The sequence below is a fragment of the Bradyrhizobium tunisiense genome, from assembly GCF_042263385.1.
In the GTDB taxonomy this organism is placed as follows: domain Bacteria; phylum Pseudomonadota; class Alphaproteobacteria; order Rhizobiales; family Xanthobacteraceae; genus Bradyrhizobium; species Bradyrhizobium tunisiense.
This window is the reverse complement of sequence record NZ_JBHLEV010000003.1, coordinates 1,022,708-1,078,730: the sequence shown is the minus strand read 5'-3', so window position 1 is coordinate 1,078,730 and position 56,023 is coordinate 1,022,708. Positions and strand designations below refer to the sequence as shown.

The window sequence follows — 56,023 nt, the reverse complement described above, 5'->3', positions numbered from 1 at the left end:
GGCGATCCCCCGCAGTCGGGCGCCGAACACCATCGACAGATTGACGATGTTGGGCCCGGGCAGGAAATGGCAGAGCGCGAAGGTCTCGTTGAACTCGTCGGCGGTCATCCAGCGATGCTGCTCGACGATGGCCCGCCGGGCAAACACCAGCACGCCGCCGAAACCGGCCAGCGACATCCGGGCGAACGCCAGGAAAAGTGCGACCAGACCTGGCGGCGCGGCAGCGAGGTCCGGCTTCTGGTCCGATTCCTGGACAGCCGGTACTGAATCCGGGGACATGTCAGGAGCTTAGAACAGGGGTCGCGCCACGGCCAAGCGTGTCCGGAACCTATCCAAAGGGAACCGGACGCAATCCACGCCAAACCCCTGTCTTTCAAAACGTTTGCCCCCTATATTGGGGGTGCCGGTTCGCCGGCTATGGAAATAAACGGTCGTCGCAATAAACCATTCGGACCCGGGGGCGGTACCCGGCGCCTCCACCAAAGCCCACGCGGGGCATACCCTAGAAGCGGGTTTTGGCGGGGGCGAAATAGGATCGACGAGGGCGTAAAGGGCGAACTTTTTCCCGGTATTGTTCCGCCGTTATCGGGCTACTGCAATAGTTGCCAACGACAACTTTGCTCCGGTTGCTCAGGCTGCGTAACGCAGTTTGAAAGACCGACTTAAAGTCCTAACGGGTTAAGCTCCGTTAGGCGGGGTTCGGAGGCACCTGGCAACAGAAGCCTCCACTTTAATCTCGATTTCTTCCCCGGCGGGGACTCCTGCTGACCCGTCAGGCGCGGTACTATTGCGGCTTGGCGAGTCGGGCCGGCACGGTCCGGCTTCGGGGATGCAACAGGACCACCATGGCGACCGATCATATCCGATACGATGTGCTGGCCCGCGACGCGCTGCGCGGCGTGCTCCGGAAGGTTTTGACCGACGCCGCGGCCCATGGCCTGCCGGGCGAGCACCATTTCTTCATCACCTTCGTGTCGAAGGCCGAGGGCGTGAAGCTGTCGTCGCGGCTGCTCGCGCAATATCCGGAAGAAATGACGATCATCCTGCAGCACCAGTTCTGGGATCTGACCGTGCTCGAGGACCGCTTCGAGGTCGGCCTGTCCTTCGGCGGCATTCCTGAGCGACTGATCGTGCCGTTCAGCGCCATCAAGAGCTTCCTCGATCCGTCCGTGAAGTTCGGCCTGCAGTTCGACACGTCCGATGTCGCCGAGGTCGCGCCCGAGACGCTGCCGGCAGCTCCCGCGCCGTCGGCCGTCGCGGTGCAGACGCCTTCCCCTGAAACGGCGGAAGGCACGGAGGAGCCGGCGGCCCCGAACCAGGGCGGCGCCGAGGTCGTTCGGCTCGATCGTTTCCGCAAGAAATGATCTAGGTTGGCCGTGAAGCCGTCGCACCCGGCCAGACTGTCTATATAGAAGAGCACATGAAGAGGCCGCGCGGCATCTCGCGCGGCGGAATGGATGTGCTCATGGCCAAAGTTTCCCGCTCGAAGACCGCCCGCCCCGCGACCCGCATCGAGACCGACAGCTTCGGTCCCATCGAAGTCACCGCTGACCGCTATTGGGGCGCGCAGACTGAACGTTCGCGCCAGAACTTCCGGATCGGCACGGATCGCATGCCGATCGCGCTCGTACACGCGCTCGGTATCGTCAAGCTCGCCGCAGCGCAGTCCAACCTCGAGCTCGGCCTGCTCGACCGGCGCCGGGCGGACGCCATCATCCGCGCCGCGCGCGAGGTGATCGACGGCAGACTGGACGATCATTTCCCGCTCGTCGTATGGCAGACCGGCTCCGGCACGCAGACCAACATGAACCTCAACGAGGTGATCGCCAACCGCGCCAACGAGCTCTTGGGCGGCGAACTCGGCGCCAAGAAGCCGGTGCATCCCAACGACCACGTCAACATGAGCCAGTCGTCGAACGATTCTTTCCCGACCGCGATGCACATCGCGGCCGCAAGCCGCATCAATGCCGATCTCATCCCTGCGCTCGGTGAGCTGCTGCGCGCGCTGCGCAAGAAGGAGAAGGAGTTCTCGAAGATCGTGAAGATCGGCCGCACCCACACGCAAGACGCGACGCCGCTGACGCTCGGCCAGGAATTCTCCGGTTATGCCGCGCAGGTCGAGAGCGGCATTGCCCGGCTCAAGGTCGCGGTGAAGGATCTTCATCCGCTGGCGCAGGGCGGCACCGCCGTCGGCACCGGCCTCAACTCGAAGCCGCGCTTTGCGAAACTGTTCGCAAAGCATGTCGCCGGCATCACGAAACTGCCCTTCACCAGCGCCGCCAACAAATTCGAGGCACTGGCCTCGAACGATGCCTATGTGCTGGTGCATGGCGCCATCAATTCGGTGGCGACGGGCCTGTTCAAGATCGCCAACGACATCCGCCTGTTGGGATCGGGCCCACGCTCCGGCCTCGGCGAGCTGATCCTGCCGGAGAACGAGCCGGGCTCCTCGATCATGCCGGGCAAGGTCAACCCGACGCAGTGCGAGGCGATGACCATGGTGTGTTGCCAGGTGTTCGGCAATCACACCGCGATCACGGTCGCCGGCAGCCAGGGCCATTTCGAGCTCAACGTCTACAAGCCCGTGCTCGCCTACAACATGCTGCACTCGATCCGCCTGATGGCGGATGCCGCGCGATCCTTCACCGAGCATTGCGTCAGCGGCATCCGCGCCGACGAGAAGCGGATAAGCGAGCTGATGCAGCGCTCGCTGATGCTGGTGACGGCGCTCGCCCCGAAGATCGGTTACGACAACGCCGCCAAGGTGGCCAAGACGGCGCATGCCAACGGCACCACGCTGAAGGAGGAGGCGCTGCGGCTCGGCTTCGTCTCGGCGGATGAATTCGACCGCCTGGTGCGCCCGGAGAAGATGACCAGCCCGGGATAAATTCCGAATTCCGATAGGCATCCGTAATGATACGGACGCTCGGCGCCCAGAAATATGCAGTTTTGGGGGCGGGATTTGATTACCGTCAATGTTCCGGCGGGACGGCGTGCTACGCAGCCTTTCCGCCCCCCTCGACAGGGCGAAATTCATCGTTTGATGGCCCGAGGGGCCGATTGACGAGGACGAGCGAATGGCGATCAAGTCTTGTGGGGCGCAAAGCGGCACCCTGTTTCTGAATGTTTCATCCAGCCTGAAGAGGATCGGATGATGGAGACGCGGCATGGGGAACGTCATCAACCTGAATCGCTTCCGGAAGCGCGCCGAGCGGGAAGCGTCGGCGAAACAGGCGGACGCCAACCGGACGAAGTTCGGTCGCACGAAGGCGGAACGGTCGGCGGAGGAGACGCGCGCGGACAAGGCGAAGGCGCACCTGGATCAGCATCAGATCGATCGCGAGGAGCAGCCATGAAGTCGCCGGTCGTGAAACGGTCGATCGTCGTCGCCGGGCACAAGACCAGCGTCAGCCTCGAAGAGGCGTTCTGGAACGGCATGAAGGAGATCTCGGGCCTGCGCAACATGACGTTGTCCGAGCTGGTCGGCGAGATCGACAACAATCGCCAGCAGGGCAACCTGTCGTCGGCGATCCGCCTGTTCGTCCTGGACTACTTCAAGAGCCGGGCCATGGCCGCCCAGCCGGACAAGATCCCGGCCCAGTAGCCGCCGGGCCGCTTTCCCCGGCGCCCGGCGATCTGCACTTTAAAATCACTCTAAGGTGCAGTTTCGGCCGACCCCGCCGCTTGACCTCAATGCCCTGCGTTGAAATTACAGGGCATGACCGACACCAATGACACGCGCCCGCACATGCCGCTGGGTCTGGCCCAGCGCGGCTACACCGGCGTCATCCAGCATCTTTCGGCTCGCGAGGCCGGCTCCGCGCTCTCGGACATCGAGCTCGAGAGTCGCCTGATCGAGCTCGGCTTCGTCGAGGGCGCACGGGTCGAGGTCCTGCACGAAGGGCTGGTCGGGCGCGACCCCATCGCCGTGCGGGTCGACAGCATCACGATCGCGGTCCGCCGCCGCGAAGCCATGGCCATCATCGTCGCTTAGATAGCGGCCGGACCTCTGATCCCGGACCAGTGATTCCATGGAATTACCCCTGCTGCATCTCGCCCTGGTGGGCACGCCGAACAGCGGCAAGACCTCGCTGTTCAACGCACTGACAGGCAGCCGGCAGAAGGTCGCCAACTATCCCGGCGTCACCGTCGAGCGCAAGGAAGGCTTCTTCGTCACGCCCCTGGGACGCCAGGTCTCGGTGGTCGACCTGCCCGGCACCTATTCGCTGCGCGGCCGCAGCCCGGACGAGGAGATTACCCGTGACTTCGTGCTCGGCAAGGCATCCGGCGAGACGGTGCCCGATCTCGTGCTGTGCGTGGCCGATTCGACCAATCTGCGGCTGACGATCCGCCTGCTGCTCGAGCTCAAGCGCACCGGACGGCCGATGGTGCTCGTGCTCAACATGTTCGACATCGCCGCCCGCCGCGGCATCACCGTCGACGTCGAGCGGCTCGCCAAGGAGCTCGGCCTGCCCGTGGTCACCTCGATCGCGGTGCGCAAGGGCGGCACCACCGATCTCTTGAAACTGACCGACGATATCTCGGCGAAGCTCGCCGCCGAGGCGGAGGCGAACAGCTGGCGCGCGCTCAGCGTCTCCGAATTGCGCGCGACCCAGCGCGAGGCCGACCGCATCATCGCCGACTGCGTCAGCCTGCCTGCCAGACCCGACACCTGGACCGGGCGGATCGACCGGGTCGTCCTGCATCCCGTCGGCGGCCTCATCGTGCTGGCGCTGATCCTGTTCGTGATGTTCCAGGCGGTGTTCGCCTGGGCGCAGCCGCTGATGGACCTGCTCAACTCCGGCTTCGATGCGCTGGGCGAGCTCATCCAAGCCACCCTGCCCGCTGGCCTGCTGCAGAGCTTCCTTCAGAACGGCGTGATCTCGGGCGTCGGCAGCGTGATCGTGTTCTTGCCGCAGATCATCATCATCTTCCTGTTCATCCTGCTGCTGGAAGATTTCGGCTATATGGCGCGCGCCGCATTCCTGATGGATCGCATCATGGGCGGCGCGGGGCTGCACGGCCGCGCCTTCATTCCGCTGCTGTCGAGCTTTGCCTGCGCCATTCCCGGCATCATGGCGACGCGCGTCATCGACAACAAGCCCGACCGTCTGACGACGATCCTGATCGCGCCGCTGATGACCTGCTCGGCGCGCATTCCGGTCTACACGCTGATCATCTCCGCCTTCATCCCCGCGAAGGACGTCTGGGGCTTCATCAACCTGCAGGGCCTCGTGATGTTCGGCCTCTATGCGGCCGGCATCATCAGCGCGCTTGCCGTCTCGTTCCTCATCAAGTTCTTCATGCTGCGCGACTATGCTCCGGCGCCGTTCATGCTGGAGCTGCCGGACTACAAGATGCCGCGGCTGAAATCGATCGTGATCGGCATCTACACCCGCGCCAAGATGTTCCTGGTGCGCGCCGGCACCACGATCTTCTCGATGATGGTGCTGATCTGGTTTCTGGCCTCGTTCCCGCAGCCGCCGGCGGGCGCCACCGAGCCGGCCATCGACTTCAGCCTGGCTGCGATGATCGGCAAGGCGCTCGAGCCGCTGCTCGCCCCCGTCGGCTTCAATTGGCAGATTGCGGTGGCGCTAATCCCCGGCATGGCGGCGCGGGAGGTCGCGGTCGCCGCGCTCGGCACCGTCTACGCGATCGAAGGCGGCAAGGAAGCGGCCGAGCAGATCGGGCAGGTGCTGGCGACGAAATGGTCGCTCGCAACGGCGCTGTCGATGCTGGCCTGGTACATCTTCGCCCCGCAATGCGCCTCGACGCTAGCCGTGATCCGGCGCGAGACCGGAAGCTGGGCCTGGATGGCCGTGACCTTCACCTACATGCTGGTGCTGGCCTATGCCGCGAGCCTGCTGACCTACAACGTCGCGGTCGCGTTGGGGGCGGGCTAGGCCCCCTTCAAACAAAAACTGCGAAAACAACCCCATGCACCGTGGACGGGGGTTGTAAAATCAATGGCTTACGCGAGCACGAAAATCATCCGACCGCAGATGACGGACCGGTTGACCCGTCGGGCAAAACATCAGCACGCTGGCATGATCGACCTCAGCGGCATCCAACTGGCGACCAGTTGGTGACGCGTTTTGGTGACGACCTCGCAATCATGGATCACTTCAGTACCAAGCGGCTCACCGCAGAGCGGCTGAACGAAAGCCACCTCACCGACCTCGTCGCGTTGCATCTCGATGCCGAGGTCTCCCGCTATCTCGGTGGGGTGCGGACGCCCGAGGTCACGAAGACCTATCTCGCCACCAACATGGCCCATTGGGACCAGCACGGCTTCGGCCTCTGGGTGCTGCGAACGCAGGACGGAGCGTTCGTGGGACGCGCGGGCATCCGGCACATTCTCGTCGAGGACATCGACGAGATCGAGATCCTCTACGCGTACAAGCGCGAATTCTGGGGCCGGGGATTCGCAAGCGAGATCGCGGCCGCGATGACGGACATCGGGCTGTCGCATCACAAGCTGCCGTCCCTCATCGGCATCGTGAATGTCAGGAACGGTGCATCCCGCCGCGTGCTGGAAAGATCAGACTATCTCATCGAGCGGAACACGAACCGTCACGGCGAAGACGTCGTGATCTACCGCAAGTCGAGAGCCGTAAGTCCTCCTGCGCAGTGACAGTGGCAGCACGCCACCGCGCAGGAGGTTGAGCCGCCCAGCCCCTTAGTGCGGCCCAATGCACGCCGCGCTCATTCCCGTTCCAGACGGACCAAAGCTGCTTCTGCATGAACCACTTACCGCCCGCCGTGAGATGACAAAGCGCGTCTACATGTGTCAAATTCATCAAGGACAAAATTTGATGAGTCCTATGCATGCTCACCATCCGGCACATCGAGATCGTCAAGGCTCTCGCCCACCACCGTCATTTCGGACGCGCGGCCGAAGCACTCGGCATCACCCAATCGGCGCTGACGCGCGCGCTTCAGGCGCTTGAAGGCGAGCTCGGCGTGCGACTGTTCGACAGGGGAACGGGCGTGCCCGAGCCGACGATGTTCGGCCGCATCGTGCTGGAGCGAGGCGAGCCGGTGACGCGCAGCATGGACCTCCTGTCGCGCGAGATTCGTCTGGCCAGAGGGCTCGAAGTCGGCGAGATCACGGTGGTTGCCGGCACGTTTCCGTCCGAACTCTGGGTGCCGCAGGCACTCGGACGCCTCGCGATGGAATTTCCCAACCTCCGCTGTCGGCTCCGCTCAACTGAAGCCCGGTTCGCGGTCAAGGAGGTGCTGAACGGCAGCGCCGATATCGCGATCGGCGACCGGGTCGAGGTCCGCGACCTCGACGATCTCGCGTTCGAGAAACTGGCCACCGTCAAGGTCGCGCTGTACTGCCGGCGCGGCCATCCGCTGCTGCGGCACAAGGTGATCAAGCCCGAGGATCTGCTGGACTATCCCTTAACCGGTCCCCGTCCCTCGCATTATTCATCCGAGGCGACCAACGGCGCCAGCGATAATCGTGCATTCAGGGTGCCCAAGTCCGGCGGGTTCGTTCCACGGATCTGGGCCGAGAGCTTCGCCGCGATGCGCCAGGTGGCGATGGCGAGCGACGCGGTCGGCTGGGCGCCTATCCCGCTTCTGGAGCCTTACTGGCGCAGGCGCGAACTTGCCCATCTGGTGATGAAGCCCGCGCCGATCGACATCGAATTCGGCCTCATCACCCAGCGGCACCGCACGCCGGCTCCGGCGGTGACGACCTTCATCAGGATCCTTTCGGCAATCGCCGCGAACAAATCCGTCCCCCGCGATCTGGCCTGAGCTACCGCATGCCGCCGCGCAATACGCCGGATTGGCGGATCAACGATCCGCACGCTTCGTCCAATTTTGGACCGACACGGCTCGACCGACGTCGCATCCTCGAGCATTGGGCCCGGGCCGGGCAATCCACAGGAACCAGTGCGGTCACGGTTGTGCCGCTCCCGGCCCGACGGTCTCCTTCGTTCGACCCGCCCGGCCGGCCTCACCGACGGAACCCAATCCGACTGTGTGAGTTCCATAGAGACGGATTTTGTCCGGTCCAAGGGGCTGCTCTGCCCAAGACCGGCTTTCTTTTTGGGAATGCGTTAAGGGGGTGCAATGACCGATACGTCGACGGCTGCTTCCGACAACAGTCCCAAAGATTTGCCAAGAGTTTCGACCGGCAGCGACGGTTTGGATGACATTCTGGGCGGCGGTTTGGACGCCAACCGGATGTATCTCTATGAGGGTCGGCCGGGCACCGGCAAGACAACGATTGCGCTGCAATTTCTTCTCGAGGGCGCGAGGGGCGGCGAACGCGTGCTCTATATCTCCCTGTCCGAGACGAGGCGGGAGCTCGAGCTCGTAGCGCGTAGGCACGGCTGGTCCCTGCAAGGCGTGGACATCTTCGAACTGGTACCGCCGGAGACGACGCTCGATCCCGATCGGGAGCTCACGGTCTTCCATCCCGCCGAGATGGAGCTGAGCGAAACCACCAATCTGATCTTCAAGGAAGTCGAAAGGCTCAATCCGACCCGCGTGGTGCTCGACAGCCTGTCCGAACTGCGCCTCCTGGCGCAGAATCCGCTGCGCTACCGCCGCCAGGTGCTGGCCTTGAAGCACTTCTTCACCAACCGAAGTTGCACCGTCGTCCTCCTCGACGACCTCTCATCGTCTCAGGACGATCTGCAGCTGCATTCGATCGCGCACGGCGTCGTCATGCTGGAACAGCTCGCGATCGACTACGGGGCCGAGCGGCGACGGCTTCGCGTGATCAAGATGCGCGGCATCCGGTTTCGGGGCGGCTATCACGATTTTACGATTTCGCAAGGAGGCTTGCGCATCTTTCCCCGACTCGTCGCGGCGGAACATCACAAGGCGTTCCGCGGCGAGTCCATGTCCAGCGGAAACCCCGAGCTGGATCGGCTCCTGGGAGGCGGGATCGAGCGGGGCACCAACGTGCTGCTCCTCGGCTCGGCCGGTGTGGGGAAATCGTCGCTCGCGCTCGCCTATGCCATCGCGGCGGCGGAACGCGGCGAGCACGCCGTCTTCTTCGCGTTCGATGAAGGCCGGGGAACGATCGAAGCACGGGCTCTTACGCTGGGCCTGCCCCTGCAGAAACACCTCGATTCCGGCAAAGTGCGATTTCAACAGATTGATCCCGCCGAATTGTCGCCCGGTGAGTTCGCAGCAACGCTTCGTCAAAGCGTCGAGGTCGACGGCGCCCGCATTGTCGTTATCGACAGCCTGAACGGCTATTTGAACGCGATGCCGGACGAGCGCTTTCTCATCCTGCAGATGCATGAGCTGCTGAGCTATCTGGCGCAGCAGGGTGTGCTCACCATCCTGATCCTCGCGCAGCATGGGCTGGTGGGCCCAATGGAAACGCCGCTCGACCTCAGCTATTTGAGCGATGCGGTGCTGATGTTGCGCTATTTCGAGTTCGGCGGAACGGTGCGGCGCGCTCTGTCCGTCGTGAAGAAGCGCAGCGGCAACCATGAGCATACCATCCGCGAGTTCCGGCTCGGCAGCACCGGGATCAAGCTCGGCCCGCCCCTCCAGGAGTTCAGCGGCATCTTTTCCGGCAATCCGCATTATACCGGCACGGCACTCCCGGAAGGATCGATCGAATGAACGCGGCTCGCGATAGCCGCGTTCTCATATTCGCCCCGATCGGACGCGATGGACCGGCATCAGCCGAGCTCTTCCGCAACTCCCATCTGGAAGCGGTGAACTGCCGAAGCCTGCCCGAACTCGTCAGCGCGATGAACGAAGGCGTGGGCGCCGTCTTTCTCGCCGAGGAAGGATTGTTCGGGAAGGACACGGCACCGCTGGCCCAATGGATCGCGGCGCAACCGCCATGGTCCGACCTGCCCTTTGTCGTCCTCACCAGCCATCGAGAACAGCCGGCTGTCGTTGCGTGGCGACGCAGCATCGTCGAACTTCTCCGCAACGTCTCGCTGCTCGAACGTCCGGTTCAGCCGATCACACTGACCAGCACGGTTCAATCCGCGATGAGGGCGCGACGGCGCCAGTATGAAATCCGGGCCCTGCTCCAGGCCCGCGAGCAGACGGCGCAAGACCTCGAGAAGCTGGTGGTCGAGCGCACGCGCGAGCTGAAGGAGGCCAACGAGCAGTTGCGTCTCGAAATGAACGAGCGCGCCCGCGTCGAGGAAACGCTGCGCCAGGCCCAGAAGATCGAGGCCATCGGCCAGCTCACCGGCGGCGTAGCTCACGACTTCAACAATCTGCTGATGGTGATTTCCGGTGGCCTCGACATGCTCGACCGCCAGACCGATCCAAACCGCCGCCGCCGCTTGATGGAGGGGATGATCCAGGCGGCGCAGCGCGGCGCCAGCCTGACCAAGCAGCTTCTGGCGTTTTCGCGCAGGCAGACACTTCGTCCCGAGCCCGTCGACGTTGCCGTGCAGATCGGCGGGATGCGCGAACTGCTCGATCGCAGCCTGCGGGGCGACGTCCATGTCGAGTTCGACTTCCCGGAGCAGCTCTGGCCGGTGGAGGTCGATCCCGGTGAACTCGAACTGGTCATTCTGAACCTGGCCGTCAATGCCCGCGATGCCATGCCCAATGGCGGCACGATCGTCGTGCGCGGGGAGAACCTGCCTGGTTTCAACGACGAGCAGATCACGGGCGACTACGTCCGGCTATCCGTCGTCGACACCGGTATCGGCATGTCTCCCGAGATCCTGGCGCGCGTGTTCGAGCCGTTCTTCACGACCAAGGACGTGGGAAAGGGCTCCGGCCTGGGACTCGCGCAGGTCCACGGATTTGCGACCCAGTCCCGCGGCACCGTACGAATTCAATCGGAAGTCGGCCGGGGCACGAGCATTGCGCTGTACCTGCCTCGATCGCACGATCTTCCCACCAGCGGGCGACACCTGATCGACCTCACACGGGTGCGGCCGAAAAAGAGCAACCAGGGCAAGGTCCTGCTGGTGGAAGACGACGACGAAGTTGCCGCGCTGGTCAGCGAAATGCTCGGCCAGCTTGGTTACGACGTCACGCGCGCCGCCAGCGCTGCCGCGGCTCTCGGCGCCCTGGCCGATGGCCGCTCGGTCGATGTTGTTTTTTCGGATATCATGATGCCCGGCGGCATGAACGGCGTCGAGCTCGCACGCGAGATCAGAAAACGGCGAGGCCACATACCGGTGTTGTTGACCAGCGGATATGCCGAAGCTTCGGCCCACGATGCCCACGCAGCGGGCGTCCAGATCCTGGCGAAGCCCTACCACATCGACGAGCTGGCGGCAGCGCTGAGCGCGGCAAGATCAAAACTACGGCCCGACGCAGGATCCAAGCGCTCCAATTCCGGCTGAGAGCGTTCGAGGATTCGCTGCGCTACGAAGTCTTACCTGAAATATCCCAGCACGAGATCGACATCCGAGCCGCCGGCGACCGTGCCGTTCAGCTCGGCGTCGATGACGCGGCGGCAGGCTTCGATCGCAGCGTGGTCGCCGAGATCGTTTGCGGCTTCCAGAACGAGCCAGGCCGCGTCCACCGACGCCTTGTCCGGTGCACCGCCGATATCGGCGGTGAGAGCACTGTTGAGGTTCTTCTTGCGAACGGCGGTGCCGAATTGAGGCAACATTGCAAATACTCCCCTGTCGAATTCCTGATCAGTGGACCTGAAGCTCGGGCTGACGGCCCGTAGCGGAATCGGCACCCGCGCTGTTCTTGCGCGACTGGTAGAACTTCAGAACGCTGCGCGAGGTCTCGATCTTGAGCCGGCCGAAATCGCGCTCGTTGTCGTGAAGCTCGCGCGCCGTGATCAGATGATCCTTGGCGCCGAGGAACAACAACGACATGGTCGTGTCCCAGGAGAAGTCGAGCGCCTTGCACAGCACCAGAATCATCTCGCGGTTGCGGTCCATCATCGCGCGCTCGATCACGTCCACCGGCAGCGCCGACAGCAGCGACAGGCCGATCTGCACCTCGTCGAAGCGATGCTGGCGCGCATAGCTCGAGATCGAATCCTGATTGAGGTTGCCCTGGCGATACTGCGTCGTCACCACCCGCTTGGCGACGAAATAGCTGCGCGAGGACGGGCCGAACTTGGACTGAAGATCGCCGGTGACCTCGGTCACCGAGCTCTGGATCTGCGCCATCATTTCGGGCCGCTCGGTCTCGAGGCGGCGGCGGACGTCTTCCGACGCCTTCGAGATCAGCTGCTGGAAGATGTGACGCGGCACGTCCTTGCGCAGGCCGAGCTGCTCGGCGAGGATCGAATCGCCTTCGGCGCGGCGAACCATGTGCAGCAGGCCCGAACCGGAAAAGCGCGCGCCCTCGTTCCTTGCCACCGACGTCACGACCTCCTGATCGCCGCGCTTGACCAGCACGTCGGTCACGGCCTCGCCGATCGACTTGCGCTGGGCGATCGCGAGCAGATGCGACTGGCCCTTGGTCATGGCGCTCTCGACCAGCATCTTCTCGTCGAGACGATTGGACTCGCGCAGCACGGGACCGGCGACCTCGATCTCGTCGTCGAGGGCGAGCTTTTCGATGACGTTGAGGGGCGCGTGATCGCACGCCGCCATCAGCTCCGCGAGCTGCGCCCGCGCGGCGACCTCGATCTCTTCGGCGAGCCGGCCGATGACCTCGCCGAACATGCTGATCTCGTCGTCGCTGTAGCGTCCGGTGATCAGAATGTCGGTCGCATGCCACAACGCCTTCGCCCGGCTTTCGTCGGTGCCGCGCGCGATCGCATCGTCCAGATCCTGCAGAAGCGATTTCGCCCCGTTCATCTCGATATCCCCAGTTCTTGGCCGTTCTTTGCGAACCGTCGCGCCTCAGTTGACGCGACGCCGAATTCCTCTGGAAACGACGCTAGAGATGAAACGCGAGAATTCAGTAAAATCGGCAAATCAGTTTTGCCGGGCAAAATTCATTCAAATGCAAGGGAACGGGTTAAGCAGTGCGAAGGGCCCTCTCCCGCAAGCGGGAGAGGTGAGCCAATTCGCGGCTCTGCGCAAAACCAAGTCGCACTTCACGGATTCTGCGGCGTCAGCACCAGCGGCGGCTTTGGCCGGGGCTTTGCGGGCGCAGGGCCCGGCGCAGGCCTCACGTCGATTGGCGGCGGCAGCGGCGCGAGCTGTTGGCTCGCCAGCGGCGGGCTTGGCACGGCGGGCGCGGCCTGCGGGGCCCTCGGCGTCGGAGCAGCCCTGGGTTCGATCTTGGGGTCGATCTTGGGTTCAACTTTAGACTTCGACGGCGGACGGCGCGGGTCCTGGCCCGGCAGCGGCACATTGCCAGGCGCTTGCTCGGGCGCTGCGTCCGGAGACACCAGCGTCGGCAGCGCCGCGGTCGCCGGTGGCGGCTCGCCGCGCTCGATCGCATCGAGCCGGCGCGTCTCGCGGTCGATCGTGCGCACCGCAAGCCACGAGGACAGCGGCGCGAGGTCGATGGTGCGACTGAGCTTGTCCGGAGGTCCCGCCGCGAACAACTGGATCTCCGGCGGGGCGCCGGAGAGGCCGGTCATGATCGGCGTCAGGCTGGCGCGGATGTCGGCCTGGTCGGCGGGGATGTCGTAGCCGCCGGAGACGATGGCGCGGGCGTTCTTCGCTTCCAGCGGCGTCGCGCCGACGCGCAGCCGTCCGTCGCGGATCGTGAACGGGATTTGCGCCGAGGCCACCGCGATCGGTGCGGCAGCAAGCGCGGGCTCGACGAGCTGCCGCAAGCGGTTGTCGTCGGCGACCTGGCCGCCGTCGCTGGCGCGGATCGCGATCTCGAAGGCGCGCGGATTGAGGCCGCTGATTTCCGCGGAGGCCAGCGTCACCGTGCCGTTGCCGGCGAGCGCGCCGGTGAGCGCCGAGACGCTGCGGCCCTGGCTGGTCAGCGCCATCTGCACGGAGACGCGTCCCTTCGGCAGCGCGAGATCGCGGTAGCGCAGCGTCGCTGCATCGACATTGCCGAGCTCGACACGCGCATTCAACGCAAGACCGCTCGCGCCTTTGCGCGCGTCAAAGCTCGCCGACATCTCGCCGCCGCCGACGCCGCCTTTCAGCGCATCAAGCGCGAGCGACTGGCCGTCGCTGCGGATCATGCCGCCGAACGGGCGCAGCTCGATGCCGCCAGGCAACGTCCCGCGCAACGCCTGGAACGCGATCCGACCGCGCCAGCCGGTGACGAGCCCTGCGCTCAACGGCTCGCCCGTATCATGCCCGGCTGCGCCGATCGCCATCGCCAGCGCCGGGGCAAGATCGAGCGTATCGAGACCGACTTCGCCGTCGACGCTCTTCTCCGGATCCAGCGTCACGGCCAGATGGCCGCGCAGATGCGAGCCGGCCGCATTGCCGTCGAGATCGTCGAAGATCAGGCGATTGCCCGTCAGCGTGAGGCGGGAGGACAGGCTGACCTTCTGCGCCGATTTGTCGGTTGGGCCGGTCCCGAGCAGCGGCGCCAGATTGACGTTGCGCACGCGCAGATTCACGCTGGCTTTCGGCTCCGACAATTCGACACTGCCCTGCGCATCGGCATCCAGACCGCCGCCGCTGAGCTTTGCGTTCAATTGCAGCGGCCGCCGCCAGGCGCCGGTCAGCTTGCCCTCGAACTGCGAAGCGCCCTCGCCTGCGGCCACCACGCGATCGAGCCCGAGTAGCGCCAGCAGTGCTCCGGCCTGGGGCGCCGAGACTTTCGATTCCAGTGTGAAATCGCTGTTCCGCAGCCGGTCCAGATCAATGCCGCCAATGGCGGCTGCCGGCATCTGCGCGGCCAGCGTGGCGGTCGCCTTGAGCTGCGGCGCGTCGAGCTCGAGCACCGCGCGGGCATTGCTGCGATCGACATGCTCGGCATTCCTGTCGAGGCTGAGATCGAGCTTGAGGCGCGTCGCACCCGGCAGCGCCGGGATGGCGTCGAAGCGCGCGCGCACAGCGGGCGCAAACGGCTCGATCAGCGCGGTGAGCTCGCGCAGCGAATTGGACGAGGATTTCAGTGCGAGCTTTCCGGTGGCTTTGGTGCGGTCGAAGCTGCCGCTCGCCTCGGTGGTCACGCCGCTCGCCTGGCCGAAGCGCAGCTGCTCCAGCGACAGCGATGCGGGGCCATAGCCGAGCTTTGCAGCGAACGGGCGCAACTCCTGGCCGGCGGAGATCGCCCGGCCGATATCGAGCGAGAGCTTTGCCTCTTCCGGCCATTCGCCTTGCGGACCCGCGAGCGCGCGCACGAAGCTTGCGGCGGCGTCGAGGTCGAGCCGGTCGGCCTTGAGCTCGGCGTCGATCCGCGAGCCCTTGCTCGCGCCTGTTTGCACGAAGGCGATGCGGCCTTGCACAGCGCCGCCTTCGATGTCGGCCTTCAGCCCGTCGATGGCGAGATGATTGGCGGCGATCGTCACGTCGCCGGCAAGGCGCAGCGGCCGCGTGCTGCGGCGGTTGATCTCGCTGCGGCCCTGGAGCCAGGCCATCAGCGTATCCGGATCGGACGATTCGACGCTGAGACGGCCGCTGAAACTGTCGGCGCCGGGCGTCGCGCCGTTGAGCGAGAGCTGCGTCATGCCGGGGGCCCGCAGCTCGAGCCGCTGGAAGGTCCAGGATCGTCCGTCGGTCTGAAGCTCGGCTGAGATGTTCTGGAGCGGACGGCCGCCGAGCATGATCTGGTCGGAGTTGAACTCGATCTGCGCCGGGATCGGCGCCTGCGGAATTGCGGCAAGTCCCGCGCGCAGCGCCGGCAGAATGCGAAGCGGCTCGGCATCGCCCTTGGCCGTGAGCCTGTCGGCATCGACCTGGCGCGCCGACAGCACCGCGCGCAGCAGCGGCGAGGCGCCGAACTTGAGGTCGCCGACGCCGCCGAGCTTCAGCGCGCTGTCTTCAGGGCCGAAACCCGCGTCGATCTGCTCGAACTTCGCGCCGGCCGGATCCGCCTTGAGCTTGGTCGTCAGCTTCCACGGCGTCGGCCCCGCCTCCCCCGCCTTCTTGGCCGCCGGTACGGCCAGGGTCAGAACGCCGTCGAATTTCGGCAGGCGGTTGTCGAAGGCGAGCACGCCTTCGAGATCGGCGAGGATGGCGCGCTCGCCGGGATCGATGTTGAGGTGCAGACGGGTGGCGTTGCCGTCGGCGCTCGGGCCGGAGGAGACGCGGAACGGATAGCGCACCCCGGCGGCAGTGAAACCGCCGTCGCCGCGGACCGAGCCGGCGAGCGAGCGGACGTCGCCGGAAAAGGCGATGTCGTTCAGCTCCAGCGTCGAGCGGCTCGCGGCGTCGTGCAGGGCAATGCGGCCGGTAAGATTGAGCCGCTCGATGGCGAGGGATGCCAGATTGAAAGTGCCGCTCGCGGTGGAGGGTAGATCGACCCGTCCACGGGCATCGAGGCCGAGATCGACCGCCATGCCGCCCACGGAAAGCTCGGTGGCGCGCCATTCGCCGCGCATCAGGGAGCCCAGGCTGAACTCGACGTCGAGCTTGTCGGCGCGCAGGCGGCCGAGATCGTTGTTGCCGCCGAAGGTGACCTGGCGCAGCCGCAGCGTCGGCGCCGGCAGCAGCCGTGCGTCGAGCTCGCCCGCGACCCGCACCGGCACGCCGATGATCTTGCCAGCCTCCGCCTCGAACTGGGGCCTAAACTGGTTCCAGTCGACGTAGTAAGGCCCGATCAGCGCGGCCAGCAGCGCAATGATGAAGGCAATCGCCAATCCGAGCAGCGTCGTCTGCACGGGTCTCCCCTCGGCCAAACCGGCACCCGGACCAAACCCTGGCCTTATTGGACTTCAGGCGTGCCGGAACAGCCCCTTATATAGGGGGAAGTGTGGCGAAGTCACAGCGACTGTTGCGCGCGGAGGTTAACGCCGGGACGCCTTTACCAGCTCGCCGGCAGCCGCTTGAGGCCGCGCAGCACGAAGGTCGGCCGCCATTCCGGGTTTTCGACGTCGTCGATGCGCAGATCGGGCAGGCGCCGCAGCAGCGTGGCAATGGCGATCTCGGCCTCGATGCGCGCCAATTGAGCGCCCAGGCAGAAATGGATGCCGCCGCCGAACGACAGCGGCTTCACGTTCTGGCGGGTGACATCAAGCCGGTCCGGCCGATCGGGATAGATTGCCGGATCGCGGTTGGCCGAGCCGAGCAGGCACAGCACGGTCTCGCCCTTGGGGATCCTCTTGCCGCCGAGATCGTCGATATCCTCCAGCGCGACGCGTCCAGTCATCTGCACCGAGGAATCGTAGCGCAGGAACTCCTCGATCGCGCCTTCCATCAGCTCGGGGCGCGCCTTGAGCAGCGCAAGCTGGTCCGGATTGCGGTGAAGCGCCAGAAGGCCGTTGCCGATCAGGTTCACCGTGGTCTCGTGGCCGGCGCCGAACAGAAGGATGATGTTCGCGGTCAACTCCTCGTTGGTGAGCTTGTTGCCGTCCTCCTCTGCCTGCACGAGCTGGGTGGTGAGATCATCCCCGGGATTGCGCCGGCGCAGCTCGAATAGCTGCTGGAAATACATCTGCGCCATCAGGTTGCCCTCGTTGCCCTTCTTGATCTCCTCCGGTGAGAGGGGCACGGGATCGAGCAGCCGCCCGCCGTCGCGCGAGCTCTTGTAGAAGACCTCGCGATGATCCTCGGGGATGCCGAGCATCTCGCAGATGATGGTGACGGGCAGGCGGAAAGCGAAATCCTCGATCAGGTCCATGTGGCCGCGGTCGGTCACGGCATCGATGGCCTGGTCGACGATCTCCTGGATGCGCGGCCGCATGTCCTCGACCCGGCGCGCGGTGAAGGCCTTCACGACGAGGCCGCGCAGGCGGGTGTGGTCGGGCGGATCGGCCTGCAGCATCCAGTGGCTCATGCTGCGGAACACCGGCTCGTCCATGATCTTGTCGCTGTAGCGGCGCTTGGAGCGCTCGACGAAATCCTTGCCGAAGCGCCTGTCGCGCAACACCAGGCTGACATCGGCGTGGCGGCTGGTGACGAACTGACCGAACGGCGTGACATGGACCGGATCGATCGTGCGCAGCCGGTCGTAATGCGGATAGGGATCGCGGATGAAGTCCGGCGAGAGCGGGTTGAACAGCGGTGCGCCGCCGGCGCCCTGCAAATGCTCGTTCATGGTGACCTCAAATCGGTTGCCGCATGACACGCATACGCCGATCGCAGCCCCACTGCCCGGCGTAACCATCCCTGAATTTATCAACTCGATACATTGTTGTATCGAATTGCATCCTGCCCTAACCTCGTCCGATGTCAAGGGCGAGAACCAGGCCGACCAGGGACGATACGCGCGACAGATTGTTCGAGGCGGCCGCGCGCGTGTTCGAGGAGGACGGCATCGGCGGCGCCAGCATCGAGGCGATTGCGGCGGCGGCAGGCTTCACCCGCGGCGCGTTCTATTCGAACTTCAGGAGCAAGGACGAGCTGATCATCGCCATGCTCGAGGACCATGTCGAACAATCGATCCGCCGCAACATGGACATCCTCGCCGAGCACGACAATCTCGACGATTTCATCGCGGCGCTGAAGACGATGGACCGCAGCCGGCAGGACCCGCTCGGCCGCGCGCCGCTGCTGCACATGGAGATGATCCTGTTCGTCGCGCGCGCCGAGAAGCGCCGGCCCGAGCTCGCCAAACGCTTGCGCGCGCGGCGCAAGCTGGTCGCCGACATCGTCGAGGCCACGCTGAAGAGCAACGGACGCAATCACAACCTGAACCCATCGTGGATGGCGTCGGTGGTGCTGGCGCTGGAAGACGGCTTTCGCCTGCACCGGCTGATCGATCCCGAGACCACGCCGGCCGACAGCTTTCTGCGCGCGATTACGGATTTGCGGCGGAGGACGGGATTGGCAACGAAGTCGAATCCGTAATCAATCGCGTCACGCGCCTATTGGCCGTGCTCCAAATATCACAAGCGCTCCTGAACTTGGCCGCGCGCGGTGCGTGCGGCCTTCCAGTCGCTGCCGGGCACGAGCTTCATCGTGAACGGCGCGCGGCCGGATCCCGATTCCGCGCTTGCCCGCGCGGCCGCCGAGACCAAGTGGCTCAACGGATTCTCGGTCGGTGCGGCGTTCGAAAGCGAGTTCTCCGGCAATCTCACCAGTTATGCCGGCAAGGGAGTCGTCAAAGACAGCTGGTGAGCTGCAGCTCGTGCCTACTTCTTCTTTGTAGGTCCGAAATCCGGCTGCCAGGCGGCGTCCTTGCGGCTCGGAGCCGCGGCGATGACCTTGGACTTCTCCTTCTTCGGCTTCTTGGTTTCGCGATTGCCGCGTTGCTGACCCTTCGCCATGTCGCTCTCCTCTGGTGGTTTGAGTTGGTCGAATTCATCCGGCTGGAGCACCCGTCCGCGCGGGGTGCAAACCCTGACATCCATGTAGCCTTCGCGCAGCAGCTTTCGAGCGTAGCGCAGCGCGACCGTCGCGGTGCCGCGGCCGAGATTGGAACTGCCATATTCGTTCGTTCCGCTGACCAGATATGGCAGTCGTGTCAGCCTAGCCATGCAGGATGGCCGCACCGCACACGAGAAGCAGAAGAGACAGCGGAACGATCACCGGCGGCACGATTCGTTCCGAGATGCGAACACGCGACATCGAACGCTCCTGCGAAGCCTTCGGCGGGAGTACACGTGACCCTCAGTCACCGGTCGAAGCCGTGCAGACGTGCGGTGATGGCAGTAACGCTACGCCCTTGCCGAACCAATAGCGAGCGTAAAATCCCTCGCGGGCGACTATTGCGCCGTGACGTCGTCGTTTGCCGACGCGGTGACGATAGTGCTGGCTATCGCGGCGCCAAAGGCGCATGGTTTGGGGTGCCGGCACCGGTTGGGGATTCACTTGCGAAAGGCAGGCGTGCATGACCATCCGCTCGCGGCGAGAAACCGTCACCTTCAGGCATCCCTTCAGCGTCCGCGGCATCGACCGCGTCTTGCCGGCCGGCGCCTATGAGGTCGTCACTGACGAAGAGACGATCGATGGCCTGACCTTCGCCGCCTATCGCCGCATCGCCACGATGATTACCGTGCCCGCCGAAGGTGCGGCCGGCACCATGGAGAGGCTGTCGATCGGCTCAGTGGACCTTGCGAATGCGCAAGCCGCAGACGCGAGCATCGGCAATGACTGACCACCCGGTCGATCTCGACAAGCACCGGGGCATGGCCGCACAGAAGGCGACCGACCTGCGCCGCGCGCTGGCGGACGTCGAAGCCCAGGTCAGGGAGCTGCGCGAACGCGAGGCCGATCTCGAGCACCGCATGATGACGGTGCCGTCCGCGTCCTGGGCGGAGGCCGCGGTGAAGGCGCGTCATTTGCTCAACCTCTATGCCGCGGGCCTACCGGCCGAGGACACGCGCCACCGCGCGCTCGTGTCAGCCCTGTTCGACGATTTCGCTCGGCTGTCGGGGGAGAGCTGAGGCGAACGACCGCCGCCTGCATTCTCAACACGTGCCACGCGCGACGGGAAAGCAGGCGGCCGGTCGCCGGGAGTTTGAGGGCACGATCGTGCCCGGCAATCACGGAACGGAGCAAGCCATGACATTGACCAGCGGCCACTTCATCAGCCACGAATACGACCGGATGATCGTCCGGTTCTCGATGCATGACGGCACCAGGGAGGTTCCTTGCGCGATCTCGACCTCCGCGATGGACGATCTCGAGCGCGGCCCGAAAGTCAGGCCCGAGCAGCGGGAGGCCCAGTTCACCCGCCTGCGGGATCGCATCGAAGCGCGCGCGGCGAGCAAATATCGTGCGACGGAGTTCGAAGGCACGCCGCCCGGCATCGTGCTACGCGGCATCGATTTCAGGCCATAGGAGCCGGCAGCACCGCGACAGCCGGCTGCATGGCAGAAGGACCCGATCGTCGCGGACCCATGATTGCAGCCAGCTCGAACGTTTTCTCTACTCCGTCCGCGCCTTGATCTCCGGCAAGGGCGCCTTGCGTTCAAAGGGTTTCTTTTTCGGCGGCGCGGGCAGCAATCCCTCTCTGATCGCCTGCTTCCTGGCGAGCTTGCGGGCGCGCCGAATGGCTTCAGATTTCTCGCGGGTCTTTCTCTCCGACGGCTTTTCATAGGAACGCCGTTGCTTCATTTCCCGGAAGACGCCCTCGCGCTGCATCTTCTTCTTGAGAACGCGGAGAGCCTGGTCGACATTGTTGTCTCTGACGAGTACGTGCAATTGATCCTCCGAGCTGGGGGCTGCGAATGCGACACGTCCTGCAGGGCAGCCAATTGCGCAGGAGCTTCGTTGCGATTGTTGAGGATGGCAGCGGCGACACTCGTCGCGGCTTGGATGAGCTGATCTGCTTGTCACAGCGATGCAGCTTGTGCGGCGTGAACGTGACCATCGTCGTGCAGCGCTGTCAATCGCTAACGCTTGCCGGTCGATGGACACAAACCGCCTCGACCGGAACAGCGGAAGTGCCTCGCACAAAACAAACTGGCTTAGCTCCTTGCAAAATCGTGGAAATCATATATATTGAAGCCGTTCGATTAGCCGCTGTGCCTTGTTGAATGCGCCCGCGGGCTCCTTTTCCAGAGACATCGACGAAGTTGAAGATCGCCGCGTGATTGTCGCGCGGAATGCGCTTGCGCGCTTTGGAGAAGAAGATGGCGACAGGTACTGTGAAGTGGTTCAATGGCCAAAAGGGCTTCGGTTTCATTCAGCCGAACGACGGCGGCAACGATGTGTTCGTTCACATCAGCGCCGTTGAAAAGGCCGGTCTTGCAGGTCTCGCTGAGGGCCAACAGGTCAATTTCGAGGCCAAGACCGACAAGATGCGAGGCAAAGTCAGCGCCGAGAACCTCTCGCTGGCTTGATATCGTGGCGCCGTTTCACGGATGTACTGAAACGGCCGCCCTGCCCGCTCAATCCCAGGATTGAGCGGGTTTAGTCGTTTTCGGAGCCGGGCGAGCGATGAGCACCAAGAAGCCGGCAGAGCCGTCACCCGAAAGCGTCGCGCGGTCCGTCCGCCGGCGCCTGGCCGCTGAAGACGGAGCGCAGGCCATGGCCGATGCCGAAAGGCAGGCCGTCGATGTTCGCAAGAACATGGCGCGCCTCCGAGAGGCGCGCGAGGCCAAGGAAGCGGCAGACGAAGCTCTTCGGCTCGCCTCGCCGGCAGCAGCACTCAAGAAGCGTTCACGGAAGCCGGCGCGCTAGTCGTCTTCAGACCGCCACCGGAATTTGGGGGGCCGCTCACATGCCGGAGAGTGCAGATCGTGCCTAGAATCAAACCAGACCACGGAACCATCACCTTCTTTCTCGCGTCCGGCGCAGATCGGCAGTTGTGCCGGCTTGCCACGACATTCAACACGCAGAAGCAGGCCTTCAGCTATTTGCAGAAGCATCGAACGGAGTTCGAGCGTATGGCCCGGGCGCGCCTTGCTTCGGGAGAGCTCGAAGACGGGATTGTCGTGCTTTCGATGTTCTAGTCGGAGCGAAGACGTGAGCATGAGCACTTTCGCCGGTCGCAGTTGACCGGTCGAACTCTCTCGCAGACAGCATCGCTCTCAAGGCGCGAATCCTGAACTCTGCTGATGGGAATTCGCGGCGGAGTGAGGGTGGCCAACGTTTGATGGAATCCATTCCCGGCGAAGCGGACTCCCGTTCGATCCCGGAACGGCTGATTATCGACTACAGGCCGAGAACCGACTTGACGGATCCAGCTTCGCTGAAAGACCAGTCGATCGCTTGTTCTCCGTCAGGAAGACGATCGAATTGGCTGGATCAAAGCCGATCTTGGCCAGTCGACCGCGAACGTCCTTGTACAAGGCTTCCTTTTGCACGTCGGAGCGGCCCTCAAGCAACGTGATTTCAATGACGACGGTCGAGTTCGGATCGCGTCGCCCCAAGAACGTCGGATGACAGATCATCTCGCCTGGAGGGTACCGCGAGATCAAGCAAAAGTCGTCGTCCGGACTGACGCCGCAGGTGGCCACGAGACTTGCATGGAGGCACGCATTGATGGCTTGGCATGTCTCAGTCGCCAATTCCAGCGGGACGTGAAGTCGGTTGAACGGCATCTGTCTTGTCAGGCCCGATACGCATCATTCGATGCGCGGAGATATCCGATCTCTGGTTCCCGAGCAACACGCCCCCAAGGCCTAAGCCGACCGCCTCACCTCGTCACTCCCCGCCGCCGCAACATCAAGCCGGCCCAGCATCGCCCTTGCCTGCTCGGTGCAGTGCTCGATCAGCCAGCGCTCGAAGGCAACGGGAGGAAGCGCGGGGGCGTAGAGGAAGCCTTGCACGACGTCGCAGCCGAGCTCGGCCAGCGTCTTGCGCTGGCCTTCGGTCTCGACGCCCTCGGCGACGACGGTCATGCCGAGGCCTTGGCCGACGCGGACCACGGCGGTGGCAATCGCGAGCGCGCCCGCGTCGTTCTCGATGTCGCGCATGAAGCTGCGGTCGATCTTCAATTCGCGGATCGGCAGATGCGCAAGCCGGCTGAGGCTCGAATAGCCTGTGCCGAAATCGTCGACGGCGAGGCCGACACCGAGCTCGCGAATCGCGTTCATGGTCTCCAGCGCGGCGACGCCGTCCTGCATGAACGCGCCTTCGGTGATCTCCAGCATCAGGGCGTCGGCCGGCAGGTCGTATTCGGCGAGGATGTCCTTGAGCCGCGCGGCCAGCGTGACGTTACGGAAATTGATCGGCGACAGGTTCACCGAGACGCAGGGAATGCTGAGTCCGGCGCGGCGCCAGCTCGCCATCTGGCGGCAGGCCTCGCGCACCGACCACAGGCCGATCTGCTCGATCAGGCCGCACTCCTCGGCCAGCGGGATGAACCTTGCAGGCGAGACGTCGCCGAGCACGGCATCGCGCCAGCGCGAGAGTGCCTCGACGCCGTGAATGGCGCCGTCGCAACTGCGGATCTGCGGCTGATAACTCAGGCTCAGCGCGCCTTCCGCGATGGCGCGGCGGAGCGCTGCGATCAGTGCCAGGCGCTGCTCGGCGAGCCCGTTCATCTCGGCGCAGAACAGGCGATGGGTCGAGCGCCCGGCCTGCTTGGCCATGTACATCGCGGCGTCGGCCTGCTGCATCAAGGTGTCAATGTCGGTAGCATGATCGGGATAGAGGCTGATGCCGATGCTGGCCGACATCGGCATCAGCTTCGATCCGAGCCGTAAGGGTGCGGCGAGCGCTTCCGTGATCCCGGCTGCGACGCGCTCGGCGTCTTGCGCGTTGCGTTGCGGCAGCAGGATGACGAATTCATCGCCGCCGAGCCGGCCCAGCATGTCTCCGGGCCCGATCTGCTCGCGCAGGCGCTGGGCGAGCTGGATCAGCAACTCGTCGCCGGCGGCGTGACCCAGCGTATCGTTGACGTCCTTGAAATGATCGACGTCCAGGAAGGCCAGCGCCACATGGCTGCCGGTCGGGCACGCGTCGATTGCGGTGGTGATGAGGTGCCGCAGCTGCGCACGGTTCGGCAGGCCGGTGAGGATGTCGTGATAGGCGAGCCGTGCGATCTCGGCGCGCGCTTCCTTGCGCTCGATCGCGAAGGCACCGAGATTGACGCAGGCCTCGACGATGCGCCGGTGCCAATTGCTGGGCGCGCGCGGCTCCCGATAGTAGAAGGCGAAGGTCGCGATGACGCGGCCGTCCTTGGCCTTGACCGGGGTCGACCAGCAGGCCCGCAGACCGATCGCGAGCGGCATCGCCTTGTACGGCTGCCAGCGCGGATCGGTCTCGAGATCGGTCGCCAGCACTGGTTCGCCATAGAAGGCGGCGGTGCCGCAAGAGCCGACATTGGGGCCAATCACGACACCGTCCAATGCGCGGGAATAGTCCTCGGGCAGGCTGGGGCCGCCGAGCGGATGGATCAGGCCGGCGGCATCGATGTGGAGCAGCGAACAGACGACGTCGGGCGCGATCTCCTCGACACGGCGGCAGAGCCGGTCGGCGATCTCGCCGATCGGCACCTCGTCGGCGAGCGCGCTCATGATGAGCTGCTGGAGCGAGCGCAGCTGCTTGGTCTCGGTGATGTCATCGAGCAGCGCGAAGATATGCTTGACCCGGCCCTTCCTGTCGCGGAAGGCATCGATCCGGGCGCTGACCCAGATCTCCTCGCCGTCCTTGGTATAGGTCAGGACCTCGGCTTCACCGCCCGGACCGCCCTTGATGAGACGCCGTCCGAGCCGCGTCAGCGCTTTGCGGTTGGTGTGAGGGCCGGCCAGCAGATCGGTCACCCGCCGCCCCTCGGCTTCCGCGGGGGAATAGCCGAACAGCGTGGTGAACGCCGCATTGGTGTAGCGGATGCCGAGCTGGGTGTCCGTGATGAGCACGGCGCGGTTGGTCTGGTCCGAGACGGCGTCGAGCAGCGCGATCCGCGCGCGGCGTTCGGCTTCGGTGGTCACGTCGCGCGCGAACACGACGCGATGGGTCACGCCGCCGCTTGCGACCGAAGAAAGCGAGATGGCCGCCCGTATCCGGCTGCCATCGGGACGTGTGAGGCTGATCTCGTCGCGGAACTCCGCGATCGAATCGTCCTGAAGACACTTCAAGGTGAGAATGCCGGCATCGCGGCCGAGCACGTCGGTGCGCGCCAGCTTCCAGATCCGCTCGGCGCCGGCGTTGAAATGCGTAACGCGCCGCGCGCCGTCGACGATGATGATGGCATCGTCGGTGCGTTCCAGCGCGGCCAGCAGCACGCCCGGCATTTCCGTCACGAGGCAATCGGAGGCAGACATCATTTGGACCGTGAGAGCATCGGGAAGAAGCGGCAATGACCCGACGTTAACGCGCGGAAGGTGTCCAAGACGTTTTTGCAATCCCGGCTGCATTCGCCATTGCTGCCACGTGCTTAACGTTCGGCGAAACAGACACAGGCAATGCAGCGCGTCTGGAACCTACTCGGCGGCTCGGCCCTGGAGCTTGTGCAGCCGGCCGGCAACGGCCCGCACCTTGCGCGGCGCAGCCTGCCAGATCGAGAGCGCCGACAATCCGCTCACGACGATCGCGATGCCGAAGGCGAGCGTGTAGTCGCCGGCGCGATCGTAGAGGACGCCGGTCACCCAGGGACCGGCGGCACCGCCCGCCAGCGCCGCCAGCATGATCGTACCGAAAATGCTGCCCTGATGCCTGCCCTGAAAAATCTCGAACACCACCGCGCCCATGATCGAGGTGAGGCCGTAGCCCAGCGCACCTTGCGCAAACACCATCACGTAGACCAGCCAGAGCGACGGCTGAAACTTCAGTGCCATCAGCGCGGCAAAGCAGATCGCAAAGCCGGCGCAGCTAATCGCCCAGACCCATTCCCGCCCGATCCGGTCGGAGACATGGCCGAGCAGGATCTGGCCGGGAATGCCGAGCAGGCTGACGATGCCGAGCGCCCACACCGCGACGCCAGGGCTGAAGCCGATGTCGAGCAGGAATTTGGTCTGGTGCACCTGCACCGCGTACCAGATGTACAGACCGCAGAAATAGCCGAGCGCGATCCACCAGAACCGCGCGGTCGCCACGGCGCGCTTCAGTGTCCATTCGGTGCCGACCCAGACCGGATCGACGATATTGGAGACGGGCGATGCCGCTCCCGCAACTGGAGCGGCATCGCCGTCCGGCTGCAGGCCGATATCCTCGGGTCGTTTGTGCAGCAACAAATTGATCGGCGCCAGCACGACCAGGATGAGCAGCCCCATCGCGGTGCAGGCGGTGCGCCAGCCGGTCTGTTCGATCATGAGTTGCACCCACGGCAGCAGCGTCACCGAGCCGATGCCCACGCCGGCAAAGGCAATGCCGATGGCGAAGCCGCGTTTGCGGATGAACCAGTTCGGCAGAAATAGTGACTGGCCGGAATAGCCGAGACACACCGAGCCGGCACCGACCATGACGCCGATGGTGACATAGAGATGCCAGGGCGTGCTCGTGAGCGGCGCAAGCAACAACCCGCCGCCCATCAGCACGACACCGAGCTCCATCACCGCGCGCGGGCCGGCGCGATCCATCAGGCGGCCGATCAGCGGACTGACCACACCCGACACCACGAAACCGAATGAGAAGGCACCGGCGGTGATGCCGCGCTCCCAGCCGAATTCGGAGATGATGGGAGGAAAGAACAGCGAAAAGGCGGTACGCGCGTTGACGCCGATGGCCATGGTGACGAAGGTCACGACGACCACGACCCAGCCGTAGAAGAACGGAAGCCGCATTGTTTTGTTTATTTCATCCCTGGACGGTCCTTCCGACCATCTGAGGGTGTCCGGGTCAAGCTATTTTCGCGTGATGCCGCTTTGGCGCGCAACAGTCGGACATGATGGAGGCGCGTCAGCGCCCGTCTCGAAGGACGAGGCGCCCCCTCAGGCGGCGTCGCGGCGTGGCGACTTGACGGGTTCGTCGAACAGGATCCGCTCGATCGGCTGCGGGCGACCGAACAGATAACCTTGCGCAAAGTTGACGCCGAGCGCCTTCAGCCGATCGAACTCCTCGCGGGTTTCGACGCCTTCCGCGGTGACCGACATGTCCAGCCCGCGCGCCAGCGTCACGATCGCGGAGATGATGGCGGAGCTGCGCGGCTGATGTGTGAGGTTGCGGATGAACGACTTGTCGATCTTGATCTTGTCGAACGGGAACGCCGTCAGATAGCTCAGCGAGGAATAGCCGGTGCCGAAATCGTCGAGCGCGAGCTCGATGCCGAGCTGCTTCAATCGCTGCATGAAGTCGTGGTTCTCGCTGCCGCGCTCCAGCAGCACGGATTCCGTGATCTCGATCTCGAGCCGCTGGGGCGGCAGGCCGGAATCGGCGAGTGCCGCGCAGATCATCTCGAACAACTCGGCTTCCTTGAACTGGATCGGCGACAGGTTGACCGCGACCGAAAGGCCGGGAGGCCAGCCGGCCGCGTCCGCGCAGGCGCGCCGCAGCACGAACTCGCCGAGCGGCACGATCAGCCCGGTCTCCTCAGCGAGCGAAATGAACTGGTCCGGAGGGATCAGGCCGCGTGTCGGATGCCGCCAGCGCACCAGGGCCTCGAAGCCGTGCCGCTCGCCGCTGAGGGCGTCGACGAACGGCTGGTAATGCACCTCAAGCTGGCAGCGCGCGATCGCATCGCGCAGGTCCCCCTCCAGCGTGTTGCGGGCCTCCAGCTCGGCCGACATGGCCTCGTCGTAGATGGTGAAGCAGTTGCGGCCCGCCGATTTCGAACGATAGAGCGCAAGGTCCGCCTTCTTCAGAAGCTGCTCCTGGTCGCGGCCGTGATCCGGCGCGACGGCGATGCCGATGCTGGTGCCGATCTCGACGCGATGACCGGGCAGGAGGAACGGTTCGGTCAAGAGCTTGGCGATCCGCCCCGCCAGCTCGGTCGAGCAGGCGCGCTGATCCTGGCACCGCTCCTGGATGATGGCGAACTCGTCGCCGCCGAGCCGTGCCAGCACGTCGCCGGCGTGCACGGCCGATCTCAGCCTTTGCGCCACCTGGCGCAGCAGCGCGTCGCCGGCACCGTGACCGAGGGAGTCGTTGACGTTCTTGAAGCGGTCGAGGTCGAGCATCAGGATCGAGAAGGTCGGCGCGCCGTCCTCCAGCCGCCCATTGAGCTCGTCGAGCCGGGCGAGGAAGAAGGCGCGGTTCGGCAGTCCGGTCAGAATGTCGGTCTGGGCGAGCTCGAGCACCCGCCGGTTGGCGAGCGTCAGCCGCCGCGAATTGCGGCTGGCGAGCATCAGATAGGTCGACAGCGACAGCGTCAGCAGCATGCCGACGATCAGCACCGCGCCCGCGCGATCATAAGTCGTCTCCAGCGGACCGCCGGCAGTTGGCACCGCCCGCACCTGCCAATCGGTATCGCCGATCTTGAGACTACCCGACCAATGAAGCGCCCGCGCGACATCCCGCATCGACTGCGGCGCCGTCGCCGCCGACGAATAGTCGGGCAACATCTGCTCCAGGCTGATGATCTGGCCGATAAAGGGCGGATAGACGTTCATGCTGACCGCGGAGCTTGCTCCGGTCGACACGCGAATGGACTGAATCAGCAGCGGCAGATCGAAAATGCCGATGACGAAGCCGGAGAGATTGCGGCGACGGTCCGCGACCGTCTCGCGCGAGGTTCCCTTGGCGTAGACGGGAACGGCAACGAGGACATCGGGCAGCCTGCCCCCCTCCCTCGGCTCGAACAGGCGCGTGCGAATGGCTGCGACCCTATCGTTGTCGCGCGCGCGCTCCAGGATCGCGCGGCGCTCCGGAACGGTGCCGTAGTCCATGCCGTAGACCGACGAGGTCTTCGGCTGGGTCGAGTAGAACACCGGAAAATATTCGTCGCTCTGCGGCGCAGTCGCGAAGCTTTCGCCCTGAAGCGACTTGATGCGATAGCCGGAAACGCCGTCCGAAATCGCCGCGGCCTCGTATTCCGCGCGCTCCTTGCGGTTGAGGCGTGGCAGCCAGCCGATGCGCAGCATGCCGGGATGGCGCTCGAACAGACGGGCGCTGAAAGTCTCGAATTCACTGCGGGTGACTTCGTCGTTGGTCGATTCGAACAGCGTACGCAGCGCGAGGAGCCTGGAGATATATTCGCCCATGCCGTTCTGCATGACGATCGCTTCGGTTTCGGCCGCGTTCTCGAACTCGATTCTGTTGACGCGATCTTCCCACCGCGCGACGGCGGCCGCGCCCACGACCGAGAACAGAAGACCGACGCCGGCCGCGACGAGCGCAGGGCGATAGAGTCCGAGCAGCGGCGCAGCACGCCACCATCCGGTTGTCGCACGCCTCCGATCCTGATCGTTCCGATCGCGAACGCCCATCTTGAAGCCGCCGTCCCCTAGTCTGCGACGCCGAACCTCTGGTTGAGGCATCGACGCCATTATCGGAACAAGACCGCGGTTAAGAACTGCACAATTTCGGGAACCGGGTCGTCATGCAACGCGTGAATTAGTTAATGAAGTGCGTGAATGACCCGGCGTTGTGGAAACAATCTGCCGGTTTTGCCCGGAACACTACGGGCCGCCGGCGCGCACCCGGTTAGCGAGCTATTCAGGTGCGGGAGCTATCTTGCCCACGTCTTATTTTACCCATCCGGCAAGATCTCCCGATGTATCGATTTCGATCAGCGACATCCGTCGTCCTGACCATCGCGCTCCTGACCGCGGCCATGCTTCCGGCGAAGGCCGACGAGGCCGGCGTCAGCGAGGATGCGATCCTGTTCGGCCAGGCTGCCGCACTGGAAGGCCCCTCCTCCGCACTCGGACGTCACATGCGGCAAGGCATCGTCGCGGCGTTCACCGAGATCAACGCCAAGGGCGGCGTCCACGGCCGCAAGCTCCAGCTCATCAGCCGCGATGACGGCTACGATCCCGACCGTTCGGTGGCGCAGACGTTGCGCCTGATCGACGACGACAAGGTATTCGCGCTGATCGGCGCAGTGGGCACGCCGACCGCCATGGCGACCATTTCGATCACCAGCGCCCGGAACGTGCCCTTCATCGGGCCGTTCACCGGCGCCGAGTTCCTGCGCGATCTCGAGCTTGCGAACGTCGTCAACATCCGCGCGAGTTACGGTGCGGAGGCCGAAGCGTGGATCAAGCACCTCACCGAGGATCGCAAGTTCACACGCATCGGCATCTTCTACCAGGACGATTCCTTCGGCCGCGACGGTCTGTCCGGCGTAAAGCGCGCGCTCGCGAGGCGCGGCCTGGAGCTCGCCGCCGAAGGCACCTTCGAGCGCAACACCCGCGCCGTCACGGCCGCCTGGCGAATGATCAAGCGCGCCGAACCGGAGGCCGTCGTGATGGTCGGGACCTACGGCCCCTGCGCGGAGTTCATCAAGCTTGCGCACCGCCGCGGCTTCCATCCGACCTTCGTCAACGTCTCCTTCGTCGGCGCCACTGCGCTCGCCAAGGAACTCGGCCCCGAAGGCGAAGGCGTCATCGTCTCGCAAGTCGTGCCGTTCCCGTGGGATCGCTCGCTCAAGCTCGTTGCCGACTACCAGGCAGCGCAGAAGGCGTTCGACCCGACGCTGACACCGGACTTCGTGTCGCTGGAAGGCTATCTCTCCGGTCGCCTCGCGGCTGCGGCGCTGGAAAAGGCCGGACCGAAGCCGACGCGCGCAAGCCTGCTTCGCGCCATCAACGATGTCGGCCGCTTCGACATCAGCGGCAGCATCATCAGCGTCGGCCTGCGCATGCTCGACACGCCGCCGAAGGTATTTTTGACGGTGATCCAGAAGGACGGCACGTTCCGGGCGGTGGACCGGCTCTAGGGGCGCCGCGTCCAGCGCTCGGCGTTGACCGCCCCCGGCGGGACCACGCCTCTGACGATTGCGTCCACCTGCCGCACGGTTTCCAGCGACTGGTATTCGATCGCCTGCGGCGTCAGCCCGCCGACATGCGGCGTGGCGACCACGTTGGGGAGCTTCGCCAGCTCCGGCGTCGGCATCTGATCGAGGGCGCGACCGACGTCCATCGCCGCGCCGGCGATGCGACCATCGCGCAAGGCGCGCGCCAGCGCCGCCTCTTCGACGAGATTGCCGCGCGAAAGATTGATGAACATTGCATGCTTCTGCATGCGCGCCAGCGCCGTCTCGCCGATCAGATTTTCGGTCTGCTCATTCGCAATCGCAAGACAGACGACGTAGTCCGACGCAGCGAGGAGCTCGTCGAGCGGGACCTGCCGGATGGCGGCATCGCTGACATCGACGAAGGGATCGGCGACCAGCACCTCCATGCGCAACACCTTTGCCACCTCGGCAAGATAGCGCCCGATGCTGCCATAACCAATGATGCCGAGCTTGCTGCCGGCGAGCTGGCGGCCCATCCGCGCCTCGGGTTTGCGGCCCGCCTGGTAGTCGGCGGTGGAGCGCGAGACGCCGCGGGACAGATCGACCATGAAGCCGAGCGCGAGTTCGGCCACGGCCTGCACGAAGCCGGGGCCCGCGCGGGTCACGAGCACGCCGGCTTGCGAGGCGGCGTCGACATTGACGTTGCGGATGTCGACGGCACAGCGGACGAAGGCCCGCAAACGGGGCAATTGCGCAAAAATCTCGCCGCGACCTTCTGTCGTCCGGTCGGCGACGATGATGTCGACTTCCCTCGCCGCGCGCACGAGGCCGGTGGCGTCCAAGGGCTCCTCTCCCTCGTGCAGAATCACCTCGGCGGCCGCACGCAGGCCGTTCAAGCTGCGATCGCCGTAATAGTTTCGCCGCATCTCAGGCGTGTGGGCCAGCAGGACTTTCACAGCAGAACTCCTTCAGTCGCCGTATATGCGAGGCAGCGCTGTCGAACGCGATGGCACGAAGGCAATGCCGAGCCGGGCAGGGGAACGTCACCGCGCAGCAGCGCTCCCGCGCAGAGCCGGCATCAATCCAATTGAGCATGGATCGATGTGCAATTCACCACGGATCGACCCGAATGATGCTTCCGGCGCGGTAGACGTCCTGCCCCATTTTGCCGCACGGCGAACGTGATCCAGGGCACAGACGGACTGATGGCGGCCCCCTAGAAAAAGTGACATCATTGCGCCCATTGCCAATGGAGGTGACATCATGCGCCGTCCAGCCTTTTCCAGTTTGTTTCTTGCGTCCGGTTTCCTTGCGCTCACCCTGTTGACGGCACCGACGGACGCCGCCGCCGAAGCGCGGCTCGCGCTGGTGATCGGCCAGTCCGCCTATCGCACGGTGCCGGAACTCCCCAACGCCGCCAACGACGCCAAGGGCATGACCGAGCTGCTCGGCAATGCCGGCTTCACCGTCACCACGGCCGCCAATCTGGCGCAGAATGAGATGCGCGCGGCGATCTCCGATTTCGCCGGCAAGGTCAGCGCCAGCGGCGCCGACACCGTGGCGCTGGTGTTCTATGCCGGCCATGGCCTGCAGATCGACGGCGAGAACTATCTCGTTCCCGTCGATCTCGATCCCAAGCGCGAGGCCGACATTCCGCTCCAGGGTGTCCGGCTGAACGACATGCTCAACACGCTCGGCGCGCTGCCGACGCGGGCGCGCATCTTCATGCTCGATGCCTGCCGCAACAATCCGTTCCCCGCGCTCAGCGGCGCCGGCCACGGGCTTGCGCTCGTCGACACCAAGGCCGGCGCACCGGGCTCCTTCATCTCCTATTCGACCTCGCCCGGCGCCGAAGCCGAGGACGGCAACGGCATCGACAGCCCCTACACCGCGGCCGTGCTGACCGTCGCCAAGCAGCCCAATCTGCCGATCGAGGAGGTGTTCAAGCGCATCCGCGTCGCCGTCGCGCAATCGACCGACGGACGGCAGATCCCCTGGGAAAGCTCCTCGCTGACCACCGACTTCAGGTTTTTCGGCGAGAGCAGCGGCAGCACGCCCGCTCTTCCCGGCGCATCCGCGATGGCGCTTGCCGGCGGCACGCGCAGCCTCGAGGACTGGCGCAAGGAATTGCGCGGCAAGCCCGCCATGGTCGCCTACGAGCTCGTGATCACCGAAGACACCGTGGAGGCATATCAGGCCTATATCGAGCTCTACGCACAGGACACCCGCACGCCGCGCCTGCGCACAGTGCTGGAGCGGCGCCGTCAGATGCTGGCCTGGGAGCGCGCCACCGCGATCAACACCCGCGCTTCGTTCGAAGCGTATCTTGCGAATTGGGACAACAGCGACCTCGCTGCAACCGCACGCAGGCTGCTGCTTCGCGTGCAGAACCGCAACTACGGCCTGCCCGTCTCCGCCGCGGCGACGCCGGCTCCGGTCGCAGTCGCGATGGCGCCGACCTGCCCGTGCTCGGCGCCGACACCGCCGGCAACGCCCGCCAATCCGAGTGTGCCGCCCATCATCAAGAAGCGCGTCGACGACACGCCGCCGAAGCGCAAGGTGGTCGAGACGCCGCCCAAGCGCCGTCCGCCGCCCGAGGAAGTGGTCTATGAGCGCGCGCCCCCTCCAGGTCCGCCGCCCGCCGCCATCATGCAGGGTATCGGCGTCGGTATCGGGATCGGCATCGGGATGGGTGGCGGCCGCGGCGGCGGCGACCATTATCGCGGCGACTACCGCAGATACTGAGCCGGTCCGGCATAACCGCATTCGCGCATACCACGAGGCCGTCATGCCCGGGCTTGTCCCGGGCATCCACGTTCTTCACCCGTGATGCGGCGTGCTGGTTTCTATTGCGCTAGCGCAGGATAATCGCGCTGCACCGCCTCGCGGACCCAGCTGGCCTGGATTGCGCGCGACAGGATCTGGGCGGTCTTGATATCGTCGGCCTTCACGCAGAGATCGACGATGCGGCGGACCGCGTCGTCGCGCATCAGATCGTCGGAGATCTTCATCGCGATCTCCATCGCGTTGCGCGCCGCACGTTCATAGCGTTCGCGTTCGCCGGACTGCGCGGAAGCTCCGACGGCCTCGGCGCATACCCCCGCATCCTGGCAGATCTTGCGGATGCGGTCGGCCGCTTCGATGTCGCCGATCGGTCCCTGGACCGGCTCGTCCCAGATATCCGCCAGGCGCGGCCTTGCAAACCACCTCATCCCGTCCCCCGTCGCGCCTCGTCCAGCTTCATGTCGGCATAGTTCGCAAGCGTGTTCAGGAGATGCGGCGCGGCCCGATCGCCTCGAACTGCGCCTTCTGCTCGTCGTTCAGCGTGGCGTAGAAATCATCGAGCGCCGCGCGCACCGACTTGATACCATCCAGCATCAGCTCGAGCCGCTTGCGGATTGCGGCCATGCGCGCCGGCGGTGTCATCACCTCATTGGGCTCGCAGGCCGCCTTGAGCGATGCGCTGACCTTGGCGCTGGTGTCCTGGAGCACCTGGAGCGCAGCGCGCTGGGTGTCGTTCGGACGAAGCCTCTCCTCGAGAGTGGCACCGGGCCAATCGAACGCGGCGGACGCGCTGCAAGTCTGCACCGGCGATCCGCTCGCATTGCTCGACGCCGTCGCGCGCCGCTGATCGTCGGCCAGCGCATTGAAGCGCGCCTTCTGCTCGTCGGTGAGCGAACCATAGAACTGGTCGAGCGCAGGCTGGACCAGGTCGACGGCCTTCTGCATCGCCTCGACACGCTGCTGCATCGCCGCGAGCCGGCCGGGCGCCGTCGCTGCGGCCTGCGTGGGACAGGATGTGCGGATCAGCGCTGCCGCGTCGATCGAGGCATTGCCGAGCGCATCGAGAGCGGCGCCCTGCGCATCCGTCGGCTGCACCGCGGCTGCGATCTGGTCGATCGGCAGACCGACGATGGCACGGCGGTCGCTGCCGCAGAGCTGATCGAGCGGAGCGCTGCGCGCCCGCCGCCGCCCCTGCGGCTGCTGTGGCAGATAGGCCGACAGGCGATCATAGCCATAGGGGCCGAATAGGCCGGCATAGATGTCCGGATAGCCGTAGCCCCAGAAGCCGAGCCCGTCGCCCCAGATCGTGTAGTCGTAGAGATCATTGTAGGCGAACGGCCAGAACAGCGGCCCAACCCAGCCGTAGCCGCCACCGGCATGCTGCCACCATCCGCTGCCTGCGCCGCTCCAGCCGGCCAGCGCGGCCGCGGCCACGAGCTGTGCGCGCACCGCCGGATTGCTGATCAACCGGCCATTGCGGAATGCGCTGGAGTTCAGGGCATTGCGAAAGTTTGCCGGCCGGATCGCCGCATTGCGGATCTGACCGAAATTGGGGCCGCCGCGCCGTGCGCCGGTCGTGAACCGGACCGCGCGATGATGTCCGCCATGCGCGTGCCCGCCGCCGTGACCGCGGAAATGGCCGCCGTGGTGGCCGCCGCCGCGCCCGCCTCCATGACCCCCGCCATGACCACCGCCATGACCGCCCTTCGCGAACGCCGCGCCCGCCAGCATGCAGGCAAACACCACAGCGGCTATTCCCATGACCGGTCGCACCATCGCACCCTCCCGCGCAAAGCCGTGCCATTGAGGCATCGGAACTTGGCGGGAATTGGAACCGGCGGGATTGCCGAAAGTTCCCGGTTCCCACGGTTCGCTGGCGCTACACCTCCGGTACGATCTTGCCGGGGTTGAAAATATTGAGCGGATCGAGCGCCTTTTTGAGCGCCCGCATCGCATCCAGCGCTTCAGGACCTAGCTCGGCCTTGAGGTATTTCTGCTTGCCCTGGCCGATGCCGTGCTCGCCGGTGCAGGTGCCGTCCATCGCCTGCGCGCGTTCCACCAGGCGATGCATGAACTCCTCGCCGCGCGCCATCTCGCCCGCGTCGTTGGTGTCGCAGACCAGCGAGCAATGAAAATTGCCGTCGCCGACATGGCCGACGATCGGCGACAGCAGATTGAGGCGCTTGAGATCCTCCTCAGTCTCGCTGACGCAATCGGCGAGCCGTGAAATCGGCACGCAGACATCGGTCGCAACCACGCCGATGCTGTCACCGGGCCGCAGCGCCTTCACCGACCAATAGGCATCGTGCCGTGCCTGCCACAGTTTCGTGCGGTCCTCCGGCTTGGTGGTCCAGGAGAAATCACCGCCGCCGCAGTCCTTCGCGATCTCGCCGAAGGCCTTGGACTGCTCGGCGACCTCGATCTCACTGCCGTGGAATTCCATCAAGAGCAGCGGCGTCTCCGGCAGCGTAAGCTTGGAATAGGCGTTGCAGGCCTGCACTTGCGCGGCGTTGAGCAACTCGATGCGCGCCACGGGAATACCGGTCTGGATCGCCAGGATCACGGCCTGACAGGCGCCGTGCACGCTCTCGAACGACACCGCACCGGCCGCGATCGTCTCGGGAATGCCGCGGAGGCGGATGGTCAGCTCCGAGATGATGCCGAGCGTGCCTTCGGCCCCAACGAACAGATGCGTGAGGTCGTAGCCCGCGGATGATTTCTTGGCGCGCGTGCCCGTCGTAATGATCTCGCCGTCTCCGCGCACCACCTTCAGTGCCAGCACGCTGTCGCGCATGGTGCCGTAGCGGACCGCATTGGTGCCGGAGGCGCGGGTCGAGGCCATGCCGCCGAGAGAGGCATCCGCGCCGGGATCAATCGGGAAGAACAGGCCCTGGTCGCGCAGATGCTCGTTCAGCGCCTTGCGGGTGACGCCGGGCTCGATCACGCAGTCGAGGTCCTCGGCATGCACTGCCAGCACCTTGTTCATGTCGCGCAGATCAATCGAGATACCGCCGGCGGGTGCGTTGACCTGGCCTTCGAGCGAGGTGCCGGTGCCGAAGGGAATGACGGGCACACGATTCTTAGCGCAGATCCGCACCACGTCCTGGATGTCGGCGGTCTCCTGCGCCATCACCACCCCATCAGGCGGCTGGTTGGGGAGCCAAGTGGTGGTATGGCCGTGCTGCTCGCGGACGGCCTGCGAGGTGATCAGGCGGTTGCCGAAGCGTGCGGCAAGCTGCTCCAGCGCGCTCGCGAGGGCTTTCGGCTCCGGCCTCGGCGGATTATTGGTGATGGTGGTGCCCACGGAATTCCTCCCGACAGAAGAACCGTGGCAAAGGACATAAAACCGGTCAAGTCAAGCGACCGGACGCATGGCTAGGGAAGAACATATGCCGGAGACTGCAGCCTCAACGCCGAAAGCAGAGCCGTTCCGCGCCGCGATCATGCAGATCGAGCCGCAATGGATCGACTATAACGGCCATCTGAACATGGCCTATTACAACGTGATGTTCGACCGTGCGATCGACCAGCTTTGGCTCGAGCTCGGGATGGGGCCGGCCTACATGAAGGAGCGAGGCGGCTCGAGCTTCACCGCCGAATGCCACGTGCGCTATTTGCGCGAAATCCACCTCGGCGATCCCGTGCAGATCTTCGTCTGGTTGCTGGAGGCCGACGACAAGCGGCTCCACACGTTCGAGGAGATGCGGCATGCCAGCGAAGGCTGGCTCTCGGCGACTTCCGAGAACATGTCGCTGCATATGGATATGACTACGCGGCGCGTCGCGCCGCTTCCGCTCGATATTCGCGAGCGTATCGCTGCGGTGACAAAGGCCCACAGCGCCGCACCGCGGCCCGAGGGCATCGGCCGGAACGTGGCGATGCCCTCGAAGCGGTAAGCGCTATATCCTGTTGCGGCCGCGCGCCAAGCCCACCACGGCCGAGACCAGGAACAGAACAACCGCGATGAAGAAGATGATCTTGGCGATCTCGATCGAAGCGCCGGCGATGCCGCCGAAGCCTAGAATGCCGGCGATCAGCGCGATAACCAGAAACGTCACAACCCAGCCAAGCATGGTCAAACCCTCGTCTTGATGTCCGTTTGCGTCTGGCGCGGCTGACCGCACCACCTGTCCAGACAATCTCGACGCCGGAACGATGGTTCCGGCCGGCACAGGATGGAAATTCGCAGGGCCTGCAGGAACAAATTGGCTTGCCGCGCACGTGGAAAACCTCGTTCGGCCGCCCCATATAGGCACCAATCCCTGTTAAGAAGGCTCCCTTCCACCACCCCGCGGTGCCATCGTGGGGCCGATGATTCGCATGACCGAGCCGAGCAATATCACCAGCGTACCCGACCACCAGCCCGCAGCCGGCGGCATCGCCGCGCGTGCGCGCGCGTCCGTGGGCCCGAAATATCTCTCCGGCCTCAATCCGGAACAGCGCGAGGCGGTGGAGACGCTCGACGGCCCGGTTCTGGTGCTGGCCGGCGCCGGCACCGGCAAGACGCGCGTGCTGACGACGCGTATCGCCCATATCCTGAGCCAGGGCCGCGCCCGTCCCGCGGAGATCTTGTCGGTGACCTTCACCAACAAGGCCGCGCGCGAGATGAAGCACCGGCTCGGCCAGATGCTTGGCCACGCCGTCGAGGGCATGCCGTGGCTCGGCACCTTCCACTCCATCGGCGGCCGCATCCTGCGCGTCCACGCCGAGCTGGCTCAGCTCAAGTCGAACTTCACCGTGCTCGATGTCGACGACCAGGTGCGGCTGCTCAAGCAGTTGCTCCAGGCCGAGAACATCGACGACAAGCGCTGGCCGGCGCGGATGCTGGCCGGCCTGATCGACGGCTGGAAGAACCGCGGCCTGATGCCGTCGCAGGTGCCCTCGGGCGAGGCCGCCACCTTCGCCAACGGCAAGGGCGGCAAGCTCTATGCGAATTATCAGGAGCGACTGAAGATCCTGAACGCTGCGGATTTCGGCGATCTGCTGCTGGAGAACATCCGCATCTTCCGCGAGCACCCGGATATCCTGCGGCAATACCAGCAGCGCTTCAAGTTCATCCTGGTCGACGAATATCAGGACACCAACGTCGCGCAATATCTGTGGCTGCGGCTGCTGTCGCAGGCGCCCGCTGCAGCCGCGAAGCCAGCCGCCCCGGCCGTCATTCCGGGGCAGCTCGAAGAGCCGAACCTGGAATCCGGCAGTGAGTCCGACGATCGAGATTCCGGGTCTGCGCCTTCGGCGCATCCCGGAAGGACGGAGCGGGCGGCGATTGCAGCCGCTCCCGCCGCCCCCACCAAAAACATCTGCTGCGTCGGCGACGACGACCAGTCGATCTATGGCTGGCGCGGCGCCGAGGTCGATAACATCCTGCGCTTCGACCACGATTTCCCCGGCGCCAAGGTCATTCGCCTGGAGCGCAACTATCGCTCGACCGGGCACATCCTCGCTGCCGCCTCGCATCTGATCGCGCACAATGAAGGCCGGCTCGGCAAGACGCTGCGCACCGAGGACCAGGACGGCGAGAAGGTCACGGTGACGGGCTCGTGGGATTCGGAAGAGGAAGCCCGCGGCATCGGCGAGGAAATCGAGCAGATCCAGCGCCGCGGCGAGAAGCTGAACGAGGTCGCGATTCTCGTGCGCGCCTCCTACCAGATGCGCGAGTTCGAAGACCGCTTCGTCACGCTCGGCCTGCCCTACCGCGTCATCGGCGGCCCGCGCTTCTACGAGCGCGCGGAAATCCGCGACGCGCTGGCGTATTTGCGGGTCATCAACTCCCCGGCCGACGACCTCGCCTTCGAGCGCATCGTCAACGTGCCGAAGCGGGGCCTCGGCGATGCCACCGTGCAGATGCTGCACGACCACGCCCGCAAGCGCCGCATTCCGCTGTTCGAGGCGGCCCGCGCGGTGGTCGAGACCGACGAACTGAAGCCGAAGGCGCGCGGCTCGCTTCGCGACGTCGTCGCCCAGTTCGATCGCTGGCGCGCCCAGCGCGAGGTCACCGCCCACACCGATCTCGCCCAGATCGTGCTCGACGAGAGCGGCTATACGGAGATGTGGCAGAAGGACCGTTCGGCGGACGCCGCGGGCCGGCTGGAGAACCTGAAAGAACTGGTGCGCTCGATGGAGGAGTTCGAGAACCTGCAAGGGTTCCTCGAGCACATCTCACTGGTGATGGACCGCGACAGCGGCGCCGATGAGGATGCGGTGTCGCTGATGACGTTGCATTCGGCCAAGGGGCTGGAATTCGACAACGTGTTCCTGCCCGGCTGGGAAGAAGGCCTGTTCCCGAGCCAGCGCACGCTGGACGAACAGGGCCGCGCCGGCCTGGAAGAAGAACGCCGGCTCGGCCATGTCGGTTTGACCCGCGCCCGCCGCCGCGCGATGATCTATTTCGCGACCAACCGGCGCATCCACGGCACCTGGTCGACCACGATCCCCTCGCGCTTCCTCGACGAACTGCCCGCGGCCAATGTCGAGATCACGGAATCCAAGGGCGGCTCGGCCTGGGGCGGCACCGGCGGCTACGGCGCCTCCCGCTTCGACGACATGGAGGCGTTCGGCTCCACCTATTCGACGCCGGGCTGGCAGCGCGCGCAGGCCAACCGCAACCGAGGTGGACAAGGCGGCCGCAATGGTGGCGGGCGCGGCGGTTTCGAGGAAGAGGCCGCGACGTTCTCCTCCTCCTCGACATCGGGCCCCGATTTCGGCAGCTTCTCCTCGCGCCGTCGCGGTCCCCTGACGATCGAGGGCGAACTGGTCGCCAAATCCACCGGCACCACCTCGGAATTCTCGCTGTCCGACCGCGTCTTCCACCAGAAATTCGGCTACGGCCGCGTCACCAGGATCGACGGCAACAAGCTCACCATCGCCTTCGATAAGGCCGGCGAGAAGAAGGTCGTGGACAGCTTCGTGCAGCGGGCGTGAGGCCCGCGATATGGCTCAGTACGTTGCCATCATCGAGGACACCGATCCGGACGAAGCCGTGGGCCTCTGGTTCCCCGACCTGCCCGGTTGCATTTCCGGCGGTGACGATGTCGACGAGGCCCTGGAGAATGCGCCCGAGGCACTCGCGTTCTATGCGCAGGAGCTGATCGCGGACGGCCGGCAGCTTCCGCCGCCGCGGACGCTGGACGAGCTCAAGGCCGCCCCTGAATTTGCCGACGATCTGGGGAAGCACACGGTCGTCCTGATCGAATGGCCGCCCCTCGCCGAGGCCCCGGAGTGAGGATTGTTCGCCGCACTGGCCGGACGTTCGACGGTTCTGGTCCGAACAGCCCTTGACCATCGCGAACTTCCCCGTATCAGATGCAACCCATGGTCCGGGGCTCCGTCATATTGATCGTGCTTGCATTGGGGATGCCGTCGCTCAGCGCGGCGCAGACGATGAGCTTTGGCGATTCGATCGGCAAGCTGGCGGCGAGCTGCGGCGCGGAAATCGTTGCCAATTGCCGCGGCGTCAATCCGGATTCGAACCGGCTGAAGGAATGCCTGTCGCGTAACCGCGATGTGCTTTCGCCGCAATGCACGAGCGACTATCTCGGCGTGTTCGACGCCATCCAGAAGCGCGTGGCCGCGCGCGTCACGGTGGCGAACGCCTGCCAGCGCGAGATCGTCAAGGTCTGCGGCGGCTCGACCAAGGAGACCAGCAAGTCGGTCCCCTGCCTGGTCTCGACGCCCAAGGGCATCAGCAACAATTGCCTCAAGGCCGTCGACGATGCGGGGTATCGCTGATGCGCGCGAAGGGACTCGCCACCGCCGGACTAGGCATCGCCCTGGGCTTCGCTCTGCTCGCGGACACCGCACGCGCCCAGACGGCGGCTCCGACCCGCGACGACATCGTCGCCAAGCTCAACCGTTTCGAGCAAGCCGCCGAGATCGACCTTCACGCGCTGAAGCAGCAGGTGATGGAGCGCGCCAAGACCAGGATCAAGAACGATCCCGGTCCGGTGAACCGGCCGCTGATCGCACCCGATCTCGCCCAGTTGCCCGCCTTCAACGCGCAGATCCAGTTCGACGCCGACACGCCGATCATCCAGCCGGCCTCCTACCAGACCGTCGGCCGCATCGCGGACGCGCTGGTTCATTCCTCGCTGCTGCCCTACACCTTCCTGATCGTCGGCCATGTCGAATCCAACTCGAAGACGCGCGAGGCCAATGCGATCCTGAGCCAGCGCCGCGCGGACGCGATCCGCGACGTGCTGGTGAACACGTTCAAGATCTCGACCAAGCGGCTGCACCCGATCGGCCTCGGTGAAGAGCAGTTTCTCGACCGGGCCAAGCCGACGTCGGCCGTCAACGGCCAGTTGCAGATCCTGACCTATGCCAAGTTGCCTGAAGAGGCGCATCCGGCTGCGGCGCCTGCGCCTGCGGCGAAAAAGCCCGCGAAGAAGCGCTGAGTCAACGCGGCTTCGCGGCTGACGGAACCCTTTGAAGTTCTGATATTTTATAGCCTGTCGGGAGCGCACCAATACGGTTTTGCACGACAAGAGCGCCGGTTTGTGCACCGCCCGGTCCAGTGCTATAGCCTCTGTTCGCCCTTCCCGACCCCGTGCTGCATGAGACCGAAATGGGTGGCTATTTTCAGCGCCAACTTGCCGTTTATGTCGAGTACCATCGCGACCCCCGGAACACGGCGATGCATGTGGTCGGTATCCTGCTGTTGTTCACCGGCGCCGTGCTGCCGCTCACGCTGGTCAAGCTGCCGCTGTTCGGTTTCGACGTCAGCCTGGCGGTGATCCTGGCCTTGCCGGTTCTGGTCTATTGGCTGTTGCTCGACATGGCGCTCGGGATCGGCATTCTGGCGGTCTCGATCGTGCTGTTTTCGGTTGCGGCGAGCATCGCGGCGCAAGTCAGCACCGCCACGATGTGGGCAATTTTCGCCGTGCTGGTAGCGCTCGGCCTCGCCGCGCAGGCTATCGGCCACAAGGTTTTTGAGGGCCGCGAAGCCTCATTGTTCACTTTTCCTTCGCATCTTTTGCTTGGACCGATGTTCGTAATGGCAAAATTATTCATTGCATTGGGCTTCCGTCGCGACCTTGCCGCGATTCTGGCGCCTCTTCCGACCAATTCCCTATCAACCCGATAGCTCTAGAAGCGAAACAGCAACCTTCTGCATGGCTCTCGTCCTGGTTACCGGTGGCAGTGGCTTCATCGGACATCATCTCGTCGAAGCGCTCCGTGCCCGTGGGCAGCGGGTACGTGTGCTCGACGTCCGCGCGCCGGCGGCGGCGAACACTGACGTTGAACATGTCCACGGCTCCGTGCTGGACAGCGCTGCGGTTGATACGGCGGTCGCCGGGGTCGATCAGGTCTATCACCTCGCCGGCCTGCCCGGCATGTGGGTCGCCAACAAGCAGGACTTTCACGAGGTCAATTGCCGGGGCACCGAGATTGTGCTCGCGGCCGCAATGAAGCGCGGCGTGTCGCGCTTTCTGCACTGCTCGACGGAATCGATCCTGTTCCCCTATTCCGACCTCAAGGGCGTTCCCGCCGAAGAGGCGCTGCAGCCGGCCGATGCGATGCCGGGCGCCTATACGCGGTCGAAGTCGCTCGCCGAGCATCATGCCGCCAAGGCGGCGGCCAACGGCTTTCCGCTGGTGATCGGCACGCCGACCATGCCGATCGGCGCCGCCGACCACAATCTGACGCCGCCGACGGCGATGCTGTGGTACTTCCTCCAGAAGAAAGTGCAGCCGCATCTCAACTTCCTGGTCAACCTCGTCGACGTGCGCGACGTCGCCATGGGCCTGGTGCTGACCATGGAGCGCGGACGCCTCGGCCAGCGCTACATCCTCGGCGGCGACTGCGTCCCGCTCGGCAACATCCTGCGGATGATGTCGGCGATCAGCGGCCGCCGGCAGTACCCGGTCGTCGTCCCCGGCAGGATCGCCGAGCTCTCCGCGATCATGCTCGAATACATCTCCGATCATGTCACGCGCCGGCCGCCCAACGGCACCGCCGAGGGCGTGCGCATCGCGCTCGCCGCCAGCGACCTTTCGATCGGCAAGGCGCGCACCGAGCTCGGCTATTCGCCACGCCCGATCGAGCCCGTCTTGCGCGAAACCATCACCCATCTTCTCGCCCGCGGCGGCCAGCCGGCCTCCGGCGCCATCGAGCATCGCGCGCTCTCCTCGCGCGCGAGCTAACGCCGCCGCCTAACGCAAAGAACCTTCATGTCCTTCGATTTCAGCAAGCTTCTCTCCGTCGCCTGGGGTGGCTGGACCACGGCCTGGCCGACCAAAGTGCTGGCCTTGCTCTGGCTCGCCTTTCTCGCCAGCTGGGTCGGCGCTTCGTTTTGGCAAGGCCAGACCAAGAAGCAGGTCATGACGCTGGAGTCGCAGCGCTTTCGCTTGCCGATCCTGGTCGGCGGCATCCTGTACACGCCGTGGGTCGCGGAGATACTGGGCTGGAAGCCGCTCTGGGTGCTCGGCAACACCGGCATCGCCATTGCCGCAATCCTCTCGGCCGCCGGCATTGCCTTCGCCTGGTGGGGCCGACTGCATCTGGGAAAATTCTGGTCCAACGCCATCACCCAGAAGGAAGACCACCGCGTCATCGACACCGGCCCCTACGGCATCGTGCGTCACCCGATCTATACCGGCTTGATCTTCGGCATGCTCGTCACCGGCATCGCCATCGGCCTCGTAACGACGATCCTCGGTGCGATCCTGATCTCGCTCGGCATGTGGCAGAAGGGCCGGATGGAAGAGGTGTTCCTGTCCAAGGAGCTCGGCGAAGACGCCTACGGTGCCTATTGCCGCCGCGTGCCGATGATCATCCCGTTCCTGTCGCGGCGGTAGGTATAGTAACCCGCCTCCCTCTCGTGTCCCGGACGCGCTGCAGCGTGCAACGCTGCGGCGCTGCGTCCGGGGCAGGCGCACGACCGGCGCGCCGAGGAACCGCAATCCCTCTGGCCCGTTACCCGTCGACACCTGCCCGAACCGCAGAGCATCGAGCCATGTCGGATGCCTACGACTATTTTCGCGAGCATGCGATCGCCGCAATCCGCAAGGCGCGGACGTTGCCGCCTGGGCGGCCGAAGCAGAAGCAGCGCACGGTGGCGCGTGTCTATCATCTGCTGTCCAAGGAGGCCGCACTGACGCCGAACCTCCATCATCTCGATGATTTTCGCGCGGCGCGACGGCTGGAGCGGCAGATCCGCCGCTGATCGGCGGGCAAGCCGCCGGCGTTCGTCCCATGCAAATTCGATCGGCTGCTATTCCACGGGAATAGACCCCGCGGGCGTACCGCACAGGTTGACGCGGGCCGCGTCAACCAGTTGGATGCGCGCGCAAACAGGGGCTTCTCATGACCTTTTCCAGCATCTTCGCGCAGTTCGTTGCGCTCCTCGGCGGCATCGCGCTGCAATGGCGCAAGCTGACGGGGACCGAGCCCGTGCCGGCCTGGGGAGAGAAGCCCGCCATCCCCGAAGCGAAGCCACAAGGTGCCATACCGACTCTGAAGATGCCGACCGCGCGGGGCTGGAGCGAGGGACAGAAGCCGACAGTCGCGCCCGGGCTCAAGGTCAATGCGTTCGCGACCGGTCTCGATCATCCGCGCTGGATCGAGGTGCTGCCCAATGGCGACGTGCTGATCGCCGAAGCGACGCAGATCGCGGGCGCACCGAGGTCCGTGTTTCATTATGCGATGCAGGCCACCATGCGCCGCGCCGCGGCGCTCGGCGTTTCCGCCGACCGCATCACGCTGCTGCGCGACAAGAATGGCGACGGCGTCGCCGAAATCAGCGGCGCCTTCATGGAAAACCTCAGCCAGCCGTTCGGCATGGCGCTGGTCGGCGACACCTTCTATGTCGGCAATACCGATGGCGTGATGGCGTTTCCTTACGTCGCGGGCGCCGACCGCATCACCGCGCCGGGCAAGCGGCTGACGACCTTCAAGCCGGGCGGACACTGGACACGCAGCCTCCTTGCAAGCCCGGACGGCAAGAAGCTCTATGCGGGTGTCGGCTCGCTCAGCAACATCGCCGAGATGGGCATGGAGGTCGAGGAGGGCCGCGCGGCGGTGTACGAGCTCGACCTCGTCGCCGGCACGCATCGCATTTTCGGCGCAGGCTTGCGCAATCCGGTGGGCCTTGCCTGGGAGCCGAATACGAATGTGCTCTGGACCGTGGTCAACGAGCGCGACGGCCTCGGCGACGAGACGCCGCCTGATTATCTCACCTCGGTGCGCGACGGCGGCTTCTATGGCTGGCCCTATTGCTACTGGGGCAAGACGGTGGACGATCGCGTGCCGCAGGATCCGGCGATGGTCGCAAAGGCGATTCAACCGGACTACGCGCTCGGCGGCCATACGGCTTCGCTCGGCCTGTGCTGGATGCCCGCGGGCACCTTGCCCGGCTTCGGGGACGGCATGGCGATCGGCCAGCACGGCTCGTGGAATCGCAGCAAGCTATCCGGCTACAAGCTGGTGTTCGTCCCGTTCGAGAACGGCAGGCCTTCCGGCCCCGCGCGCGACATCCTGTCGGGCTTCCTCGCACCGGACGAGAAGGAATCCTACGGCCGCCCGGTCGGCGTCGTGATCGGACCGGACAAGAAGTCGCTGCTGATGGCCGACGATGTCGGCAACGTGATCTGGCGCGTGACGGGCGCGTAAGGGTTCACGTCCCTACACACAGCGTGGCGCGCTGCTTGCGCAGCAGCGCGATCACCGAGAGCGCGGTGATCAGGCCGGTCTTTGGATTTTCAGACGGGATGTTCTCGATCGCCATCGAGAAGCGCGCCGAATCCGCCTCGACCTCGATGCGGTGAACGTTGCGCGTCACGGTCGGGTCGGCCCAGATCTGCACCTGCGTGCGATCCGGCCCGACGCCCGCGAGCGACAGCGCCACCGCGACGTTGAGATTGGCCGGAAAACCCTTGGCCGCTTCGCGCGCCGTGCCCTCGAACAGTTTGAGCGGCTCACGCAGATTGTCGATGTCGATGTTGTTCGCGACGATGAACGGCGCGCCCTTCAGCCCGTCGATCGGCTTGCGCGTCACCATCTTCACGGATTCAATGGTGCCGACCGCGGCGGCGTTGACGGCGTCGAGCCCGATCAGTGCGCCCGTGGGCACGATGATGCGGCCGCCATTGGCGCGGGCGAGATCGACGAGATCGAAATGATCGAGCAGGCCGCCGACGCTGACCACGATAGCTGCCTTGCCGCGCGTCACCGCGGGCTCGACGATTGCGCGCAACTGGCTGCTCGGCGCACATTCCACCACGATGTCGGCTGCGTCGCCGAGCTGGGCGATCGGCAGCACGGATGGCGGGCAGCGCAAGCCGCTCAAGAAGGCTTGATGCTTGGCGGCATCGCGCACGGCGACGGCCGACAGCGTCAAGCCCTCAATGCCCTGATCGAGGGCTGTCGCGATCTTGGTGCCGATCGAGCCCAGGCCCGCGATGGCAACGCGCAACTCGCTCGACGCTCTCTGTTCCGTCATCGCAATCACCTTTGATCCGGCTGCCGTCATAGCGCCTCACGCCTCCCGCGCATAGCTGCGCAGCCGTGCCGCGAGCACAGCCAGCATGGCGTCGCGGGCCGGATCGCGCGAGCCGCGCAGCCAGGCCGCGGCGAGCGGCAGGCGGCCGACGGGACCGCTCTGCCTCGGCCGGAGCGGCACGAAGCGCACGCCTGTCACCGCCATTCGCGCGGTCCAGCGCGGTACGATCGCAACGCCGAGCCGTGTCGCCACCAGGTTGATGATGGTCTGCTTCTCGTCGGCGACCTGCACCATGCGTGGCGTCAACCCGGCCTGTTCGAACAGCTTCATCGTGAGGTCGTGGCTGTGCGGCCGCGAGCGGCGGTCCGGTACGAGCATCGACTCGTCCGCGATCTCGGCCAGCGTGATCGACGTCCTCTTGGCCAGCGCGTGCCGCTGCGGGAATGCCACGACCGCGGTCTCCTGGAGCAGATCGCGGAATTCGAGCCGCTTGTCCGCAGTGGCGGGCGGGCGAACAAAGGCGACATCGAGCGCGCCGCTCAAGATCTTCGGCAGCAGCCGGACGGTCTTGTCTTCCAGAAGCTGCACTGCGATGTCCGGGTGCCTGACGCGGAAATCTCGGAGCAGCGGCGGCAGCAATCCGGCCGCCGCGCTGTCGATGGCGCCGATCCGGAGCCGCCGCGCGGCGCCGGCACGCGAGCGGTTGCGCAAATTGTTCTCGGCCGCCTCGACCCGGGCGAGGATGGCACGCGCATCGCGCAGCAACGTCGTGCCGCCCTCGGTGAGCGACACCGCACGCGTCGTCCGCGCGAACAGCCGCGTTCCCAAATCCTCTTCCAGCAGCCTGATCTGCCGGCCGAGCGCCGAAGGCAGCATCTGCAGCTGCTGTGCCGCGCGGCCGAAATGCAGCTGCTCGGCCGCCGCCAGGAAGCATCGGAGCTGATGCAATTCCATTCCGCAATTCCTCTCGTCCCGCGCCACGATGATTATATCATTTTTTTGTATAAACCAGCGTCAATTGAGCTCGCGCTGCACTCCCGTCTAGACTTGCCGGCAACGCGGACGGCCCGACAGGCCGGCACGATCTCTCACACGGAGCCTCCCCCCATGCGCACCCATTCCATCGCAGCCATTCCCGCCGACGGCATCGGCCCCGAGGTGATCTCGGCCGGAGTCCGCGTGCTGGAGGCGCTGGCGAAACGCAGCGGGGACCTCGCCTTCAACGTCAGGACGTTCGACTGGGGCTCGGACTATTACAAGAAGCACGGCGTGATGATGCCGGCCGACGGCCTCGCCGAACTGAAGAAGTTCGACGCGATCTATTTCGGCGCGGTCGGCGCCCCTGACGTGCCCGACCACGTCACGCTGTGGGGCCTGCGGCTGCCGATCTGCCAGGGTTTTGACCAATATGCCAATGTGCGCCCAACCAGGATATTACCGGGCGTGGCCTCGCCGCTGCGCGATGTCGGCGTCGGCGATCTCGACTGGGTGATCGTGCGCGAGAATTCGGAAGGCGAATATGCCGGCATGGGCGGCCGCGCGCACAAGGGCCTGCCGGAAGAGGTCGGCACTGAAGTTGCGGTCTTCACCCGCGTCGGCGTCACCCGCATCATGCGCTATGCGTTCCAGCTCGCGCAGTCGCGTCCGCGCAAGTTCCTGACCGTCGTGACCAAGTCGAACGCGCAGCGCCACGGCATGGTGATGTGGGACGAGATCGCGGCCGAGGTCGCGGCCGAATTTCCCGACGTCACCTGGGACAAGATGCTGGTCGACGCCATGACGGTGCGCATGACATTGCATCCGAAGAGCCTCGACACCATCGTGGCGACCAATCTGCACGCCGACATCCTGTCCGACCTCGCCGGCGCGCTGGCGGGCAGCCTCGGCGTGGCGCCGACAGGCAACATCGATCCGCAGCGCCGCTTCCCCTCGATGTTCGAGCCGATCCACGGCTCGGCTTTCGACATCACCGGCAAGGGCATCGCCAATCCGGTCGCGACCTTCTGGACCGGCGCGCAGATGCTCGAGCATCTTGGCGAAAAGGATGCGGCCTCGAGGCTGATGGCCGCCGTCGAGCGCGTCTGCGCAGCCGGCGTGCTGACGCCGGACGTCGGCGGCAAGGCGACGACGAAGGAAGTGACGGATGCCGTGATCGACGCCATCCACGGATCGAACGTCTAGCGGACGAATGTCGGCGAACCAATCCTGACGTCACTGCACGCCGTAGCGGGTGAACTCGTCGACGATCTTGAGGTCGATCCTCTTCGCCGCCGAGACGTCGCGGTCGCCGCCGGCGTTGTCGCCCTGCCTCAGTCGGGCAAGTCCGCGTCCATAGAGCGCGCTTGCCAGGTTTGGCGCCAGGCGCAGCGCTGAACTGTAGTCGTCGACCGCGGCGGCGAGCTGCCCCATCTTCAGATGGATCAGTGCGCGTGAATCATAGGTCGCGGCGTCGCTGGATCCCGATTGAATGACCCTGTCGCAGTCGTCGAGACCGGCCTGCAGATCGCCGATCACCGCCCGGGCCCAGCAACGTCCGCTCCTCGCCCACGTCAAATTCGGATCGAGACGAATGGCCTCGTCAAAATCCAGCGCGGCCTGGTCATACCGCTTCAGCTTCAGGTGGGCTTGCGCACGATTGGCGAAGGCGCGGCCATAAGCAGGATCGAGCCTGATCGCCTCGTCGAAGGACTTGACCGCGTCCTCGTAGGCCCCCTTCCGCAGATAGGCGACGCCGCGATTGTTCACCGGCTTGACGTAGCCCCCGGCGAGCTCGATCGCGCGATCGAAATCGCTGATTGCGCGGTCGTACTCCGCCGCCGCGGCAAAGGCGTTGCCACGGTTGTTGTAAGCCAGAGGCAGCGCGGCGGGCTTGGTATCGCTCGAATTGATGAGCGCCGTGCAGCCGGCGACCCGGGCCTGGGCCGGAATACGGTCCGAGCCATTGCACTGCTCGATGCTCCTGAGGTGGCTATTCTTCTGCGGTTGCTGCGCGCCCGCCGGCAAGCCGAGCGACAGCATCACGAGCGCGGACGCGACGCTGTCGATGATGGCGGCTCGGATGGTCATGCCCGTGTCGCTTCAGCACCCTCTGCAAATGTTCGGCCTCGGACCGCTCCCCCGTTCGGGCGTGACAGCAGTCACGTGCTTCTTTGCCAGTTTGCTCTTGCCCTCCTCGATGAGAGTCGAGAACTTGACCGCGCCGTCATCCGCAATTTCGATGTGCGGCGTAGTGCCTCGGATTCCCATCGTTGCAACGGGCGTATCGACCTTCATGTCGCCGGTCCTGGCGATCTGGCCGGCGACGAAAGTCGCCGTGCCTTTGGCCAGATTGAAAAATGTGGCATTGGACTTGCCGTCGGGATCATAAACGTACTCATCCAGGGTCATGCGCGCGTTGCTCGACAAATTGAACGAAGAGCCATCGCTGAAATTGATGCTGACCCGGCTGTCCGCCCCCGTTTGCACGACGTCGCGGAGATAGACGGCATCGCCGGTTTTTGCCTGAGCGGGGTCACCGAGGTTCGCCTGGACGACGGCCGCACCCTTGTGCTCGATCGAGACCGAACCTGTGACGGCTACGACCTTGCCAATGGGTTTTGGCACCGCATCATCGGAGCCACGTATCACGGGATTGACTGGAGTCTGCGCTTGCGCGGCGAGACCACCCGCGGATGCCAAAATGAAGCCGGTGACCAAAACTGCAATCATATGTCTGCACATGACCCGCCCTTTCCGAGAAGGATGTGGTTTGCGAGCCGCTCGATGGAGCTGTATGAGCCCTAGGTAGGGCTCGCAATTCGTGCACTGCCAATTTCTACAACCTGGATCGGTCCTAACGGACCTGCCTTCCAGACAAAGTATCTCCGAAATTGATGTTAGGCCCAAGCCGTTTGCTTGACCAGCGAAATTGAGCTAAATGTCACGTTGCTTGATCGTCAACTTCTAGAGAGCGCAAATTGTTGCTGCGGAGAGACATCTCCGCTGAACCGGCCATCGTCTTGGCCATACCTATAGAGATCGATTTTTTACAGAACTTCTTCGGCGTGCAGGCCTGGGGTTGCTAACGCCAAAAATTGCATATTGAGCCCGTGGCTTAGCAAAACCGATACAAGACCGCAGCACCGCGCCGAGCCCGAATTATTCGGCACGCGAGGCCACAGTCATGTCAGTTGCTTTTGGCGTTGAGCCCCACAATTGGGCCATTAAAACCTCCCCCCTCCAGATCGTCGGCATCGTCCAAAGCACGTTAGGGTGCGTAACCCTCACGCGCGATGGCGGCCCAGCCGCGCAAGTCAGCATTGGCGACCTTGTCTACCGGCTGGACGTCATCGAAACGGCTGCGGATGCGCAAGTCGGAATTCGCCTCCTCGACGACACCGAATTCAACATCGCCGGCGGGGCGCGCGTCGAACTGCGGGAGTTCGCCTCCGATTCCGACGCCGCGTCGCGCTCGACCATCGTTGCGATCAGCAGCGGAAGCTTTGCGTTCGCGGCCGGCCGGCTGGCGGATGGCGGCACCCTGACGATCGACACGCCCCTCGGCAGCGTTCGGGGCCGCTCCCATGCAACCGGCTTTGGCATTCTGACGATGACGGCGCTGACCTTCGCCATGATGGACCGGGCGCAAGGCGCGGATCCCGACGGCGCGTCTCTGGACAACGACACGCTCTCTTACAAGGACCTTCAGCACGGCGCGTTCGAGCTCATCACCAAGGAGCGGGTGCCGCGACACATCATTGTCGATGATCCTGGCGAAACCGTTGTTCTGAACAGGGTCGGCTCCTCGATCAGCGTTAATCAGGTCGCCAACAGCGCCGCTCGCATGGAGGAGCTGCACGCCGCTCAACAGGACGTGCTTGCCAATCTCACGCGCGGCCCGACGGGCTCCGGCACGCCGCCCTTTGCCTCCACGCCGTCACTGCAGCACATCAATTTCACGTCGGAGAATAGGACTGCGGCACCCAACGTGCTTCCGGTCGCTCCCCCGATCGAGTTCCCCCTGATCGTGGTGCCGCTTCCCGAATTGAACCTGCCGGCCGGCCCGATCGAAATCGACACGTTCAGGTTCGACGATACGTTCGCCACGGTAACCGGCACCTTCACCGCCAGCAGCCCGTTCAACAACACCCTCACCTATGGTCTCGCCGGTGGCACGGCCAGCACCGCGGTTCTGAACGGAGAGACATACGATCTTTGGCAGAGCAGTCCTTTTGGCACGCTCTATCTCAACAGCGCATCCGGCGCCTACACGTTCGTTCCGAATGCGGATGCCATCAACGCCCTGTTGTCGCCGACGACCACGAGCTTCGTCATCACGGTCTCGGACGGCTTCGTCTCGACGAGCCGGAGCTTCGTCGTCACCATCAACGGCGTCAACGACACCGCCATCATCTCGGGCAACGCCGAAGGCACGGTAGTGGAGGCCGGCGGTGTCGCCAATGTGGTACCGGGAACACCGAGCGCAACCGGCACGCTGACAGCCACGGATGTCGACAATCCGCCCGACACGTTCACGACGGTGAGTTCGCCCGCCAGGAGCACGGGCGGCTACGGCACTTTCACGATGACGGCCGGCGGCGTGTGGACCTACACGCTCGACGATAGCAACACCGCAGTACAGTCCCTGAATGCCGGCGATACGCTGATCGATCGGTTCACCGTGACAAGTATCGACGGCACTCCCCAGGTCGTGACGATCGCGATCCAGGGCAGCAACGACGCCGCCGTCGTCTCCGGGATTACCGCCGGTTCGGTCGTCGAGGCGGGCGGCGCCTCACCCGGCACACCGACCGCGACGGGCACGCTCCTCGCTGGGGATGTGGACAGCACGGCCGATACTTTCGTGGAAGTCAACACACCGACGGCGAGCGCGCAAGCGTATGGCAGCTTCACCATCACCACGGCCGGCGTGTGGACCTACACGCTCGACAATACCAACGCCGCGGTACAGGCGCTCAACAACGGCGATACGCTGACAGACAGCTTCACGGTGACCACGATCGACGGCACGACGCAGATCGTGACGGTCACCATCAACGGCAGCAACGACGGGGCGGACGTCTCCGGAACGAAGACCGGCGCGGTGACCGAGGCCGGAGGTGTGGCCAACGGTACGCCCGGCACGCCGGCTGCAACCGGGACATTGACCGATGTCGATCCCGACAACGCGTCCAACACCTTCACGCCGGTGACCACGCCAACGCCGAGCGCAGGCGGCTTCGGGGCCTTCACGATGACCGCGCTTGGGACCTGGACCTACACGCTCGACGATGGCAACGTCACGGTGCAGGCCCTCAATGTCGGCGATACGCTGATCGACCAGTTCACCGTGACCACGGTCGACGGCACGCCGCAGACGGTGACAATCACAATCCGCGGCGCGAATGACGCCGCCATCATTTCCGGAACCGCGACAGGCTCGGTGCTCGAAGCCGGCGTCATCTCTTCCGGCACGCCGGTGGCGACCGGCACGCTCACCGATACCGACGTCGACAATCCGGCCGACACCTTCGTGGCGGTGATCTCGCCCACGTCCAGCAACGGTGGCTACGGCACGTTCACGATGACCGCGTCCGGGCTGTGGACCTACACGCTCGACAACACCAGCAACGCGGTACAGGCGCTCAACAACGGAAGCACGCTGACGGACAGCTTCACGGTGACCGCAGCCGACGGCACGCCGCAGACGGTCACGATCACAATCAACGGCAGCAACGACAGCGCGGTCATCTCGGGAACGGCGACAGGTGCCGTGACCGAGGCCGGCGGGGTGGCCAATGGCACGTCCGGCTTGCCGACGACGACGGGGACATTGACCGATATCGATCCCGACAACACCGCCAATACCTTCACGCCGGTCATCACGCCAAGGCCAAGCGCAGGCGGCTTCGGCACGTTCACGATGACCGCACTGGGCGTTTGGGCCTACACGCTCGACAATGCCAACGCCACGGTGCAGGCCCTCAATGCTGGCGATACGCTGACCGACCAATTCACCGTGACCACGATCGACGGGACGCCGAAACTGGTGACGATCACGATCAACGGCACCAATGACGCCGCCATCATTTCCGGGACCACGACAGGCTCGGTGCTCGAGGCCGGCGGCATCGCCCCCGGCACGCCGGTTGCGACCGGCACGCTCACTGATACTGACGTGGACAACCTCGCCAACACCTTCACGGCGGTGACCTCGTCCACTGCAAGCGACGGCGGTTACGGCAGCTTCACGATGACCGCATCGGGGGTGTGGACCTATACACTGGACAATAACAACAGCGTGGTGGACGCGCTCGGCGCCGGCGATACGCTCACCGACCACTTCACGGTAACGTCCATCGACGGCACCACGCAGGAGGTGGCGATCACCATCCACGGCGCCAGCGATGCGGACCCCAACGACTTCGACAATCTGGCGCTGGGAAGCACCGTCGTATCCAACCCTCCGTTTGTTTACGGCACGCCCGGTGACGACAGCGTCGCCGGCGGCGGCAGCATTTCCCAGATCGTCTACGGTGGCGCCGGCGACGACAACCTGAACGGGACCGGCGTGACCGACACCCTCTACGGCGGATCCGGCGACGATACGATCAAGGGCAATAACGGTGACGACCTCATCTACGGCGGCTCCGGACAGGACGATATCAACGGCAACAACGATAACGACACCATCGTCGGCGGGTTCGGCGCGGATACGCTCACGGGCAGCAACGGTGCTGATGTCTTCACTTACCTCTCGGCAGTGGATTCCAGAGCCGGCCGGTTCGACACGATTACCGATTTCATATCGGGAACCGACAAGATCGATCTGAGGGCGGTCGGCGCGCTCGGCTTCGTGATCCTGGCATTGAGCTCGTCAAGCTCCTCCGTGCCGCCCCACACCATCGCCTGGATCTACGACAGCGCGGCCAACGAGACCATCGTGTATGTGAATCCGACCGATCAAACTCTCCAGATCGGTGATTCCAGCCTGCTGGAGGTTCATCTCCAAGGTGTCGCGACCATTGCTTCGTCGGACTTCATCGTGGATGAAGCCGTGGCACCGGTCATGGCGGTGAGCGACACCCTCGATCCGTCCGCAATTATACAAAGTGAAGCGGCTGTCATCACGCTCAGCACGTCCGACACCTCTGCCGACACGTCGGAAAGTGCCAGCACTTCTTCGCTCGACGGCGGTTCGACCGCCGTGGAGGTGAGTTATCTCCTCGATGCCGATTTGGATCACAGCGGAAGGACCACCGAGACGGCGCCTTCCACCTCGGGCGAGATTGAAACGAAATCCACCCTGTGGGAAACGGCCATCGGTTCGCGACCGATGGATTCCTTCAAGTTTGTCTTCGAGCAGACCAAAGCCGATGACGGCGCCTATCTGAAAGGAATCCACACGGCCGAGGCGGCGGTGGAGAGCCATCCCGTGTTCTGGTTCGCGCCGGATGCGCTTCTGGCGGCCGACCAGCATGTCAATGAAGGCAAGGCCGCGGAGAGCCATGGCCGCGCCAGCCTGGCCGACAGCGAGAACGTGCTTGATGCTACCCCATGGAAAGGGCTCGGGGACGGAGACAACCCTCGCTCGATGACGCCTCAGGCAAGCGCGCACGAGCATGCTCCGGCGGAAGCGCCCGGCGGCTCTCATTCTCATCTGCTCTCTGCAGGAGATGGCGAACCGGCAAGCCCGAAGGGCAATCCGCATGAGCCGGGCGATTCCTTCAACTTCCTGAAGCCTCCGATCGA

The 56,023-nt window shown here is 65.0% G+C and carries 52 protein-coding genes and 1 other RNA gene (2 of these 53 cut by a window edge); 33 read left to right on the top strand and 20 right to left on the bottom strand.

Features of this window, described 5'->3' with window-relative positions; all coding sequences use genetic code 11:
- Positions 1-279: the beginning of a chromate transporter gene (locus ACFDR6_RS18450; RefSeq protein ID WP_375859081.1), read on the bottom strand. The gene continues 330 nt to the left of window position 1, outside the view; only the first 279 of its 609 coding nucleotides appear in the window; its start codon is at positions 277-279; its stop codon lies beyond the left edge, outside the window.
- Positions 280-363: 84 nt separating this feature from the next.
- Between ACFDR6_RS18450 and ssrA the strand changes: the two genes are divergently transcribed.
- The 11 genes from ssrA to ACFDR6_RS18395 all read left to right on the top strand — a co-directional run bounded on the left by ssrA (position 364) and on the right by ACFDR6_RS18395 (position 11,303).
- Positions 364-730, top strand: a transfer-messenger RNA (tmRNA) gene (gene ssrA / locus ACFDR6_RS18445).
- A 115-nt stretch (positions 731-845) separates the two neighbouring features.
- On the top strand, positions 846-1,364 hold the full coding sequence (locus ACFDR6_RS18440; RefSeq protein ID WP_212080679.1) for an SspB family protein: 519 nt from the start codon (positions 846-848) through the stop codon (positions 1,362-1,364).
- 89 nt (positions 1,365-1,453) lie between these two features.
- Positions 1,454-2,887: a class II fumarate hydratase gene (fumC, locus tag ACFDR6_RS18435; protein ID WP_375859134.1), complete on the top strand. Its 1,434-nt coding sequence runs from the start codon at positions 1,454-1,456 to the stop codon at positions 2,885-2,887.
- Positions 2,888-3,167: 280 nt separating this feature from the next.
- On the top strand, positions 3,168-3,356 hold the full coding sequence (locus ACFDR6_RS18430; RefSeq protein WP_018640859.1) for a DUF4169 family protein: 189 nt from the start codon (positions 3,168-3,170) through the stop codon (positions 3,354-3,356).
- Complete coding sequence (locus tag ACFDR6_RS18425; protein WP_212080678.1) at positions 3,353-3,604, top strand: ribbon-helix-helix domain-containing protein; 252 nt, start codon at positions 3,353-3,355, stop codon at positions 3,602-3,604. The genes ACFDR6_RS18430 and ACFDR6_RS18425 overlap by 4 nt, the downstream gene beginning before the upstream one ends.
- Positions 3,605-3,718: 114 nt before the next feature.
- Positions 3,719-3,994, top strand: coding sequence for a FeoA family protein (locus ACFDR6_RS18420; protein ID WP_018319701.1), 276 nt, complete (start codon positions 3,719-3,721; stop codon positions 3,992-3,994).
- Between the two features lie 37 nt (positions 3,995-4,031).
- Positions 4,032-5,903 (top strand): ferrous iron transporter B, encoded by a 1,872-nt coding sequence (gene feoB, locus ACFDR6_RS18415; RefSeq protein WP_375859080.1) that lies wholly within the window; start codon positions 4,032-4,034, stop codon positions 5,901-5,903.
- A 212-nt stretch (positions 5,904-6,115) separates the two neighbouring features.
- Positions 6,116-6,634, top strand: coding sequence for a GNAT family N-acetyltransferase (locus ACFDR6_RS18410; RefSeq protein WP_317242570.1), 519 nt, complete (start codon positions 6,116-6,118; stop codon positions 6,632-6,634).
- Positions 6,635-6,828: 194 nt separating this feature from the next.
- Positions 6,829-7,767, top strand: a complete 939-nt coding sequence (locus tag ACFDR6_RS18405; RefSeq protein ID WP_375859079.1) for a LysR family transcriptional regulator — start codon at positions 6,829-6,831, stop codon at positions 7,765-7,767.
- Positions 7,768-8,085: 318 nt separating this feature from the next.
- On the top strand, positions 8,086-9,600 hold the full coding sequence (locus ACFDR6_RS18400; RefSeq protein ID WP_212080673.1) for an ATPase domain-containing protein: 1,515 nt from the start codon (positions 8,086-8,088) through the stop codon (positions 9,598-9,600).
- The gene (locus ACFDR6_RS18395; RefSeq protein WP_375859078.1) at positions 9,597-11,303 is read left to right on the top strand and encodes an ATP-binding protein; all 1,707 of its coding nucleotides are present in this window, start codon (positions 9,597-9,599) and stop codon (positions 11,301-11,303) included. Before ACFDR6_RS18400 ends, ACFDR6_RS18395 begins: the two co-directional genes overlap by 4 nt.
- A 32-nt stretch (positions 11,304-11,335) precedes the next feature.
- On the opposite strand, the gene ACFDR6_RS18390 is transcribed toward ACFDR6_RS18395, so the two are convergent.
- The 4 genes from ACFDR6_RS18390 to ACFDR6_RS18375 all read right to left on the bottom strand — a co-directional run bounded on the left by ACFDR6_RS18390 (position 11,336) and on the right by ACFDR6_RS18375 (position 17,997).
- Positions 11,336-11,575, bottom strand: coding sequence for a hypothetical protein (locus ACFDR6_RS18390; RefSeq protein ID WP_317242568.1), 240 nt, complete (start codon positions 11,573-11,575; stop codon positions 11,336-11,338).
- A 28-nt stretch (positions 11,576-11,603) separates the two neighbouring features.
- Positions 11,604-12,728: a DUF2336 domain-containing protein gene (locus ACFDR6_RS18385; protein ID WP_375859077.1), complete on the bottom strand. Its 1,125-nt coding sequence runs from the start codon at positions 12,726-12,728 to the stop codon at positions 11,604-11,606.
- Positions 12,729-12,970: 242 nt separating this feature from the next.
- Positions 12,971-16,621, bottom strand: a complete 3,651-nt coding sequence (locus ACFDR6_RS18380) for an AsmA family protein (RefSeq protein WP_375859076.1) — start codon at positions 16,619-16,621, stop codon at positions 12,971-12,973.
- Positions 16,622-16,764: 143 nt separating this feature from the next.
- A complete protein-coding gene (locus ACFDR6_RS18375) occupies positions 16,765-17,997 on the bottom strand; it encodes a cytochrome P450 (protein ID WP_317242566.1) in 1,233 nt (410 codons plus the stop codon).
- 131 nt (positions 17,998-18,128) lie between these two features.
- Between ACFDR6_RS18375 and ACFDR6_RS18370 the strand changes: the two genes are divergently transcribed.
- Together ACFDR6_RS18370 and ACFDR6_RS18365 are read left to right on the top strand one after the other, a co-directional pair.
- Positions 18,129-18,749 (top strand): TetR/AcrR family transcriptional regulator, encoded by a 621-nt coding sequence (locus ACFDR6_RS18370; RefSeq protein ID WP_375859075.1) that lies wholly within the window; start codon positions 18,129-18,131, stop codon positions 18,747-18,749.
- A gap of 69 nt (positions 18,750-18,818) precedes the next feature.
- Positions 18,819-19,019, top strand: a complete 201-nt coding sequence (locus tag ACFDR6_RS18365) for a hypothetical protein (protein ID WP_375859074.1) — start codon at positions 18,819-18,821, stop codon at positions 19,017-19,019.
- Positions 19,020-19,033: 14 nt separating this feature from the next.
- Here the strand turns inward: ACFDR6_RS18365 and ACFDR6_RS18360 are convergent, their stop codons facing one another.
- Complete coding sequence (locus tag ACFDR6_RS18360; protein WP_249152884.1) at positions 19,034-19,378, bottom strand: hypothetical protein; 345 nt, start codon at positions 19,376-19,378, stop codon at positions 19,034-19,036.
- A 353-nt stretch (positions 19,379-19,731) separates the two neighbouring features.
- Between ACFDR6_RS18360 and ACFDR6_RS18355 the strand changes: the two genes are divergently transcribed.
- The 3 genes from ACFDR6_RS18355 (at position 19,732) to ACFDR6_RS18345 (ending at position 20,684) form a co-directional block, all read left to right on the top strand.
- On the top strand, positions 19,732-19,998 hold the full coding sequence (locus ACFDR6_RS18355) for a hypothetical protein (protein WP_375859073.1): 267 nt from the start codon (positions 19,732-19,734) through the stop codon (positions 19,996-19,998).
- Entirely contained in the window at positions 19,991-20,287 is a 297-nt protein-coding gene (locus ACFDR6_RS18350; protein ID WP_375859072.1) for a hypothetical protein, read from the top strand. Before ACFDR6_RS18355 ends, ACFDR6_RS18350 begins: the two co-directional genes overlap by 8 nt.
- 118 nt (positions 20,288-20,405) lie before the next feature.
- Complete coding sequence (locus tag ACFDR6_RS18345) at positions 20,406-20,684, top strand: DUF1488 family protein (RefSeq protein WP_212080663.1); 279 nt, start codon at positions 20,406-20,408, stop codon at positions 20,682-20,684.
- 87 nt (positions 20,685-20,771) lie between these two features.
- Here ACFDR6_RS18345 and rpsU read toward each other — a convergent pair whose 3' ends face one another.
- On the bottom strand, positions 20,772-21,047 hold the full coding sequence (gene rpsU / locus ACFDR6_RS18340) for a 30S ribosomal protein S21 (RefSeq protein ID WP_061847124.1): 276 nt from the start codon (positions 21,045-21,047) through the stop codon (positions 20,772-20,774).
- 431 nt (positions 21,048-21,478) lie between these two features.
- On the opposite strand from rpsU, the gene ACFDR6_RS18335 reads away from it, so the two are divergent.
- The 3 genes from ACFDR6_RS18335 (at position 21,479) to ACFDR6_RS18325 (ending at position 22,300) form a co-directional block, all read left to right on the top strand.
- Positions 21,479-21,688: a cold-shock protein gene (locus ACFDR6_RS18335; RefSeq protein WP_212080790.1), complete on the top strand. Its 210-nt coding sequence runs from the start codon at positions 21,479-21,481 to the stop codon at positions 21,686-21,688.
- Between the two features lie 97 nt (positions 21,689-21,785).
- Positions 21,786-22,028, top strand: coding sequence for a transcriptional regulator (locus ACFDR6_RS18330; protein ID WP_375859071.1), 243 nt, complete (start codon positions 21,786-21,788; stop codon positions 22,026-22,028).
- Positions 22,029-22,078: 50 nt separating this feature from the next.
- Entirely contained in the window at positions 22,079-22,300 is a 222-nt protein-coding gene (locus ACFDR6_RS18325; RefSeq protein WP_317242565.1) for a hypothetical protein, read from the top strand.
- A 195-nt stretch (positions 22,301-22,495) separates the two neighbouring features.
- On the opposite strand, the gene ACFDR6_RS18320 is transcribed toward ACFDR6_RS18325, so the two are convergent.
- From ACFDR6_RS18320 to ACFDR6_RS18305, 4 genes are all read right to left on the bottom strand, one after another.
- Positions 22,496-22,741, bottom strand: coding sequence for a tautomerase family protein (locus ACFDR6_RS18320; RefSeq protein WP_375859133.1), 246 nt, complete (start codon positions 22,739-22,741; stop codon positions 22,496-22,498).
- Positions 22,742-22,972: 231 nt separating this feature from the next.
- On the bottom strand, positions 22,973-25,558 hold the full coding sequence (locus tag ACFDR6_RS18315; protein ID WP_375859070.1) for an EAL domain-containing protein: 2,586 nt from the start codon (positions 25,556-25,558) through the stop codon (positions 22,973-22,975).
- 159 nt (positions 25,559-25,717) lie between these two features.
- Positions 25,718-27,016, bottom strand: coding sequence for an MFS transporter (locus ACFDR6_RS18310; protein WP_375859069.1), 1,299 nt, complete (start codon positions 27,014-27,016; stop codon positions 25,718-25,720).
- Positions 27,017-27,163: 147 nt separating this feature from the next.
- On the bottom strand, positions 27,164-29,596 hold the full coding sequence (locus tag ACFDR6_RS18305) for a bifunctional diguanylate cyclase/phosphodiesterase (protein WP_375859068.1): 2,433 nt from the start codon (positions 29,594-29,596) through the stop codon (positions 27,164-27,166).
- 287 nt (positions 29,597-29,883) lie between these two features.
- Here ACFDR6_RS18305 and ACFDR6_RS18300 point away from each other — a divergent pair, with 287 nt between their 5' ends.
- Entirely contained in the window at positions 29,884-31,050 is a 1,167-nt protein-coding gene (locus ACFDR6_RS18300; RefSeq protein WP_212080657.1) for an ABC transporter substrate-binding protein, read from the top strand.
- On the opposite strand, the gene ACFDR6_RS18295 is transcribed toward ACFDR6_RS18300, so the two are convergent.
- Positions 31,047-32,024 (bottom strand): hydroxyacid dehydrogenase, encoded by a 978-nt coding sequence (locus ACFDR6_RS18295; RefSeq protein WP_375859067.1) that lies wholly within the window; start codon positions 32,022-32,024, stop codon positions 31,047-31,049. The two genes, ACFDR6_RS18300 and ACFDR6_RS18295, sit on opposite strands and share 4 nt — an antisense overlap.
- A 307-nt stretch (positions 32,025-32,331) precedes the next feature.
- On the opposite strand from ACFDR6_RS18295, the gene ACFDR6_RS18290 reads away from it, so the two are divergent.
- Positions 32,332-33,813, top strand: a complete 1,482-nt coding sequence (locus ACFDR6_RS18290) for a caspase family protein (protein ID WP_375859066.1) — start codon at positions 32,332-32,334, stop codon at positions 33,811-33,813.
- Positions 33,814-33,914: 101 nt separating this feature from the next.
- On the opposite strand, the gene ACFDR6_RS18285 is transcribed toward ACFDR6_RS18290, so the two are convergent.
- The 3 genes from ACFDR6_RS18285 to ACFDR6_RS18275 all read right to left on the bottom strand — a co-directional run bounded on the left by ACFDR6_RS18285 (position 33,915) and on the right by ACFDR6_RS18275 (position 37,156).
- Positions 33,915-34,280 carry a hypothetical protein gene (locus ACFDR6_RS18285; RefSeq protein ID WP_375859065.1) on the bottom strand — a complete coding sequence of 122 codons (366 nt, stop codon included), beginning with the start codon at positions 34,278-34,280 and terminating at the stop codon, positions 33,915-33,917.
- Positions 34,281-34,335: 55 nt separating this feature from the next.
- The gene (locus ACFDR6_RS18280) at positions 34,336-35,628 is read right to left on the bottom strand and encodes a Spy/CpxP family protein refolding chaperone (RefSeq protein WP_375859064.1); all 1,293 of its coding nucleotides are present in this window, start codon (positions 35,626-35,628) and stop codon (positions 34,336-34,338) included.
- A 103-nt stretch (positions 35,629-35,731) separates the two neighbouring features.
- Positions 35,732-37,156 (bottom strand): FAD-binding oxidoreductase, encoded by a 1,425-nt coding sequence (locus tag ACFDR6_RS18275; protein WP_375859063.1) that lies wholly within the window; start codon positions 37,154-37,156, stop codon positions 35,732-35,734.
- An 85-nt stretch (positions 37,157-37,241) separates the two neighbouring features.
- On the opposite strand from ACFDR6_RS18275, the gene ACFDR6_RS18270 reads away from it, so the two are divergent.
- Positions 37,242-37,748: a thioesterase family protein gene (locus ACFDR6_RS18270; protein WP_317242558.1), complete on the top strand. Its 507-nt coding sequence runs from the start codon at positions 37,242-37,244 to the stop codon at positions 37,746-37,748.
- A 3-nt stretch (positions 37,749-37,751) separates the two neighbouring features.
- Here ACFDR6_RS18270 and ACFDR6_RS18265 read toward each other — a convergent pair whose 3' ends face one another.
- Positions 37,752-37,925 carry a DUF1328 domain-containing protein gene (locus tag ACFDR6_RS18265; protein WP_008556598.1) on the bottom strand — a complete coding sequence of 58 codons (174 nt, stop codon included), beginning with the start codon at positions 37,923-37,925 and terminating at the stop codon, positions 37,752-37,754.
- Between the two features lie 238 nt (positions 37,926-38,163).
- Here ACFDR6_RS18265 and ACFDR6_RS18260 point away from each other — a divergent pair, with 238 nt between their 5' ends.
- The 9 genes from ACFDR6_RS18260 (at position 38,164) to ACFDR6_RS18220 (ending at position 46,464) form a co-directional block, all read left to right on the top strand.
- A complete protein-coding gene (locus tag ACFDR6_RS18260) occupies positions 38,164-40,776 on the top strand; it encodes an ATP-dependent helicase (protein WP_375859062.1) in 2,613 nt (870 codons plus the stop codon).
- 10 nt (positions 40,777-40,786) lie between these two features.
- Positions 40,787-41,077: a type II toxin-antitoxin system HicB family antitoxin gene (locus tag ACFDR6_RS18255; protein WP_212080649.1), complete on the top strand. Its 291-nt coding sequence runs from the start codon at positions 40,787-40,789 to the stop codon at positions 41,075-41,077.
- 89 nt (positions 41,078-41,166) lie between these two features.
- Positions 41,167-41,583, top strand: coding sequence for a hypothetical protein (locus tag ACFDR6_RS18250; protein WP_212080648.1), 417 nt, complete (start codon positions 41,167-41,169; stop codon positions 41,581-41,583).
- Positions 41,583-42,248 (top strand): OmpA family protein, encoded by a 666-nt coding sequence (locus ACFDR6_RS18245; RefSeq protein ID WP_317242557.1) that lies wholly within the window; start codon positions 41,583-41,585, stop codon positions 42,246-42,248. Before ACFDR6_RS18250 ends, ACFDR6_RS18245 begins: the two co-directional genes overlap by 1 nt.
- A 170-nt stretch (positions 42,249-42,418) precedes the next feature.
- Positions 42,419-42,937 (top strand): Mpo1 family 2-hydroxy fatty acid dioxygenase, encoded by a 519-nt coding sequence (locus tag ACFDR6_RS18240; protein ID WP_317242556.1) that lies wholly within the window; start codon positions 42,419-42,421, stop codon positions 42,935-42,937.
- Positions 42,938-42,965: 28 nt separating this feature from the next.
- Positions 42,966-43,997, top strand: a complete 1,032-nt coding sequence (locus tag ACFDR6_RS18235; protein ID WP_375859061.1) for an NAD-dependent epimerase/dehydratase family protein — start codon at positions 42,966-42,968, stop codon at positions 43,995-43,997.
- 27 nt (positions 43,998-44,024) lie between these two features.
- The gene (locus ACFDR6_RS18230; protein WP_375859060.1) at positions 44,025-44,651 is read left to right on the top strand and encodes a methyltransferase family protein; all 627 of its coding nucleotides are present in this window, start codon (positions 44,025-44,027) and stop codon (positions 44,649-44,651) included.
- 158 nt (positions 44,652-44,809) lie between these two features.
- Positions 44,810-45,019 (top strand): hypothetical protein, encoded by a 210-nt coding sequence (locus ACFDR6_RS18225; protein ID WP_212080643.1) that lies wholly within the window; start codon positions 44,810-44,812, stop codon positions 45,017-45,019.
- Between the two features lie 140 nt (positions 45,020-45,159).
- A complete protein-coding gene (locus ACFDR6_RS18220) occupies positions 45,160-46,464 on the top strand; it encodes a PQQ-dependent sugar dehydrogenase (protein WP_375859059.1) in 1,305 nt (434 codons plus the stop codon).
- A 4-nt stretch (positions 46,465-46,468) separates the two neighbouring features.
- On the opposite strand, the gene ACFDR6_RS18215 is transcribed toward ACFDR6_RS18220, so the two are convergent.
- Together ACFDR6_RS18215 and ACFDR6_RS18210 are read right to left on the bottom strand one after the other, a co-directional pair.
- Positions 46,469-47,293, bottom strand: a complete 825-nt coding sequence (locus ACFDR6_RS18215; RefSeq protein ID WP_375859058.1) for an aspartate dehydrogenase — start codon at positions 47,291-47,293, stop codon at positions 46,469-46,471.
- Positions 47,294-47,329: 36 nt separating this feature from the next.
- Positions 47,330-48,247 (bottom strand): LysR substrate-binding domain-containing protein, encoded by a 918-nt coding sequence (locus ACFDR6_RS18210; RefSeq protein WP_375859057.1) that lies wholly within the window; start codon positions 48,245-48,247, stop codon positions 47,330-47,332.
- Positions 48,248-48,400: 153 nt separating this feature from the next.
- On the opposite strand from ACFDR6_RS18210, the gene ACFDR6_RS18205 reads away from it, so the two are divergent.
- Positions 48,401-49,474 carry a tartrate dehydrogenase gene (locus tag ACFDR6_RS18205; protein WP_375859056.1) on the top strand — a complete coding sequence of 358 codons (1,074 nt, stop codon included), beginning with the start codon at positions 48,401-48,403 and terminating at the stop codon, positions 49,472-49,474.
- Positions 49,475-49,504: 30 nt separating this feature from the next.
- Here the strand turns inward: ACFDR6_RS18205 and ACFDR6_RS18200 are convergent, their stop codons facing one another.
- On the bottom strand, positions 49,505-50,359 hold the full coding sequence (locus ACFDR6_RS18200; RefSeq protein WP_375859055.1) for a tetratricopeptide repeat protein: 855 nt from the start codon (positions 50,357-50,359) through the stop codon (positions 49,505-49,507).
- Positions 50,360-50,371: 12 nt separating this feature from the next.
- Positions 50,372-51,001: a FecR family protein gene (locus tag ACFDR6_RS18195; protein WP_249152880.1), complete on the bottom strand. Its 630-nt coding sequence runs from the start codon at positions 50,999-51,001 to the stop codon at positions 50,372-50,374.
- A 454-nt stretch (positions 51,002-51,455) separates the two neighbouring features.
- Between ACFDR6_RS18195 and ACFDR6_RS18190 the strand changes: the two genes are divergently transcribed.
- Positions 51,456-56,023 carry the 5' portion of a VCBS domain-containing protein gene (locus ACFDR6_RS18190; RefSeq protein WP_375859054.1) on the top strand. 175 nt of this gene lie beyond the right edge of the window, so the window shows 4,568 of its 4,743 coding nt (coding positions 1-4,568); its start codon is at positions 51,456-51,458; its stop codon lies off the right edge, out of view.

Excerpts from the sequence above, each read along its gene's own strand:
- ACFDR6_RS18305 (WP_375859068.1), bottom strand. The coding sequence starts at position 29,596 with ATGGGCGTTCGCGATCGGAACGATCAGGATCGGAGGCGTGCGACAACC.
- ACFDR6_RS18215 (WP_375859058.1), bottom strand. The coding sequence starts at position 47,293 with ATGACGGAACAGAGAGCGTCGAGCGAGTTGCGCGTTGCCATCGCGGGC.
- ACFDR6_RS18310 (WP_375859069.1), bottom strand. The coding sequence starts at position 27,016 with ATGCGGCTTCCGTTCTTCTACGGCTGGGTCGTGGTCGTCGTGACCTTC.
- ACFDR6_RS18265 (WP_008556598.1), bottom strand. The coding sequence starts at position 37,925 with ATGCTTGGCTGGGTTGTGACGTTTCTGGTTATCGCGCTGATCGCCGGC.
- ACFDR6_RS18395 (WP_375859078.1), top strand. The coding sequence starts at position 9,597 with ATGAACGCGGCTCGCGATAGCCGCGTTCTCATATTCGCCCCGATCGGA.
- ACFDR6_RS18280 (WP_375859064.1), bottom strand. The coding sequence starts at position 35,628 with ATGGTGCGACCGGTCATGGGAATAGCCGCTGTGGTGTTTGCCTGCATG.
- feoB (WP_375859080.1), top strand. The coding sequence starts at position 4,032 with ATGGAATTACCCCTGCTGCATCTCGCCCTGGTGGGCACGCCGAACAGC.
- ACFDR6_RS18370 (WP_375859075.1), top strand. The coding sequence starts at position 18,129 with ATGTCAAGGGCGAGAACCAGGCCGACCAGGGACGATACGCGCGACAGA.
- ACFDR6_RS18300 (WP_212080657.1), top strand. The coding sequence starts at position 29,884 with ATGTATCGATTTCGATCAGCGACATCCGTCGTCCTGACCATCGCGCTC.
- fumC (WP_375859134.1), top strand. The coding sequence starts at position 1,454 with ATGGATGTGCTCATGGCCAAAGTTTCCCGCTCGAAGACCGCCCGCCCC.
- ACFDR6_RS18320 (WP_375859133.1), bottom strand. The coding sequence starts at position 22,741 with ATGATCTGTCATCCGACGTTCTTGGGGCGACGCGATCCGAACTCGACC.
- ACFDR6_RS18200 (WP_375859055.1), bottom strand. The coding sequence starts at position 50,359 with ATGACCATCCGAGCCGCCATCATCGACAGCGTCGCGTCCGCGCTCGTG.
- ACFDR6_RS18430 (WP_018640859.1), top strand. The coding sequence starts at position 3,168 with ATGGGGAACGTCATCAACCTGAATCGCTTCCGGAAGCGCGCCGAGCGG.
- ACFDR6_RS18390 (WP_317242568.1), bottom strand. The coding sequence starts at position 11,575 with ATGTTGCCTCAATTCGGCACCGCCGTTCGCAAGAAGAACCTCAACAGT.
- ACFDR6_RS18205 (WP_375859056.1), top strand. The coding sequence starts at position 48,401 with ATGCGCACCCATTCCATCGCAGCCATTCCCGCCGACGGCATCGGCCCC.
- ACFDR6_RS18405 (WP_375859079.1), top strand. The coding sequence starts at position 6,829 with ATGCTCACCATCCGGCACATCGAGATCGTCAAGGCTCTCGCCCACCAC.
- ACFDR6_RS18385 (WP_375859077.1), bottom strand. The coding sequence starts at position 12,728 with ATGAACGGGGCGAAATCGCTTCTGCAGGATCTGGACGATGCGATCGCG.
- ACFDR6_RS18245 (WP_317242557.1), top strand. The coding sequence starts at position 41,583 with ATGCGCGCGAAGGGACTCGCCACCGCCGGACTAGGCATCGCCCTGGGC.
- ACFDR6_RS18255 (WP_212080649.1), top strand. The coding sequence starts at position 40,787 with ATGGCTCAGTACGTTGCCATCATCGAGGACACCGATCCGGACGAAGCC.
- ACFDR6_RS18250 (WP_212080648.1), top strand. The coding sequence starts at position 41,167 with ATGGTCCGGGGCTCCGTCATATTGATCGTGCTTGCATTGGGGATGCCG.
- ACFDR6_RS18225 (WP_212080643.1), top strand. The coding sequence starts at position 44,810 with ATGTCGGATGCCTACGACTATTTTCGCGAGCATGCGATCGCCGCAATC.
- ACFDR6_RS18350 (WP_375859072.1), top strand. The coding sequence starts at position 19,991 with ATGACTGACCACCCGGTCGATCTCGACAAGCACCGGGGCATGGCCGCA.
- ACFDR6_RS18335 (WP_212080790.1), top strand. The coding sequence starts at position 21,479 with ATGGCGACAGGTACTGTGAAGTGGTTCAATGGCCAAAAGGGCTTCGGT.
- ACFDR6_RS18355 (WP_375859073.1), top strand. The coding sequence starts at position 19,732 with ATGACCATCCGCTCGCGGCGAGAAACCGTCACCTTCAGGCATCCCTTC.
- ACFDR6_RS18425 (WP_212080678.1), top strand. The coding sequence starts at position 3,353 with ATGAAGTCGCCGGTCGTGAAACGGTCGATCGTCGTCGCCGGGCACAAG.
- ACFDR6_RS18270 (WP_317242558.1), top strand. The coding sequence starts at position 37,242 with ATGCCGGAGACTGCAGCCTCAACGCCGAAAGCAGAGCCGTTCCGCGCC.
- ACFDR6_RS18330 (WP_375859071.1), top strand. The coding sequence starts at position 21,786 with ATGAGCACCAAGAAGCCGGCAGAGCCGTCACCCGAAAGCGTCGCGCGG.
- ACFDR6_RS18375 (WP_317242566.1), bottom strand. The coding sequence starts at position 17,997 with ATGAACGAGCATTTGCAGGGCGCCGGCGGCGCACCGCTGTTCAACCCG.
- ACFDR6_RS18210 (WP_375859057.1), bottom strand. The coding sequence starts at position 48,247 with ATGGAATTGCATCAGCTCCGATGCTTCCTGGCGGCGGCCGAGCAGCTG.
- ACFDR6_RS18285 (WP_375859065.1), bottom strand. The coding sequence starts at position 34,280 with ATGAGGTGGTTTGCAAGGCCGCGCCTGGCGGATATCTGGGACGAGCCG.
- ACFDR6_RS18420 (WP_018319701.1), top strand. The coding sequence starts at position 3,719 with ATGACCGACACCAATGACACGCGCCCGCACATGCCGCTGGGTCTGGCC.
- ACFDR6_RS18410 (WP_317242570.1), top strand. The coding sequence starts at position 6,116 with ATGGATCACTTCAGTACCAAGCGGCTCACCGCAGAGCGGCTGAACGAA.
- ACFDR6_RS18345 (WP_212080663.1), top strand. The coding sequence starts at position 20,406 with ATGACATTGACCAGCGGCCACTTCATCAGCCACGAATACGACCGGATG.
- ACFDR6_RS18235 (WP_375859061.1), top strand. The coding sequence starts at position 42,966 with ATGGCTCTCGTCCTGGTTACCGGTGGCAGTGGCTTCATCGGACATCAT.
- ACFDR6_RS18440 (WP_212080679.1), top strand. The coding sequence starts at position 846 with ATGGCGACCGATCATATCCGATACGATGTGCTGGCCCGCGACGCGCTG.
- ACFDR6_RS18195 (WP_249152880.1), bottom strand. The coding sequence starts at position 51,001 with ATGATTGCAGTTTTGGTCACCGGCTTCATTTTGGCATCCGCGGGTGGT.
- ACFDR6_RS18290 (WP_375859066.1), top strand. The coding sequence starts at position 32,332 with ATGCGCCGTCCAGCCTTTTCCAGTTTGTTTCTTGCGTCCGGTTTCCTT.
- ACFDR6_RS18240 (WP_317242556.1), top strand. The coding sequence starts at position 42,419 with ATGGGTGGCTATTTTCAGCGCCAACTTGCCGTTTATGTCGAGTACCAT.
- ACFDR6_RS18230 (WP_375859060.1), top strand. The coding sequence starts at position 44,025 with ATGTCCTTCGATTTCAGCAAGCTTCTCTCCGTCGCCTGGGGTGGCTGG.
- ACFDR6_RS18220 (WP_375859059.1), top strand. The coding sequence starts at position 45,160 with ATGACCTTTTCCAGCATCTTCGCGCAGTTCGTTGCGCTCCTCGGCGGC.
- ACFDR6_RS18360 (WP_249152884.1), bottom strand. The coding sequence starts at position 19,378 with ATGGCTAGGCTGACACGACTGCCATATCTGGTCAGCGGAACGAACGAA.
- ACFDR6_RS18260 (WP_375859062.1), top strand. The coding sequence starts at position 38,164 with ATGATTCGCATGACCGAGCCGAGCAATATCACCAGCGTACCCGACCAC.
- ACFDR6_RS18400 (WP_212080673.1), top strand. The coding sequence starts at position 8,086 with ATGACCGATACGTCGACGGCTGCTTCCGACAACAGTCCCAAAGATTTG.
- ACFDR6_RS18315 (WP_375859070.1), bottom strand. The coding sequence starts at position 25,558 with ATGTCTGCCTCCGATTGCCTCGTGACGGAAATGCCGGGCGTGCTGCTG.